Here is a 57,671-nt window from a genome sequence, read left to right on the forward strand (position 1 = left end):
GCGCACCCAGCAAGCCGCCCGGTGCCGGGCAACATCAACTGGCGAATACCCAATCAGCGTAGCCATACGCAAAGCCGGCCGTAAGGATGGGGCCCGGCGGGGGTTTCTGCGGTGGTGAAGCGGGCAGGGAATGCGCCGAAAACGTCGGGCGGTGCGGAGCCGCCCGGCCGTAGCGCATCGGCTCTGCCGCGCATGGCGTTCAACTGATTTCCATACGCTAGCGCGGTGTCGGAGTTGGTGTAGAGTAGCGCGAACGTTGTCGTTCGCGCCCCCGCGCCGCTAGCTCGTTCTGGCACGCGAACGACAACGTTCGCGCTACTGACCGCACGTACACTGACGTCGAAACGGCTGTAAATGCCCAACCCGCGCTAATACCGCACATCAAACCGGCCATCGGTCACCGCCAGCGAGTCGGGGCCTTGGTACTGGTAAAGCATCCCCGAAAACGTACCGCTGACGATGCGCTGCTGCTTATTCAGCTTGCGAATGAGCAGGCGCACCGGGTGGCGGGGGCTGCTTTTGTACTCACGGTTTTCGACGTGGTTGGTTGCCGTCATAAACTCGGCCGTGCCGGGGGTGCGGGTGGTATCGGCCCCGAGCAGGCGCAGCCCGCCCAGCGTATCGGTGAGCCGGAAGGCCAGCTGGATTTGCGCGTCGTAGAATTCCTTGGAGCTGCGCACGCCCGTCATGCGGCCCGCGAAGCTGAGCTGGGTGATGCCCGAATAGGTGCCGGCACCTGCCTCCAGGTGATTGGGCTGCCAGCGCCCCCCGTAGTTCAGCCCGCTGTTATAGTGGCCCAGCACCGTCCACGTTTGCGAACCCAGCTGGCAGCCCAGGGTATTGGCCCCGGTTTCGGTGTAGGCGGGGAGCTTGGCGCGGGCAAATTCCTCATTGTTGTCGTAGTCGTTGCACGACTTGGTGCAGGCGCTCAAGGGCAGCAGCACGAGGTAGGTGAGGGCGGTGCGGAAGCGCATCATAGGAAGGAGAAAGGAGGTAGGAAGCGAGGATAATAGAACGTCAAGCAGAGCATTCGGCGCATCAAGCAGAGACGAAGTATATCGCATGTGGTAGTAACGCAATCAACAGGATGAGTGGTTGCACGCGAGATGCTTCGGCTGCGCTCCGCATGACGTTCTCGCCGCCCGACTCGTCCCGGTTTTCGACGCTTCATCCGCTTCATCCGACGCTTCAGCAAGCGCCATTTCCGGCCGCCCGGCCCGCCCGGCACCTTTGAGCCCTCAACCAACCGCTGGCTCCCGATGAAAACTGCCCTACTCCCGCTGCTCCTGCTGCTGAGCGCCGCCAACGCTCAGGCCCAAACCGCTCCCGCCGAAACTCACCAATCCACCAACTCACCAACCCACCTCACCGGCACCGTGCGCGACGCCGCCGGCCAGCCCCTGCCGGGCGTGAACGTGTTTCTGAAAACGACCTTTGACGGGGCCAGCACCGACTCGCTGGGCCGCTTCGACTTCCGCTCCGACCACGTCGCCGGGCCCGCCGTGCTGGTGGCCACCTTCGTTGGCTACGAGCCGCAGGAAACGCTGGTGACCCTAGGCGAAGGCCCCATCCACCTGCCCGACCTGAAACTGAAAGCCAGCCGCGCCGCCCTCGGCGACGTGGTGGTAACGGCGGGCGCCTTTGAGGCCAGCGACGACAAGCGCGCCGCCGTGCTCAAACCCCTGGACATTGTGACCACGGCCGGGGCCTTGGGCGACATTGCCGGGGCGTTGAACGCGCTGCCCGGCACCACCCGCAACGGCGAAACCGGCCAGCTCTTCGTGCGCGGCGGGGCGGCCTCGGAAACCAAAACCTACCTCGACGGCCTGCCCGTGCAAACGCCCTACGGCGGCGCGGTGCCGAATGTGGCGGCGCGGGGCCGGTTTTCGCCCTTCCTGTTCAAGGGCACGGTGTTCAGCACGGGCGGCTACTCGGCCGAGTACGGGCAGGCCCTGAGCGCCGTGGTGGCCCTGAACTCGACCGACCTCGCCCCCGAAACCCAGACCAGCGTTTCGGTGATGAGCGTGGGCGGCAGCCTGGCCCGCACCAAGCGCTGGGACCGCACCAGCCTGGCCCTCACGGCCGACTACACCAACCTGGCGCCTTATTACAACCTCGTTCCCCAAACTCTGAGTTGGGAAAAAGCTCCCCTGCAGTTGGGCGGCTCCCTCAAGCTGGCCCACAAAGTTGGGGAGGCCGGCATGCTGAAAGTGTACGGCACCTACAGCCGCCAGCGCCTGGCCCTGCGCCAGCCCGACGCCAACCCCGAATTTGAAGCCACCGGCCACCCCGTTGAGCTGGCCAACGATAACCTTTACCTCAACACCAGCTACCGTGCCCCGCTGCGGCGCGGCTGGAGCCTGAACACCGGCCTGGCCCTGACCCAGGACGACAACCGCATCCAACCCGATGTGCAGTCCGTGCACGACCTTGACCGCTCGGCCGTGGCCCGGCTGGTGCTCACCAACGACTCGGCCAGCACCTGGTTCAACCTCAAAATGGGCCTCGAAGGCTACGCCCAGCGCTACCGCCAGCAGTACCAGTCCTCGGCCGAAGCGCCGGCGCTGCGCCTGGGCGTGGACGAGCAACGCGCCGCCGCCTTTGCCGAAAGCGAGCTGGTGCTCACCAACAAGCTGGCCGGCCGGGCCGGGCTGCGCACCGAATACTCGGCGGCGCTGGGCCGCTTCAATGCCGCCCCGCGCCTGGGCCTGGCCTACAAAACCGGCGAGAATAGCCAGCTCTCCGCCGCCTGGGGCTACTTCTACCAGTCGCCCACCACCGACCTGCTTCGCATCAGCCACGCTTTGCAGTTTGAGCGGGCCGAGCACTACCTGCTGACCTACCAGCGTATGGTGAAGGACCGCACGCTGCGGGCCGAAATCTACCAGAAGAACTACGCCCAGCTCACCACCTTCGACGCGGCCAACCTCTACAACCCGACCACCTATCGGAACAACGGCGGCGGGTATGCGCGGGGCCTCGACGTGCTGTGGCGCGACCGCACCAGCTTCAAAAAGGCCGATTACTGGGTAAGCTACGGCTGGCTGGACACGCGCCGCCAGTTCCGCGCCGACCCCACGATGGCCGTGCCCACCTTCGCGGCCCGGCACAACCTGAGCGTGGTGGGCAAGTACTGGCTGCAGGGCATCCACACCCAGGTGGGCTTCACCTACAGCTATGGCTCGCCCCGCGCCTACAACGACCCCAACCTGCCCGGCTACAACCAGGGCCGCCTGCCCACCTACCAGGACCTGAGTTTGAACGCGAGCTACCTCACCCACTGGTTTGGCCAGTTCACCATCGTCTACGTGTCGGCCTCCAACGTCCTGGGCCGCCAGAACATCTATGGCTATACCTTCGCCGGCCAGCCCGACGCCAGCGGCCAGCTCCGCAGCGTGGCCGTGACGCCGCCCGCGCCCCGCATGCTGTTTGTGGGCGTGTTCATCTCGATTAACAAGAATACGAAAGTGGATTTCAACGAGAAGCCGGAGTAGAACCGAAACAGGACTCAAAGTCAAGAACGTCAACTTGTCCGGCCTTCGCGCAGTCGAAGCACAACGGCCTGTTTGGTTGGACTTAGCGGGCACGGGCTGCTGGCTCGTCGGCGATGAACTGGTCGTCGGCTTCCGGTGCGAAGGGCAGGTAGAGCCGCTCCCACACGTCGCCCTCAATCAGGTCCCAGGTGTGGCCGGGGCCCTTTATATCCTTCGCAATAAGGATGATGCCCGGCTCGACAATGAACGTTTCGCCGCTGCTGACGGTGAAGCGCAGCTTGCCCCGTAGCGTGACGACGTACTGCGTGCGCGGGGCGGCGTGCGGCAGGTTTTCGTAAGTGTCGTGCGTTTCCGCAAAGCAGTAGCTCACGGCCAGGTGCGTGCCGGTTGGCAAGCGGCCGGTTTCGAATGTGCAGCCGCCGTCGGGCGTGTTGAGGAGGCGGATAGCCTTTATGTAGGCCAAGGCGTCCTTTGAATGGTTCATGATTTGGGTTGACTAGTCGAATAGGTCCTTGCTGACTTGCATTAGAATCAGTAATCGAAGCTGTTTGAGTTAGTCGTCCTCGGGTGCCTATCGGTCATCCGGAGCGCAGCAAAGGCCCTTCTCACGCCTGCATAATCGCCGTTCCGTTGGGGTAAGGTCCTTCGCTACGCTCAGGATGACATCGGTCTTCATTTCCTAAACAGCTTCATCTTCTCCGGTGGCGCCCGCCCCTACTCCGCCCGCCGCACGCGCAGGTAGTCCAGCATGGCCTGGTTCACCTCGCCGTTCATGTTCTGGTTGGCGGGCTCGTAGGCCAACGTGAGGCGCTGGGTGCCTTTTTCGAGGCGCACGAGGATGGGGTTCGAGAAGCCCCAGTTGCTCCATTCCTCCACGCCGCGCTGGGGCAGCACCACGGTGCCCAGCAACTCGGCACCGCGCCGCAGCGTGCGGATGGCGCAGCGGTTGTTGGTGTTGATGGGGCCGTTGCCGTTGGCGTAGCGGAAATCGAGGGCGTAGAGGCCAGCTTCGGGCACGGTGACGGGGATGGTAATGCCGGTGTTGCGGCTGGTACTGATTTCGACGAAACCCTTGCCGGAATAGCCTTTGTAGGGCTGCGGGGCTTTGGGAGCTACGGTTTCGAGCTGCACAAGGCGTTCAGCTACCGGGCCGGACCCAACTGTTATGGGCTCGCTGGCGAAGGATTCCAATCCCTGCTGTCCCTTGGCAATGACCTGATACTCGCTATCTCCATCTGAGGTAGTAACAGGGAAGCTCAGGCTCGCCGCATTTTCGGTGTCGACGCCAAGCAACTGGCCGTTCCGCAAGATTGAATAAGAAATGGCTCCTGCAATCGGGGCCCAATGCAATGCTCCTTCCCTATAAGTGACCGTCGGCGTTTCGGGCGCCACGGCATCGGCCACACGGTTGACAGGTTGCGCGGCCGGGGCCTCGCTGCTGAGCACAATTTTCACCGCGTGCCGCCCACTCATACTGGCCGGAATGGCGGCATCGGCCAGCGGTTGGCCATCCAGCGTGATGCTTTTGATGGCATTGCCGAACCCATCCATTTCCATATCGAGCACGGCCTTGCGGTACTTAAAGCCCGTGAGGCGGCGCGGCCCCGCAAACGCCTGCGGCACGAAAGGCCGGAACACCAGCCGGTCGCCCTCGTACTGCATCCCAAACAGCACCTTGTACACCAAACCCATGCTGCCCGACAGGCTCCAGAGCATGTTGGAGGAGTTGATTTGGGTGCCGGCAAAGTCGCCGTTGCGGGCCACGAAGTTCTCCTTGTTGGTGAGGAACAGCGCCGCCGGCCGGTAGATGGCGGCCATGCTCTCGGTGAGCGAGGCTTCGTTGCCGGCCCGGGCGGCCGCCAGCGCCCAAAAGCTTTGCACGAAGGGCCACACGGCGTCGTTGTGGTAGGCCGGGATGCCCGGAATTTGGGGGTAGAGGCACGAAATGCCGTAGGGCGTGGTGGGCGTGCGGCTCACCACCTGCTGCGCCCGCTCGCCCTCGGCCACACCGAAGAGTACGCACAGCGCTTCGCCCAGCGCCTCGGCTTTGGGTGAGCGTACAAGGTGAATGCGGCCGTAGAGGTACTGGCCGTAGTAGCCCTGATAATCCAGCCACAGGTGCTCGTTGATGGCATCTTTGATGACTGCGGCCTGGCGCTTGTGCTGGGCCGCGGTGCCAGGGTCGCCGAGCCGGGCGGCCATCTGGGCCAGCACGATGTTGGCCTGATAATGCACGGCGTTGGTGCCCAGGTTTTCGGACTGGTAAATGTCAACCGGCTGCATCCAGCGCGGGTAAGTCTGCTCGCGCCAGTCCAGAAACGACGACTCGCCGCGCACCAGGCCGGTGGCGGGGTCGTAAGCATTCTGCACGTCGTCGGCAATGCTTTGCTTGATGATGGGGTACACCCGGCGCAGCCAGGCTTCGTCGCCGGTGGCCTGGTAGATTTCCCACGCCGCCGTGGCCCAGATAATGCGGTCCGTCGAGCACGGGTAGGCGCCGCCCGTGCCGGTGTCCTGAATGATGCGGCCGTCCTTGCTCACCTTGCGCAGCAGGCTGTTCATGGCCACTTTGGGCTGCAGGGTGGCCTGCGCCAGAATGATGCTGTAGCTCACGTCGCGGGTCCAGACGCCGGCCCACTCCTTGCCGGTGCGGAAGGTGCTGTCGGGCTCCACGGCGCGGCGGGCTTCCTCCAGGGCCAGGTTGTAGAGGGCATCGGCCAGCGGGTAGTCGGAGCTGTACTGCGGAAAATCGTCGGTGTTGATGCTCTTTTTCCAGCGCTGGGCAGTGGTTTTGGCGGCGGCGGGCTGGTTCAGGGTTAGCGTCGCTTCGTAGATGCCGTCGCCGTCTGGGTCTTTCAGTTCCAGTTCGGGCTTGTTGGTCAGGTTGTCGAAATCCCAGCTCAGCGGGGCTGTGCCGCCGGCCACGTACACGTGCTTGAAATCCTGCTGATACAGCTTCTCGCCCTTGAACGTGGTGTAGAATCCCTGCTTCTTGAACGCCGCCAGCACCGGCCGCAAATCGAGCCGGATTTTTACCGACGTATTGGGGGCCAGGTAGGTGGTGGAGGTGGCGGGTGTGGTGTCTTCGTAGCGCTGGCCAAACACGATGGGCGGCGTTTCGATTGCGCCACCGCCCGGCCGGGGCACGGCCAGCAGCAGGTGGTTGAGGCCGGGCGCCATTTCGTTGTCCTTGCCATTGATGCTGAACTTGAACTCGACGCGCGGACTCTGCTGGTCGTTGGCGGGGCTCACGTAGTTGGAAACCAACTCGGTGTTGGACAGGGCGCGGGCTTCGTACTTGCCCTGCACCACTTTATCGCGGTAAAGCGAGTAGGCGTCGGATTGCCAGATGGGATTTTGCACGGCGGGGATGGGGGCAATGGTTGTCACGGCGGGCTTCGGCGTCTGGCAGGCATTGAGTAGGCCCAGCGTGAGCACGAAGCTGGTAGCGAGGATGGTGGATTTCATAGGCAAGGTGCGGTGGGAATAGCGAGGAGTGCAAACTTACGGGGGTTCGAGTTCAGCCGGTTGAAGTAACGGCGGATGCACGCGCCGCCACTTTCGCATCCCCTCGTATATCAAGGCATGAAAAGCGTCCCCCTTCTCGCACTGGTTCTCTGCCTGAGCGTGCTCACCGCCCAAACCCTCAAACCCGTGTCTCTGGAACAAACCCTGCGCGCCAGTCACTGGAAGAAACGGGTGCTGCTTATTGCCGCCCCCACTGCAGAGCAGTCCGAATTCAGGACCCAAAAGGCGTTGCTGGCCACCGACAAAGCGGGCCTGGCTGAGCGGGACTTTCTGGTCGTAGAAGCACTCTACGACCAGCTCTCAGCGACCGACAAACAGTTTCTGGCGCAACAAATGGGCCTGAAGCAACAGTCATTCGCCGTCGTCCTCATCGGCAAAGACGGCGGCGTGAAAGAGAAAAGCAGTCGCCCCATTCCGCTCGCCGCCTTGTTCAACATCGTCGACAAGATGCCCATGCGGCGCCAGGAAATGCGCAAATAGCACCAGTACCGCGAAATTTCATTTCGCCTCGCGTCTGGTTTATGCTGATGCGAGGCGAAATGAAGAAGCTGTTTAGAAAGTCAAAATCGTTGTCATCCTGAGCGCAGCGAAGGACCTTATCACGTCAGAATAGGCGTTGTTCTGACGTGATAAGGTCCTTCGCTGCGCTCAGGATGACAGACGTGTAGGCAAATCAGCCTTTCTAAACAGCTTCGAAATTTCGCGGTACTAGTGCTGCTATCCCAGCGACTTCGTAAACCCGACTTTAATCTTCAGCTGAAAGTCGGCAATTACCTTGAAAATCTCTTTCAAGGTCACCTGCTCAACCTTGGTCAGCGTTTTGGGGTCGAGGTAGTTATCCGGCATCACGTTGTCGCGGATAATCTGCACGGCCTGCTTTTTGAGGCGCACGCCCATGAGGTAATAGTAGGACTGCAGCAGCTCCTGCGCCTCGCTTTCGGTGAACACGCCCAGGGTTTTGAGGATTTCCAGCCGCTCGCCGGTATTGGTGGCGAAAATGCGGTGCTTGAGGGCATACATGCGTACTAGGTCCACAATGGGCGACATGGTTTTCTTGAGGTTGAACACCTGCTGCGAGCCGTGGGCGAAGGTGCGGATGTTGCGGAAAAACGTGAGCGGCGGCTCATATTGCAGCGCGTTCACGGCCATGTAATGGAAGAAGCGGTCCACTGGCTTTTGCAGCTCCACGGCCAGAAACTCGTGCAGTTCGTCCATGATGGTGGCGTCGCCGTAGAGGTAGCGGCAGTCGAACGAGGCGGCGAACTGCATGCCCGTTTCGGGGTTCGAGTCGGTCATCCACTCCACGTAGTTGCGCTTCCAGTGCGAGAGCGAATGCGTCCACTTTGGGTTCTTGGCCATGAAGCCGCCCTCGCAGTAGCTGAAGCCGATTTCGTTGAGCTGGTCGCTCACCATTTCGGCAAATTTCAGGAAGTAGTCGCGCACCAATTCGCGCTGCTCGTTGGCCTTGTCTTCGTAAATAATGGCGTTGTCCTGGTCCGTGAGCAGGGTTTGCTCCTTGCGGCCCTCACTGCCCAGCACCATGTACACGAACTTGGCCGGCGGCGGGCCCAGCTCGGCAATGGCGCCCTCAATCAGCTTGATGGCAATGGTATCGGAGACGGTGGTGATGACCTGGTTCACGATTTCGGGCTTCACGCCGCGGTCCAGCAGCTGGTACACCATTTCGGGCACCTGCTCCCAGCGGCGCTTCAGCTCGGGCACGGCCTGGGCCTGCTTCACCGACTGAATGAAGATGAACGGCGACTGCGCCTGGTCGTCGGTCAGCAGCTTGTTGCGGCTCAGGAAGCCCACGTATTCGCCGTCTGTTTCCACCAGCAGGTAGCGCGTCTTGGTCCTGAACATCAGCAGAATGGCCTCGTACACAAACGCCCGCGAGCTGATGCTCACCACCGGCGCATCCACGATGGTGCCCACGGGCTGGCTGGCGTCGGCGCGCAGGGCCACCACTTTGTCGCGCAGCGTGATGTCGGTCACGTAGCCGATGACGTGGCCGTTTTCGTCGGCGCTGGTGATGAAGTAGCAGCTGGTGCGGGCGGCGGCCATGCGCTGCGCCACGTCAAAAATGGGCGTGTAGGCCGCGCACAGCACCACGGGGCGTAGCTCCAGCGTCTCGATGCGGCGCGAAAACAGCTGGTCCGAGGCCAGGTAGCTTTGGCCGGCGCTGGTGGCGGGCCGCACAAAGTGGGCGTACTCCTCATTCAGCATGCGCTGGCCGTAGCGCGCCGTGAAGAAGTGAAAAAAGTCGTCGTAGGCTTGGCACAAAGCCAGAAACTCGCGCCGGTGCAGGAAGTACACGCGGGTATCCTTGCGGGCCACCACCGTGCGCAGCGAGCGTTTCTTATTCAGCAGCAGCGAGATGCCACCGTAGCATTCGCCGCGCCGGGTCTGCTCAATCACGCGGCGGTTCTGCTGGCTGTCGTAGAAAAACGTTTCGTATTCGCCCTCCACAATGATGTCGAGCCCGCGCAGCTTGGTCGCATCCTGGTAGTAGATGATGGCCTCGCGCGGATGGCGCACTTCTTCCAGGCCCTCGGCTACTTCGGCCAGCACCTCGGCGGGCAGGCGGTTGAAGGGTGTGACGGTGCGGAGAAAATCGAGTTTTTCGCTCATGAGAAACGGGCAGGCAGTGGGCGAGTAAAGTTACTTGAGCTTGTCTGTCATGCTGAGCGCAGCGAAGGACCTTATCACCGAAGTACACAGCAAATTCAATGGCGCGAGGGTGATAAGGTCCTTCGCTGCGCTCAGCATGACAGCCATTACCGCCCCCTCACGCAATCAGCAGAAACGCCAGCAGCACCAGCAGCACCCCACCTACTACCAGCCACGGGGCCACGCCAATCTGGAGCTTGCGGGCGGCCGTCATCGGTTGCTGCAGGCCCACCGGCGGGCCCTGGCTGGCCATCGTTTCCTCTGTGATGGTGCCCTGGCGGAGCATTTCGAAAAAACAGCGGGCGGCGGCGCGAGCATCCACCAGCGCATCGTGGGCGTTTTCCAGCGTTTTGTGAAACAGCCGCTGGTAAAGGTCGCCTAGGCGCAGGAAGCCTTGGGTGGAATGGCGCAACAGCGGGCCGGTGGCGCGCATGGTGCAGAACACCGGCAGGCCCAGCATGGGGTTGGTGAGGCCGGCGCGGTGGAAACCGACGCCCACCATGTGGAAATCGAGCTGCATGAAGTGCGCCACCACCAAGGGCTTGTAGCGAAGCAGGTCGCGGTGCAGAAGTTGCATCACGGCATGGCGCGACTCGCCGTTTTCGCGCAAAAAATCCAGCGTCAGGCCGTGTACGCTGCCCGCTTCCGGGTCCATGTCGTAGTCGTTGGGCTGGATGTAGTGGTTTTCCACCTTCACTTCCCGGCCGTCGGGCGTGCACACGACCCAGGCCAATTGGGCGATGTGCGGCCAGTTGTTGCGGCTGGAATACGGCTTGTTCCAGTCGCGTGGAATGCCCGACGTTTCGGTATCAACAAACAGCAGGTAGTCTCTCACAGCACAAGCAGCAGGGCGAAATCAGACCACAAAAATCAGCAGGAATTAGCTGACTTCCTGTGCGTGGATGAGGAAAATCTTGAATGATTCACTTTAGTAGAACGTCATGCTGAGCGCAGCCGAAGCATCTCGCTCGGCTCGTTGCACTCGTTGCAATAGCATTGATTACTACTGCACGCGAGATGCTTCGGCTGCGCTCAGCATGACGTTCTGGTAATGAGCTTACCATTACTGCTCTCAACTCCCCGCCCGCCCGGCCCGCGACGATTCGCGGGTCATCAGCGTGGGTTGCACCACCACTTTGCGGGGCTGGGCGGCGGGGCCTTGCTCGTGCACCATTTCCAGCAGCATTTGCATGGCCGCGCGGCCCATGGGCTCGCAGCACTGGTCCACGGAAGTCAGCCGGGGCTCGGTGAGGGAGCAGAAGCTTTCGTTGCTGAAGCCGGCCAGGGCCACATCCTGCGGAATGCGCAGACCCCGCTCCTTGAGCACCAGCATGGCGCCTACAATGGTGAAGTCGCTGGCCGAAAACACGGCGTCGGGCGGGTTGGGCAGGGCCAGCAGCTGCTTCATGCCCACGTCGCCATCTTCCTGCCACATATCACTGAAAATCACCAGCTCATCCTCCACCGGCAGGCCGTATTCGCGCAAGGCCTCGCGGTAGCCGCCGAAGCGGTTGATGTAAATCTGGAGGTGCTGGGGGCCACCAAAGTGCGCAATGCGCCGGCAGCCCTGCTCCAGCAGGTGCTTCGTGGACTGGTAGCCGCCCTGGAAGTCGTCGAGCTCCACCGCGTTGAACGCCGGGCTGTCGACAATGCGGTCGAAAAAAACCAGCGGAATGTCGCGCTTAGTGATTTTGTCGAAATGCTTGAAATCGTGCGTCGAGCGCGACACCGATACCAGCACGCCATCGACCTGCGCGTTTATCATCGTGTCCACATTCTTCTGCTCCTGCTCGTAGTCTTCGTTCGATTGGCACAGCAACACGTTGAAACCCGCACGGTTAGCCACGGCCTCGGCCCCTTTCATCACCTGCGAAAAAAAGTGGCCATCGATGTGGGGCACAATGACGCCGAGCGTGTTGCTGCGCCCTTTGCGCAGGGCGGCGGCCAGGTGGTTGGGTTGGTAGTTGAGCTCCTCGGCCAGTTTCCACACCCGCTGTCGGGTGCTTTCGCTGATGCGCGCATGGCCGCTCAAGGCCCGCGAAACAGTGGAAACCGCAAGGTTCAACTCCTTGGCGATGTCCGAAATGGAAGCACGTTTTTGAGTCAAGATGCGGGAATGGTTGGTGGGTGAGATACCAAAAGTAAAGCAGAAGTTCGCTATGCCTAACAATTGTTTAGCAGCGGCTGGCGCCAGCGCGTGAAGCACCAGGCGGAGTACCCCGAAATTCCATTTCGGCCCGCGCGGCTGACCATGCGGGCCGAAATGGAATTTCGGGGTACTCCGCCTGTCAGCGCAAGAACGGACCGTGCTTTTTACAGGCCCATTGCCCCTACTCCTGCCACACGGCCACGCCGCCGGGGGCCACCTCGCGGGTGCCGACCAGCAGCTTAGCCCCGGCCGGAGCGGGCACGGTTTGCTTCTCGGAGGAGAAATTGGTGGCTACCCAGAAGCCATCGCGCCAGTTCACCACGAATTGGTCGGCTAGATTTTCGACAGGCACGTTGGCGGCGGCATACACGCTGCGCAGCACGTCGCGCTCCAGGTCGCCGGCCAGGGATTCTACGCCCACGTAAGTCACGGTGCCTTTGCCCAGCTTGCGGGTGGTGGCGGCCGGCGTGCCGGTGTAGAACTGGTCGGCGTAGTTGGCCAGCGCGGTGGTGCTGGCGCTGGGCGTCAGCAGTTCGCCCCAGGAGCCCCAGCCGTAGTTCTTGCCGCTGAAATTGACTTGGCCTGTTAGCTGGCCAGGCAGCATGTCGAAGGGCCGGTCGTTGAATTTTGCGCCTATTAGGTCGAGGATGGGCGCGGCCCAGGGACCTTCCCAGAGCATGCCGCGGCGGTCTTTCTGGCCGGTGCGGGCGGTGAGGATGAGGTGGCCGCCATTCTGCACGTAGCTGGTCCAGCGGTCTACCAATGCCTTGTCGAGCAGTTGGTAGGCGGGGGCTACGAGGAAGGGGTATTTACTGAAATCTTGGTCTTCGGTAATGACGTCGACCGGGCAACCCATCGTTTTGAGGGCTCCGTAGTAGCGGAACAAGTGCCCCATCGTGTTCCAGCGCGTGGTGGACGGATGGTTGTCGAGGTCGTAGCGGTTGTCGTAATTGTAGAGCACGGCGGTGCGGCGAGCGGCGTAGCGGGCCGGCATGGCGGCGTTGGGCTTGCGCAGCTTCCGCAGCTGGTTGATTTCCTGCATGGCCTGTGCGTATTCGAGGCCGCCGGGCAGGGGCGTCACGCCATCGGGCCCCACGAAGCCGTAGTGGTACAGCTCGCTGCCGGCGCGGGGCTGGCGGTAACGGTACGAGCAAATCAGCTTCGCGCCAGAGCCAAAGCTGTGCATCAACCACATGTGCACCGCGCCGGGCAGCGGCTGCGGGTTGATGTCGCCCCAGTTCACCTGCCCCGGCTGTAGCTCCATGATGCCCTCGTTGCCGTTGAGCGGGCGCATGAAATCGTGCATGAAGCCCAGCATCGAGCCATTGCCCAGCCGGTAGGCCAGCGGGCCGTTTTGGGGAAATATTTCCCCGTGCACCGGATACACAGTCCAGGTTACGAGGTCCATGTCCTGGCGCGACAGGGCGGGGTTGATGTCGCGGTGGGTGGCCATGTGGTTGGTGGTTACCCATTGGTTTTTAGCGTATTGGCGCAGCGTGGTGGCCTGGTCGCGGATGTAGTCGGCGGCCTCATCGGCAAAAAAGCGCTCGAAATCGAGCAGGGCGTGCGGGTTGGGGTCGGCCACCAACTCGGCCTGGTTGGGAATGCGGACCTGCTCAAAATTCTGGTAGAGCTGCGACCAGAAGGTGTTGCCCCAGTCGCGGTTCAGGTTGGAGATGGTGCCGTATTTCTGCTTGAGCCAAGCCTGAAATTTGGCTTTACTGAAATCATCGTACGAAAACTGGCGGCCGTAGTGGCTTAGCTCGTTGTCAATCTGCCAGCCCACCACGGCCGGGTTCTGGCCGAAGCGCTGGGCCAGTTGGGCATTGATTTTGGCCACGTACTGCCGGAATACCGGCGAGCTCCAGTTGCCCTGCTGGCGGGCGCCGTGCTGCTGGCGGCGGCCCTGTGCGTCCACCATCAGGATTTCGGGATGGTTTTCGGCCAGCCACACCGGCGGGGTGGCGCTGGGCGTGCACAGCACCACTTTCAGGCCGGCTTTGCTGGCCAGGCTAACCGCCCGCTCCAGCCAATCAAGCGTGTATTTGCCTTCTGCGGGCTCGTAAAGGCCCCAGGCAAACTCGCCCATGTGCACAAATTCCAACCCCAGCTTGCGCATGTTGGCGAAGTCGCGCGCCCACTGGCTTTCCGGCCACGCCTCGGGGTAATAATACACGCCGATGGTCATCATGTCGGCCGCCGGGAAGTAGTCGGGGGCAGTCGTGGTGGCAACGGTGGCTTTAGTAGCCTTAGGGGCTTTCTGGGCTGAGGCGGCGGGGGCGCTCAGCAGCGCGAGGCCGGTTAGCAGGGTGCCAAGCGCGCGGTAATGGTGGGGCATGGGGTGGGTTTTTGCAGATTCAAAAAGGCCGTCATGCTGAGCGCAGCCGAAGCATCTCTACCGCGAAGAGTAATTCAATCGACAGAATTTACTGCTGCGGTAGAGATGCTTCGGCTGCGCTCAGCATGACGTGCTTGGGTTGGCGCCTAGCGCCCGGCCGCGCCGCTACTCCGCCGGCACGCCCTTGTAATGCGTTTCCGACTGCTCCCGTAGCCGCCCGGCGCTGAATTCCGGCGTGATGTCGCGCTGCGGGTCGCCCAGCATTTCGTAGCCCACCATAAACTTGCGCACCGTGGCCGAGCGCAGCAGCGGCGGGTAGAAATGCATGTGCAGGTGCCATTCGGGGTGTTCATCGCCATCCGTCGGGCGCTGGTGCAGGCCGGCCGAGTACGGGAAGCTGATGTTGAACAGGTTGTCGTAGCGGATGGTGAGGCGGCGCAGGATGTCGGCCAGGGCGTCACGCTCCTCGTCCGTCAGCTGGGTAATGTCCTGCACCGGGCGGCGGGCGATGACGATGGTTTCGAACGGCCACACGGCCCAAAAGGGCACCAGCACCACAAAATGGGCGTTTTCGATGACCACCCGCTCCTTTTTCTCCAGCTCGATTTTGAGGTAATCGGCCAGCAGGGTGCGGCCGTGCTCCTGGAAATAGGCCAGTTGCTGCACCGTTTCCTTGGCGGGCTCGCCGGGCACGGTGCGCTGGGCCCAAATCTGGCCGTGCGGGTGCGGGTTCGAGCAGCCCATCATCGGGCCCTTGTTCTCAAAAATCTGCACGTAGTTGATGTCCGGCCGGGCGCCGAGGGTCTGGAATTCGGTCACCCACAAATCCACCACTTTGCGGATGGCGGGCGTGGTCATTTGGGGCAGCGTGAGGTCGTGGCGCGGCGAGAAGCAGATGACGCGGCACACGCCCGACTCGGCCTCGGCCCGCAGCAGGCCGCCTTCGTTGATGCCGCCGGTGGGCACGTCGGCCGTCAGCGCGCCGAAGTCATTATTAAAAACAAAAGTATCCGTGTACTTGGGGTTCACTTCGCCGCCTACGCGGGTGTTGCCGGGGCAGAGGTAGCAAGTGGGGTCGTAGGCGGGCCGGTTGTCCTGCTCGGTCTCCTCCTGCTGGCCCTGCCAGGGGCGCTTGGAGCGGTGCGGCGACACCAAGACCCATTCGCCGGCCAGGGCGTTGAAACGGCGGTGCGGGTGTTCGGTTGAATCGAAAGAAGCCATGAGTTTAGTTGTTAGTTATTCGTTGTCAGTTGTTAGTCTGCATTTGCTGATTGCCGGTCAGGGATTGAACATTTATTTGCGACTAACAACTGACAACCAGCAACTGACAACTATATCACCCCTACCCCATCCACAATGGTGGTCTGGTACGTCTCCAGCTTCAGCCCGAACTTCTCCTCGTACACCTTGCTCACGCTGGCAATGAATTCGTCGACTTTACCAGGTGCGACCAAATTGATGGTGCAGCCACCGAAGCCGCCGCCCATCATGCGCGCGCCAAACACGCCGGGGGCGGCCTTCGCGGCTTCTACCAGCACGTCGAGCTCGGCGCAGCTCACTTCGTAGTCGTCGCGCAGGCCGGCGTGCGAGCCGTACATCTGCTTACCGAACCCGGCCAGGTCGCCGGCGTTGAGGCACTGGCAGGCGGCTTCCACGCGGGCATTTTCCTGCACCACGTAGGCGCAGCGGCGAAACACGGTGCCGCCCAGTTCACCCTTCACGGCTTCGAGTTGCGTCATGGTGGCATCGCGCAGGCTGCCGATGCCTTCGTAGTGCTGCTGCAGCACTGATACGCCACGCTCGCATTCCTGGCGGCGGGTGTTGTACTCGGAGCTGGCCAAGCTGTGCTTCACGCCCGAGTTGCAGAGCACGATGCGGGCGGCGTTGGTATCGAAGGGAAAATATTCGTAGGCCAGCGAGCGGCAGTCGAGGCGCACCACCTGGCCATCGCGCCCGAATAGGCTGGCAAACTGGTCCATGATGCCGCACTGCACGCCGGCGTAGGTGTGCTCGGCAAACTGCGCAATGCGCGCCAGCTCCATCTTTTCCAGGTTGGTTTTCAGGAACTGGTTGAGGGCGAAGGCCAGGCCGCACTCCACGGCGGCCGACGACGACATGCCCGCCCCCATGGGCACCGTGCCGGCAAACACGCAGTCGAAGCCCGGCACGGCGTGGCCGCGCAACTGAAACTGGCTGGCCACGCCCAGCAGGTAGTTGGCCCAATGCGTGTCGCCGGGGCTGATTTCGGCGGCGTTGGGCAGCTCAAACTCTTCGCCAAGGTCGTGGGCCACGAGGCGGATTTTTTCGGTTCCGTTCAGGCCCACGGCAAAGGTCATTTCCTTATCCACAGCGGCCGGCAGCACAAAGCCGCCGTTGTAATCGGTGTGCTCCCCAATCAGGTTGACGCGGCCGGGCGCCCGCACCAGCAGCGGCTCGTAGCCAAAACGTTGTTGAAAATCGGCCAGAACCGCTTGGGCAAGAAGGAAGGACATGGTGGAAAGAAGAAAGATGAAGTAAAAAATAACGCCAGACTGACGGGAATTCAAGTACGCAAAATAAGCCAGGCCAGTCCGGGCTTCCATTTCAATGGCCAAAACTAACCCAATCCCAGTACTTTGTGCAAACGTTTGCTCGTATTCATCTGTTCTTTATATCCCTGGCCGCATTGTGAATGGGCAACGCAACGGGCCCCGCGCCACAGCCCACCATGGCCGTCCTGTTTTTTCGCACGCGTCGATGCCACACTTGATAAACCGCGTAGCCCGGACACTGCGGAATTTATTGCCCCATCAGTAGTCACTAAAACCGCCTCATTTTCAGATTTCATACGCCGGACACACCCCGGCTCTGACTCAGGCCCACACTTCGTGTTTTTCGCCCTCAACCGGGCTGCCTTCGTACAACTTTCGCGGCATAGCCCTGGTGGCCGGCCGGGGTGAGTAGGGCCATGCTCCAAAACCTGCACCTGTCTTACTCGCGAAGCAGTTGCCGGGGCCACGCCTGAGCCTGCCGAAGCACGCTGTTGCAACGCATTGCCGTTTTTGACTTCTTTACCATTCTTCCTTTTCCACTTCCTTTTCCACTTCCATTTTTACTTACCCCTTCCATGAAACCACTACGTACTCTTTTAGCGATGAGCGCCTTCGCGGTGACTTCGCTTACCGCCAGCGCGCAATTCACCATCGACGGGCAGGCCTCGACGAATGAAATTGGCTCGGGCGTCGGCAAATACCAGTTGGCCGGCACCTACAGCGGGGGCCACCTCGACACCGACCGGGGCTTGCGCTCGCTGTACGTGGGCTACACCAGCACAACGCTGAACCTGATGCTGGTGGGCTCGGGCGAATCGAGCACTGCGGGGGCCTACCGGGCCTTTATCATCTACCTCAACACCCCGTCGCGGCCCGGCGCCCCTGCCCGCGTGCAGTTGCCCGGCGGCCTCGATGCCAACTCGCCGCTGGCTCACCGCCCCACGCTGGATATGGAAGCCGACTACGGGTTTCGGGTAGTGGTCGGGCCCGCGCTTAGCGACGTGTTTTTCAGTGCGGTGTCGTACGTAACCGGCGGGGGCACCGCGCCGGTGGGCACCGACCCCTACATTGGCCAGGGCTACAAAACGGGAACCGCCGTAACCGCCGCCACGGCCGTCCTGACAGGTTCGCGCTTCGCCTACAACAACAGCGTTTCACTCACCACCAACACCCTGAATACGGGGTTTGAAATTGAGATTCCGCTATCGACCATGGGAACGGTTCTGGGCGTCGGCAGCCGCATCGACCTCTTTGCCGCCTTCACCGACAGCAACGGGCAGTTCGTTACCTCCGACATTATTCCGCAGGTAGCAGGCCGTACCACGGCTTTCGGCACCAACCCCGATTTCACCACCATTCCCGGCACGCAGGCCGTTGGCTTTGTGCTGGGCACCGGGGTGCTGGCCACGCAAAATGCCGTAGCCAATGGCCTCAATTTCCAGGTGTACCCCAATCCGGCAACGGCTGATGCCACGGTGGCCTACACGGTGCCGGCCGGCCGGCAGCCGGTGTCGCTGGCAGTCTACAATGCCCTGGGCCAGCAGGTGCGCACCCTGGCCACGGTTGAGCAAAGCGGCCCGCAGCAGTTTCCGCTGGGCAGCCTGCCCGCCGGCGCCTACCTGGTCAAGCTCCGGGTTGGCGACCAGCTCACCAGCCGCAAAGTGGTGGTGCAATAGGTTGCCCAATTCCAACAACAAAAAAGGCGATTCCATGCTGGAACCGCCTTTTTTGTTGCCTCTCATCGGCAGTTTACTACGCCAGAGGTTGAATCTCGAAGCCGGCTGCTTCCACCGCCTGTACTACCTGGCTGGCAGTGGCCTGGGTAGATTTTATAGTGAGGATTTTGTCCGGGTTGGCGGTGTCTACCTGCCAGTTGTTGGCCCCAACCTGCTGGTTGAGGGCGGGCGTGACGGCTTTGATGCAGCCGCCGCAGTTAATGGTGGTTTTGAAACGAAGCGTTGACATATTGGTACTATTCAGAAAGGAAAAATCCCCGCGTGGACCGGGTCAGGAAATGGCCGTATCACTTAGCGGCTGTTTGAATTAATAAGAACGGTCATGCAGAGCGCAGCGAAGCATGACCGTTCTTATTAATTCAAACAGCTTCTTAGGAAATCAGCCAGGTAAAATTACGCTTCCCCAGCCCGCAGGTTGGCACAGAATTGCCGTAGAAACCTGCATAATTATGGGATGGCTGGGGCTGCTGAAGCATTGGCCGTTGTGCAGAGTACAAACAAAGTATCCGGCTCAGCGCCAGATGTCTACGACTTTTTCACCAGCTCCATCTCGCAGACGGGGCACTTGCCGGGCTTGTTGCTTTGGCTGCCTGCGCAGCCCATGGGGCATTCGTAGCGGGCCTCCACGGCGGCGGGCGCGGCCACTTTCTGCGTGGCGGGCTTTTGCTGCTCGCAGCTGCTCAGGCCCAAGGCCGCGGCTCCAACGACTGCAAAAAGAAACGGACAACGGGGAAGACGCATGGCAAAAACCGGGTTAAAAATCGCCTGCGATAAAGCGTACAGCACCGGCGAACTACAAATTTAGCGCGCGTTCCCGAACAAAGCCCGCTGCGGTAGTGGCCCAAACTCCGTCGGCCACCTCCCCTATTCAAAGCCCCGGCCGCCGGCATCGTCCGGTTGCTCGTCCTTGCGCTTGGTGCGCGGGTTGTCGCCCGCGTTGCCGAAGCGGTAGGTGAAGCCTAAGTACACCACCCGCGACTCGCGCTTGTTGCGGGCCACCGACTCGAAACCGGGACCGGCAGCATTGAAGTTGAATTGCAGGGTATTGAAGATGTCGGACACGCGCAGCGAAATGCTGCCCTTGTCCTTGAGCACGCTTTGCTTGGCCGCGAAGTCGGCGTTGAACTGGGTGAGGCGCTGGCCCTGGGCCGATACCACCGGCGAGCGGTAGTTGGCCGAAAGCTGCAAATCGAGCTTTTTGGTGGGCGAAACCGTGGTGTTGAGCCGGCCCGTGTACACGAGGTTGCTGTTGTTGAAGTCCACGTTGGTCGGCACCGAGCCCTTGATGATGCGCCGGAAGGCCGAGGCATTGGCATTCACTTTCCAGCTGCTGGTGATGGGCGCCGAGGCCACCAGCTCCACGCCGTAGTTGGTTTCCTGCCCCACATTGAGCCGGGTGGTATTCGTGACGAAGGCATGCGCGAGGGTGTCGCGGAAAAACGGGTTGCGGATGTTGGTAATCGTGTTTTCCTCCAGCCGGTAAAACGCCGTGGCACTTAGCGAGGCATTGGCGCCGAAAAACCGTTGGTCGCCCAGTTCCAGCGAGTGCACAAACTCGGGAAACAGCGCCGGGTTGCCGGTGCGCAGGTTCAGCGGGTCCGAGCGGTCGGTGAAGGGGTTGAGCTCGTCGGCGTTGGGGCGCTGCACGCGGCGCGAATAGCTGAGCTGCACCCGGTTTTCGAGGTTCAGGTCGTAGGCCAGCACAGCGCTCGGAAACAGGCTCAGGTAGCTGCGCGTGAAGTGCGCGTTGGGCACGTCCGTCGACTGGTCGCCCTGGGTGTTGGTCTGCTCCAGGCGCAAACCAGCCTGGTAGCTGAAAGCCCCCGCCGCGTTGGCATAGGTACCATAAGCGGCCTGAATGTACTCGTGGTACACAAAGCGGTTCGAGGGGTCGAAGGCCAGCGCTGGCAGGCTGCTGTAGCGGTAGTCGTTGTCGTAGCGGCGCGAAATACTTTTGGCGCCCAGCTCGTAGCGGCCCTTTTCGCCCAGCGGCATCACGTAGTCAACCTGCGCCGAGGCCAGGTCGGCCTGGTTGTCGAAGCGCTGGTTCTGGAAGCCGGTGGTCCAGGCCACATCGTTGCGGTAATCCACGTTCGAGCCCACCCCAATTTGGTACTGCGACGGCGTGTAGATGGCATTGGCCGTGAGTTCGCGGCGCTTCTGGGCGGCCCAGGTGCGGCGGTAATCCAGGCTGACGTCGGCCTGCTTGCTGCTGCCGGTATTCAGGTTGGCGCGGTTGGTGTTGCCCAGCGCAATGGGCGTGTTGGTGGTGATGTTGTTCTGGCTCGAAACAATGTCCTCGGTGGAGCGCTGCGAGTTGTAGCGCGGCTGCACAGCCAGGGTCAGGGTTTGCTCGGGGCTGATGGCATAATCGAGCCCAATGCGCACCGCGTGGGCGGTGCTGTAAGACACACTGGTGCGGTCCTGGTTGAGGGCCACGGTGCCGGCCGCCGTGGTGGTGCGCTGGCGCACCGAGCCGTAGCCCGTGCGCCGGTCCTCCCGAAAGTCATAGCTCCCGAACACGTTGAACTTGCCCTGGTGGTAGTTCAGGCTCAGCGAGGTGTTGTACTTGCCGCCGGTACCGGCCGTGGCATTGGCCTGGCCGTTCCAGCCGTCCTGGCGTTCCTTTTTCAGCACGATGTTGATGATGCCGGCCGAGCCCTCGGCGTCGTAGCGCGACGATGGGTTGGTCACCACTTCAATGTTCTGGATGCTGCTGGCCGGCAGTTGGTCCAGGGTCACGCTGGTGGGCTTACCGTCCACGAAGATTTTCACGTTGCTGGAGCCGCGCAGGCTCACCACGCCGCTCTGGTCCACGGTCACGCTGGGCACGTTTTGCAGCACATCGGCCGCGGTGCCGCCGGTGGCCGTCAGGTCCTTGGTCACGTCAATGACTTTCTTATCCAGGTTGTCGCTCACGATGGCGCGCTGGCCCTTCACCACCACTTCGCCCAGCTTGGTGGCGGCCGTGCGCAGGCGCAGCGGGCCCAACTCCAGGCCGGGCGTGGCGGCCGAAAGCGTCACCGCCCGCCGCCCAATGCGGTAGCCCACCACGGTGGCCTTCAGCACGTAGTTGCCGAAGGGCACTTTTTCAATGGCAAAGGCCCCGCTTTCCAGGGTCTGGGCTCCGGTTACAAAGGTCGAATCGGTGGCCCGTAGCAGCAGCACATCGGCAAAGGGCAGCGGCTGGTTGGTGGCCGCGTCGAGCAGCTGTCCGCCAATACGACCCGTGTTCTGCGCCGCCGCATCCGGCGCAATGGCCAGCAACAAAAACGCTGCCGAAAGCAGAAACCCAGCAAGCCGAGCCGTGTTCCAGCCCGCCCGTAAAACACAAAAGCCCCCCGTGGGGGCCGCACCACGAAGGCAGCCGTTCCGCCCCTTTTCTACAACAATCATCAAACTAGCTTAAAACCTGAATTTCGGCCCATTCCCCTACTCGCTTGCCGGCCTTGGGCACCAAAATTACCGCCTAAACCTGTGGCAAATCTGTAACAATACCCAGCGCATCACTACATTAAAGTATGCAAATTTTTATTATTCCGAATGCACGTGGTTCGCTGGCTTCGGTGCTGCTGGTGGTTTTGTCCTGGCTAGTTGCCTGTTCCGGCCAGGCCCAGGTGCGTCCCGACTCTGTTCTTACCGCTGCTGGCCAGGCCGGCCGGCCTACTCCTGCCCCGCTAGACAGCGCCCAGGCCGTGCAAAAGCTTTTTACTAATCAGCGTCGGCAAGTCCGGGAATTCGTGGGCTTCGGGTTGGGCGTGATGCTCTTGTCGCCCATCATCGGCCTGGTAGCCAACGGTATTCCGAGTGGAACGCACGCGCCCAGCAACGCCGTCCCGATTACCATTGCCTCTCTGGCCGCCGGCTCAGTGGTGTTTGGCATTGGTAAAAAATCCGCTTACACCCGCACCAGGGAAAAGGCCATTCTGGAAGCCTACGCCCAGGGCCATCCCTTGCCCGCCGAAATCCGCCAAAAGATTATCCGGCGTGCCCGTCCTGGCACCCCTTGGTAGCCCCTGCGTGGCTAGGCGGTGCGAAGCAGCAAAAAAGGCAACGGTCCTGCTGGGCGCAGGGCCGTTGCCTTCTTAACTATCCAACTATCCCAATCAGCCTAGTTGGGCTTGGAAAACCGCGGGTCCTTCGTGAAGGTGGTATCGGTGAGGGTGCGCAGAAACGCCACTATCTGCGCCTTCTCGGTGGCGGTCAGGTCCAGCGTGCGGCTGCGCTGGAGCGGGTCGTTGGTGGCGTTGGCAATGAGCGGGTCCAGGTTGGGGCTGTTCAGCGCCACGTGCTCATTGTAGTGGCTCACCACGTCTTCCAGGGTCGTGAAGCGGCCGTCGTGCATGTAGGGGGCCGTCAGGGCCACGTTGCGCAGCGAGGGCACCCGAAACTTGCCGTTGTCGGTGGCCAGGCCGGTGACGGCGCCCAGCCCCAGGTCGGTAAACGTGGCGTCGAGGCCGTTGTTGCTGAAGGTGTGGTTGGTTTGCAGGTCGCCGCTGTGGCAGTCGGCGCAGTTGCCGCCCCGCTGCTTGCCGTTGGGGTGCGTAGCAAAAAGCAGCAGGCCCTGCAGCTCGTAGCTGCTCAGGGCCGTGCGGTTGCCGCGCTGGTACTGGTCGTAGCGCGAGTTGCTCGAAATAAGCGTGCGCTCGAACTGCGCCAGGGCTTTCAGCGTGTTGGCTTCGGTAATAGTGCTACTGCCAAACGCCTTGCGGAACAAGGCCGGATAGGTGCTGGTGGCTTGCAGGCGGGCCACGCCGGCGCTCAGGCTCTGGTGCATTTCCACCGGGTTTTCGATGGGAATGCGGGCCTGGTTTTCCAGGCCGAGGGCCGAGCCGTCCCAGGTTAGCTTGGGTTCCCAGGCCAGGTTGGCCAATGACATCGAGCTGCGCGGCGTGGTGCCGCCGTTCACGCCCTGGGCGTGGGCCAGGCCATCGGTGAACGCCAGTTCCTGCCGGTGGCAGGAGGCGCAGGCCACTGTGTTGGTGACCGACAACGCCTTTTCGTAAAATAGCTGCCGGCCCAGCGCCACGCCCTCATTCGTAAGGGGATTGTCGGCGGGCATGGCCGGCAGGGTGGGAAAATAGCTTGGTACCTCCAGGGTGTAGGCCGTGGGCGCCACCACCGGGCCATCGGGGTCCACGGTGTCGGCGTCGTGGGTGCAGCTGGTCAGGCTCAGCAACAGCCCCGCCCCAAGTAGTGTTAGCGTTGATTTCATAACTCCTGATGACTGGCGGACGGACGTATCGGGGGCAAAAGTTAAGGTGCAAATGTTTAGTACATCCGTGCCATCGTATGACAGAAGCATTAAAGAAACGTCATGCAGCGCGCAGCGAAGCATGACGGACGGATGCTGTACTAAACGGCTCTAATTGGCGTGAATGTGCTCGACGGTAAACATGTTGGCCGCGTAGTTGTCGGCCACAGTGAGGGCTTTGGGGTCGCCGCTTTCTACCGAGTAGGTGGTAGCGAAGTTGATGTTGTTGGCCGGCGTGGCGCTGTTGAACAGGCCTTCTACGTGCGCATACATATGAATTTCGGGCACATGCCCCATTTTCACAGGCAGCGTGAGGCCTTTGAAGGCGGGCGTGACGGTGCGCACCACGCCCGCTCCGCCAATGTCGAAGGTGAGGCTGCGGCCGGCGGGCGCCTGGGCCGACGAACCGGCCATTTTCAGGAACACGTATTCCTTGCTCCAGTCCCAGTACAGGTCGTTGTTGTGGTTAAGGGCCCCGCTCACGAAGGTGCCGTTGTTGTGGGCGTCGTCCACGCCCAGCAGGAAGCTCAGGCCCGTGTAGTCGCCCAGCGGCACCTGGTCGATGACGATGTGAAAGGTTTTGTCATCGGCCGCATCCACGAGGTAATAGCCGTCGGGCACAGCGTAGGAGGTACCGTCGCCCTTGGTCAGCTTCAGGCCCGAGAGCAGAAACTTAAACTTGGAAACCGTGAACGTCTGGCCGTCGGCCTTGGTGTAGGTGGCGGTGTTGAGCACCAAATCGTCGAGGCCCACCACGGGGTCGATTTCGAGGGCGAAGCTGCCGGTGCTGGGCTCCACAGTTTTCTGGGCACAGCCGGCGCCCAGGGCCGCGGCCAGCAATACCGCCCAGGACAAAGAGGCCAGCGGGCCGAAGGAAAAGTAGCGGTGAAGCATGAGGCGCAAACGGGCGTAAAAATGAGCGGAACAGGGTCGGCTTATTTCCCCTGACGCACCAACGCCGGGAAAAGTGCCCGCCGTGCGCCGCCGGTCCTAAAGGCAGGGCCGCCCCCGCGCTATGGGCACAAATATCAGGCCGAAACCTTGCTCAATAGGCCAGCTCGAAGCTGATGATGGTGCCCCGGCCCAGCACCGAGTTGATGGACAGCTCGCCGCCCAGCAGGGCCACGCGGTTGCGCACGCCGGCCAGCCCCATGCCCGCCAGCGGCTCAGCGCTCAGCCGGGCCGGCTCAAAACCCCGGCCGTTATCTTCCACGCTCACCACCAGTCGGTTGGCTTCGCGGGCCACGTGCACTTCCACTTCGGTGGCGTGGGCGTGCTTCATCACGTTGTTGAGCAGCTCCTGCACCACGCGGTACACCGTGATTTCCACTTTGGGGTCGGAACGCTGGTCGAGGTTGGTGAGGTGCAGGCGCACGGGCAGGCGGGCCGGGGCAATGCGCTTCACCAGCTCTTCGAGGGCCGTGCGCAGGCCAAAGTCTTCCAGAATGCCGGGCGTGAGCTCGAAGGAGATGGTGCGGGTGGTGCGAATGGCCTCGTCCAGCAGCTTGAGCGACTCGCGCGGGCGGGCCGGCGGGTTGCGGTCCTCCAGGCTCAGCTTGGCGGCGTAGAGCAGCTGCCCCAGGCCGTTGTGAATGGCTTCGGCAATGCGCTTGCGCTCGGTTTCCTGGGTGGTGAGGATGGCGGCCAGCACTTCTTGCTGCTGGCGCAGGCGCTGCTGGGTCACTTCTTCGGCCAGGCGGTCGCGCTCGGTCACGTCCCGAATGATGATGAGCACGCCGCTGAGCTGAGGTTTGCCGTCGTCGGTCAGGGGCACCAGGTAGGCATCGTAGTGGCCGGGGCGCACCACAAAGGGCTGGTGGCGGCACACGGTTCGCTCACCGGCCAGGGCTTGGCGCACGGCGGTGTGCGCTTTTTCCTGCATAAACGACAATACTTCGAACACGGGCCGCCCCAGCACCGCAGCCGCCGGCTGACCGAAATAGCGGGCGGCTTCGGCGTTCCAGGACGTAATGCGGCTGTCGGAATCCAGAGCAATAATGCCGTCGATGGTGTTTTCGAGCAGGCTTTCGGATAATTCCTTTTCCCGGCGCAGGGCCTCTTCGGCCTCGCGGCGGGGCGTCACGTCGCGCATACTGCCGATGAAGCGCTGGGGGCGGCCTTCGGCGTCGGTCAGCACTTTGCCCAGCGCGGCCACGTAGCGCACGCGGCCATCGGGCCACACAACGCGGTGCTCCAGGTCGAAAGACGGCGCGCCGGGCTCGGAGGCGCGGCGCAGGCCCGCCGCCACGGCGGCCCGGTCGGCGGCGTGAATGGCGTCGCTCAACACCTCAAATGACACCGGCACGGGGTTGTAGGCGAGGCCGAACATGGCCTGGGCCTGGGCATCCCAGCTGAGCTCATGCGTGGCTATCTCCCACACCCACACCCCGCTGGCCGAGGCTTCGAGGGCCATTTGCAGGCGTTCCTGGCTCAGGCGCAGCTCCTCGGCGGCGGCGCGGGCGGCCGTAATGTCGCGCCACAACACGTGCACCAACGGCCGGGGGCCGCGCACCTCAATGGGCGTCAGCACGGCTTCCACCCATATTTCCTGGCCGCTCACCTTGTGCATCATGGATTCGCAGCGCTGCGAGCCCGTGCGCACGGCCTGGGCAATGCTGTCGCGGAACAAATCGACGGTGCGGCGGCCGTCGGGCTGGTACTCGGGGGTGTGGGCCCAGGCGGGCTGGCCCACCAGCGCCTCCCGATGGGTGGCGCCCAGCAGGCGCAGGGCGGCGTCGTTGCAGTCCACGTACTCGTGGCCTTGCAGCAGGGCCACGGCATCGGAGCTGTCGGTGAAGAGCTTGCGGAAGCGGGCCTCGCTGGCCTTCAGGGCATCGGCGGCCTGGCGGCGGGCGGTGGTGTCCACCAGAGCCATCCGGCACACGTCGCCGTCGGGCGTTTCCACGCGCAGGGCCTCGAGCTGGCCGTAGAACAGGCTGCCGTCTTCGCGCTGCAGGTGCAGCTCCCGGCTCTGGGTACCGTCGGACTGAAACACCCGGGCCAGAAACTGCCCGAAGTCGTGGCGCTGGTCCGGGGCCACAAACAGGGCAAAGCGCCGCCCCACCAGCCGCTGCCGCACGCTGCCCAGTTGCTGGCTGCCGCAGAGGTTGAGCTGCACCACCAGGCCGGTTTTGGTGAGGGTGAAGTAGCCCACGGGGGCAAATTCGTAAAGGTCGACGTACTGCGCACGGGCGTCCTGGACTTCGACCTGGGTCAGCAGCAGCTCCTCGTACTGCATTTCCAGCTCTATCTGGTGCACCTGCAGCTCCTGCACCAGCCGCTGCACCTCTTCGGGCGTGTGGTGCTCGGCCGCTTGCGTCACCAGCTGGCGGCGCTTTTCGGCGCGGGCACGCAGGGCCAGCAGGGCGTCGTGGGGGCTGGCGGCTCCCCCGGCAGCAAGGGGATAATCGGACGACGGCATGGCAAGGGAACTACGAGCAGTGAAGGTATGGCCCTTTTATACGGCAATGCCACGCGTCGTAGGCAGCCCGGGCCATGCCGGGTGGCCCCTGCGGCCCCGCCCCCACGCCACCGGCATCCCTTAGCCCCTGACGGCCAACCGCCCGCCGACAGTAGGCGCGTCAATTGGTGCGGCGGCGCCTAAAACTACGTAGGAGCAGCCCGGCAAAAACCCGTATTTGCCCATGAGGTAATGCGTGAAACCGGTGACGAAATTTGTAACACCATCCCTCCTATTCCACTGTCCCGTTATTCGCATGTCGTACGACCCACGTTTTGGGCCTGCTGCCCAAACACCGGTTCAGCGGGCCAACGTACTCCGTCAGCTCCTCACCACCTACCCCAAGCTGGGGGCTGCTACCCCGGCCCTGGCCCAGCAGCTTTTTGCCAGCTACGTAGCCGGCGAGCTGAGCTGGTGCGACGTGCGCCGCGCCCTGGATGGGGCCACGCCCGAACAGGCCCCCAAGCCCCTGCGCATGGGGGCGTAGCCGGCCACAGTATGCAGGCCGTGCTGCTGAGCACAGCCGAAGCATTTCTACCGCGCCGTTTGTCATCCTGCGCGGCGCGCAGGATGACAAACGCCGCAAAAACTCCCTTTCCCCACAGTTGCATTACGGCGTTCAACACGATTCAAATTACGCCTGCACCGGCCCTAAGCCTCCTTGTCGGGCTGGGCCAGCAGCCAGCGCATGGCCTCGCCCTCGTCGGTGAAGGTGCGCAGGCTGAACGCGTGGCCAGGGGCGTAGGCGGCTTCCATCACGGCGCGCAGGTCGGCTTCGGCCCGCAGGTGCTCGGCGCGGGCGGGTGGCACCAGAAAAGCCAGGCTAAGGCGGGCCGGCCGCACCAGACCGGCGGCGCGGGGCAGCCAGTCGGTGGTGACCCAACGGGCGGCGGTGGCATCGGTGGTGGGGCGGCGGCGCACATCGAATAGCCAGCGCGGGGTGCGCGGAGCATCCGGGGCGTGCAGCAAGGCCTCGTACTCGACCGGCGTTGTGGCCAATTCCGAGGCCGTGAGCCAGCGGCAGGTAAACACGTTCAAATCGGGCCGGAAGCTGAGTTGAAGCGAGAGCGATGCAAACATGGCGGGGAAAGAAGGCGAAGGCCAAATCTACGCCCCGGCGCGGAATGGCGTCCGTAACGACCTCTCCCTACTTGGTCACTTCCACGCCCAGCAGCAGGCGGCCCGTCTGGCTGCCGTGGCTGGTGATGGCCCGGCCGTAGAGCCGCAGCTCGCGGTGCCTGGCGCCCGGGAACTCGGCCGTGAAAGGCAGGTTCTCAAACGCCTTGTCGGGGTGGCGCAGCACCTCGTCGAGGCGCTGGCGCAGCTCGGTTTGCTGCCACGCGCCGCCGTCCAGCTCCCGCAGGGCCTGGCCCTTGGCCGCGGACGCATCCAGCCCGAACAGCTCGGCGAAGGCCCGGCTCATGGCCAGTATCCGCTGGCCGGCGTCGAGCACCAGCAGCGGCTCGCGCAGGGTTTCCACAATGCTTTCGGCCATGCGGGTGCTTTCCTGCAGCTGGGCTTCGAGGGTTTTGAGGTCGGTGATGTCGGTGAAAGTGATGACGGCCCCGCTGATGTAGTTGTCGAGGGTGCGGTAGGGCAAGATGCGCATGGCGTACCACTCGCCGTGCGTGGTCTGGATGTTGGCCTCCACGGTCACCAGGCGGTCGAGCACCTGCTGCACGTCCTGGGCCAGGGTTTCGTGGCGCAGGGTGTTGGCAAAGTGCGTGATGGGCCGGCCCACGTCGGCGGGCAGCAGGCTCACAATGCGGTGCACCGGCGGCGTGAAGCGCTTTATCACCATGTCGTTGTCCAGGAAAATGGTGGCTATTTCCGTGGCATCGAGCAGGTTTTTCATGTCGTTGGCGGCCTGGCCCAGCTCCTCGGTTTTGCTCAGGTACTGCATGTTGAGGGTCATCAGCTCCTCGTTCAGGCTCTGCATTTCCTCCTTGTTGGTCATGGCCTCCTCGTTGGTGCTTTGCAGCTCCTCGTTGGCGCTTTGCAGTTCTTCGTTGGTGCTTTTCAGTTCCTCCACGCTGCTTTCCATCTCCTCAATGGTGGTCTGGAGGCGGTGCTTGGTGTACTGCAGCTCCTTTTCCAGGGCCTGCGCCTGGGCGTCGGGGCTGTCGGCGCGCCCGGTTTTGCCGCGGCGCACCTTGCGGGACGTGGGCTGGTCTTCAAACACCACCAGCAGCAGGCCGGCCAGCTGCTCGCTCTCTTCCAGGGGCTTCACCGTGAGGCGAATGAGCTGCACGCCGCTGTCGAGGTGCAGCTTCACGCCTTCAACCGTCACGTCCTGGCGGGTGGCGGTGGCTTTGTGCACGGCCTCGCTCAGCTCGTAGTTCAGCTCTTCGCGGGCCATGTCGAAGATGTTCATGCCGCTGAGACCGGGGGCGGGCTCCAGGTAGCGGCCGGTGCGGCCGTTCACGTACAGGATTTCGCCTTTGGCATTAATCACCACCGCGGGCGGCGTGTAGTGGCGCAGCAGCAGGCGCTGCACCAAGGTGGCAAACGCGCCTTCTTTGCGCGAAGAGCTTGAACTCATGGAATCGGAAGCGGGAGCGGGTGTGGGAGAAGCATGCTGCCGGGCCAGGGCAAACGGAAAACTAGCCACCCGCGCCACCGAGGACGGGGTTTCGGTGCGGCGCGAGATTTTCCACTTCACGTCCAGGGCCTGAAACAGGTCCTGCGAGCCGGTCAGGTTTTCGCTGGGGCCCAAAAACAGCACCCCGCCGGGGTTGAGGGCGTAATGGAAAATGGGAATGAGGTTTTTTTGCAGCTCCGCGCTCAGGTAAATGAGCAGGTTGCGGCACACCAGCAGGTCGAGCTTGGTGAAGGGCGCGTCCTTGTTCAGGTCGTGCACGGCAAACACCACCACGTCGCGCACTTCCTTCTTGATGCGGTAGCCCTGCTCGCTTTTGGTGAAGAAGCGCCGCAGCCGCTCGGGGCTCACGTCGGCCACAATGTTGTCGGCATACAGCCCAACGCGGGCGAAGTCAATGGCCTCGGCGTTGATGTCGGTGGCGAAAATCTGGACGTTGAGGTACTTCGAGCGTTCCACGCCGTCGAGGCATTCCAGCAGCGTCATGGCCAGCGAGTAGGCTTCCTCGCCAGTAGAGCAGCCCGGCGCCCACGCCCGCACGGTGCTGTCGGCGGGTTTCTGGCGCAGCAGGGGCAGCAGCCGCTGCCGCAGGTGCTCAAACGCCTCCCGGTCGCGGAAAAACTTGGTCACCCCAATCAGCAGCTCCTTGAACAGGGCCTCCACCTCCAGCGGCGTTTCCTGCAGAAACCGCACGTACTGGGTAAACTCCCGAATCTGGTGCGCATTCATGCGCCGCTCAATGCGCCGAAACACCGTGTTGCGCTTATAAAACGAAAAGTCGTGCCCGGTCTGGGCCCGGATGAGGTGAAAGATTTTCTGGAGCGCGTGGGCGGGCTTGGCCACGCTTTCGGGTTCTTCGCGGCGGGGGCGGGTATCGGGGTGGCGCACGTATTCCAGGAGCTTGGCCGGCAGCTCTTCCGCCGGCAGCACGTAGTCCACAAACTCGGTGGCCAGGGCCGCGCGCGGCATGGCGTCGAACTCGGCCGTTTCGGGGGCCTGCACCATCACCATCCCAAAATTTTCCATCACCATTTTCAGGCCCAGGCTGCCGTCGGCACCCAGCCCCGAGCACACCACGCACACGGCCCGCTCGCGCACATCCTTGGCCATGCTCTGGAAAAAGAAATCGATGGGCAGCCGGCGGCCCGGCGCCTGCGTGGGCGCAAACAGCAGCAGCATGCCGTGCAAAATGCTCATGTCGCGGTTCGGCGGAATCACGTACACGTGGTTGGGGCGCACGCGCAGGCCATCGGAGGCTTCCAGCACCGGCATCTGGGTGAAGTGCTGAAGCACCTGGGCCAGCTCCGAATCCTGGTCGGGCGAAAGATGCGTCACCACCACAAACGCGGCCCCGCTGTCGGCGGGCATGGCCTGAAAAAACCGCTCAAAGGCCACCAGCGAGCCGGCCGAGCCGCCCAGGCCCACCAGCGGAAACTTGTCGGCGGCGTCTTCGGCGTGGGCCGCTTCGCGCAACAGCGTGGGCGTGAGGGGCTCATCGGCATCGCGCGGCATGTCTCCGGCGGGCGTGATGGAAATGGCGGGCTCCTCGGCGGCGGACAGGATTTCGTTGGGGTTCATGGAATGGAAAACGGCAGAATGACCGATGGGGCGCCGTTACTACGCAGTGGACGCGTTGTGCCCGCGGCGGGGCACAAAAACGAGGGGCGACAGTCGTCAACAAAATTACCCGCAAAAGGCCCGGACGCTTCACCCCGCCCTGTAAATTCGCGCAACCCGTTTCGGCTCCTTTCCCTTCCCAATGCCTGCTCCTTCGCACCTCATCGTCATTGCCACGTCTGCTGGTGGCGTGCCGGCCCTGGTTCAGCTCGGCAACCTGTGGCAGGCAAACGAAGGCCGCGTGCTGCGCTTCCGCTGCCACACCGGCCACGCCCGAAGACGAAAAGCCACGCTCGCGCATCACATCAAGCCCAGGGACAAGGCACTCCGTTTCCGGGGTTCGTCGGCCGAGCCGGCGTGTGCATTGCACAACGGCAACGGCTCAATAAGTTGCCGCTGCAAACCAATTCAGGTGAATCGCATTTTTTCCGGCTACCCTTTCGCTTGCACTCAGCCAAGGTAGCGGCATGACACGGCATTTAGGCAAGCACAACGCCAATTGGCAAATTACACCCACAAAGTATGAACAAATAAAGTATATTTGTGAGCGTTCCTATAAAAATTAAACCTACTTTTTCACAAGGCAGAAATTAGTATTTAAATAGGAATATCGCAGTCTCTGAATAGACTTGCCATTTAATTCGTACTTCATCCACTGCTTATACAGCCGCCGTTATTTCATGCGGATAAATGAAGTAGCCTAAACAGTCCGCAACCACTTGGATTGGGAATCCAGAAAAGGAAATTTATTTCTTCGCTTTTTGAACCCTCACGCCATAGCAGCTAGCAAATGAGGAACAACGCATGAAAAATACGAAATACACACGAGTTGTTTTCCTACTATCTGGTTTGCTGCTGTGCTCAATGCAGCATGCGGCAGCCCAGCGCACGCAAATTAAAGGATTTGTAGATGTGTCTTCTTATTACCAAAAGGGCAAGCTAAACTTTGGTCTTGGCGAACAAGACTTGTTTATCACCTCCGAGATAAGTGAGCGACTCTCATTTCTGGGCGAAACCGTTTTTAAATATTCGCCGGAGTCTTCTACTGATTTTGATATCAGCATCGAGCGCATCATTTTGAAATACAATTATGCGGGCAACCACAGCGTATTAATCGGAAAGCACCACACCCCCATCAATTACTGGAACGATACCTACCACCACGGCCGGGTGTTTTTTCCAACCATTGACCGGCCGCTGCTCTTTGCGCAGGGCTTTATTCCGCTTCATACCACGGGCATGAGCTTGCAGGGGCAGAACCTCGGCCAGGTCCGGTTTGGCTACGATGTGATGGTAGGCAACGGACTCGGGTCAGGCGATACCGGTGATAATGACCTGTTTAAGTCGCTCACCCTTGCCATGCACATAAAGCCCAAGGATGGCTTGCGCGTTGGGGCTTCGCTCTACCACGACGTTATTTCCAAAGGAAGCGTGGTGCATAATCACTCTACCGGCACCACGCTAGTGGCGCACAACAAGATAGACCAGAACATTCTAACGGGTTCGGTTTCGTACACCGATTCCGTTTTTACGAAACGATTTGAATTGCTGGCGGAAAGCAGCCTGGCCTTCAATAAATCGGACAGTTTGGGGGTGCAAAACGCAGTGGCCTCTTATGCTTACGCCGGCCTGCGGCTTACCGACAAGTTTATCCCGTATGTACGGGTTGACGACATCCGCTACCGTAACAACGAGGTGTATTTCGCAAATAACAATATTCAGTCATTCGTGGGCGGTCTACGATACGAATTGAACTACCTGGCGGTGTTTAAGCTTGAATACCAGCGCTCAAAAAGTCAAAAATCTGATGTCGCAGATAAAATAATTTTTCAGGTAGCAGTAGGCTTTTAAAATAACACGTGTATGGCTTGGGTTTGTCGGTTTATTTTCTTCGTTTTCACCATTAGTATAGCCTGCTATTTGCCAGCACGTTCGCAAGACATGAACCTGGTGGTAATTGGTAACAGCAAAGGTGTGCCCTCTGAGATGAAGATGGTCCAGCTGAAATCAACGATGCGGGGGGAGAAATTGCGCTGGCCGGATGGCAGCAAAGTGACCATTGCCCTCCTCAAAAGCAACACGCCCATTGGGGTAAATACCAGCAAAAAGATTTACAACATGAGCGCAAATGATTTAAATAAATACTGGCTTGCGCTGGTTTTTCAGGGCAAAGCAGATGCGCCCAACTTCTTCAACTCCGAAGCCGAACTGGAAGAGTTTGTTTCGCAGACAAATGGGGCCATTGGGGTAGTCAATCAGCCTTCGGCCAACAGTAAAACCATTGTCATCGACGGGAAGAAATTCCTATAACTGCTAACTACCTTTTACCTAAGGTATACCACTAATCCATCCTCTCGCATGCTAATCAGGCTGTACAAGTTATTACTATCCCAGCATGCCATACCCGTACGCTTAACGGTCAAGACTAAAATATGGATGGCGGTAACAAGCATTGTACTGTTATTCTCTTTCTTCGTTCTATTTTATCTGCCCGCCATCCAGACACAGAACCTTCTGAACAACTTCAACAAGGAAGTTCAGAACCGGGCAAGCACCGTGGCGCTGGGGGTAAAAATTGCGATGACTGAACAGAATTTCCAGGGCGTTCAAACCGCCATGGATTTTGTTAAAAAAGACCCATTGCTAAAGTATGTGAGCTTGTTGCAGACCGACACGGTTCGGGATAAAAGCGGCAGCCGTTACCACGTAAACCGAACGGTTTTTAAAACCTACCCTGAGCAAAGAAAGATAGATGTCAACGCTGAATCAGACGATTCAACCGTTGTGAAGCGAGCGAGCTTCAGCACCCCGGTCATGAAAGGCGAAATCATGCTTGCTTTCTCCACTAGAGAGATTATCCAGAGCAAACGACAAATTCGCATCACCTCCCTTTTCTTTAGCTTTCTGGTATTTAGCGTGGGGATAATCATTGGCTTTGGCCTGGCCCGGAATATTTCCGTGCCCGTGCTGCAGCTTCGGGATGCCGCTACCCGCGTGGGCCGCGGCGACCTTACCCAGCGCGTGCTGAGCAGGTCGCGCGATGAAATTGGCGAGCTTGGGGTGGCCTTTAATAAGATGGTCAATGATTTATCGACGGCCCGCCAGGAATTAGAAGCCCGAACCGGCGAACTGATAACCGAAAAGAAAAAATCGGACGACTTATTGGAAGGCCTGAAGAAAACGCTTTTCGATTTGAAAGAAACCCAGGAACAGCTGATTCGTCAGGAGAAGCTGGCTTCCATCGGCCAGCTGACGAAAGGCTTGGTTGACCGGCTCCTTAATCCGCTAAACTACGTTAGCAATTTCGCGAATATATCGATTGAGCTCCTGGGGGAAAGCAAAGAACTGCTGGCGATTGACAAATATGCCTCCGATGAATACGTTCAGGAAGAGCTGATGCCCCTGCTTGCCATGGTTGAAACCAATACTGAAAAAATCAAAGAGCATGGCGTCAGCCTGACCCGGATAGTAAGGAGCATGAATAAGCTTCTACAAGTTAAATCCGACGTTTTTATCGCCACCAATCTAAATACCTTTCTTGAGAACCAGCTCATCTCCTATAAGACCGAAATAGACAAAACCTATAGCTACATTCCGCTGGAACTAATCAAATGCACCGAGCACCAAGACGTAACCGTAAGCATTTTACCTGCAGAAATGAGCTTGGTACTTTTCAGCCTGCTGAATAATGCCATGTATTCGGTGCACGAAAAATCTTTGGCCGACGCAAGCTTTAAGCCCAAGGTGACGGTTGAAACGTCCTTTTCCGACGATTTTATGGAGATACGAATTCAGGACAATGGGAAAGGAATTTCGGAGGTTGAGAAAAAACAGCTTTTCTCTCCGTTCTTCACCACAAAACCTACCTCCAGGGGCACCGGCTTGGGCTTATTTATCAGCCAGGATATTGTTCGGATACACAAAGGGAATATCTATGTTGACACAAAACTGGATTCCTTTACGGCATTTGTTATTACGCTGCCTCTGTCAACCTCGCCCGTCAGCTGATAATTCGAGAGCCCTTCCTGAGCATACCCAACCCCGGCAGTTGCCGGGCACGCATTGCGTGAGCGCCCAGGCGGGCACGCCGAAGCCCAACGGTTCCTACTCTTTCCGGGCTTGCGAAGGGGCGTTTGCGGTTAGCCTAACGCATCGGCGCTTGTTCCGGCGGCCGATGCCCGCCGCTGGAACAAGCGCCGGAAACTGTTGTGCTCCTGCGCGGTTTGCCGCCGGGCTTCGTCCATGGCGTGCGACAGGCTGGCTTCGCCCCGCACGTAGCGCTGGAAACAGGCCGTGGTTTCCGCATTAGCGGCGTTGCCGGCCTGGGCCTGAATGGCGAGCGTGTTCCGGGCCGTTTGCTGGCGCCGCATCCAGTGGGCGCGCTGATTGGCCGTGAGGTTTTCGGGTATCGGCACGAACGATAAAGTAGTCATTGGGCAATGCAGATAAAGGTGGGAAAAGGCAGGTGCAGGGGGGTAATCGTGATGCGCGGCAACGGCTGTTTGCAGCAGAAAGCTGCTTCAGGTTGTGGCACCGCGCCATCCGGCTTGTCGGGCGGCATCGAGCAGGGAGGGCACCATCACTGGCGCGGGCCCGAGTTCGTGGGCCAGCAGTTCCCGCTTCACGCAGTCGGGCACGTGCACCAGCACCAGTTGGGCGTGCTTTTGCTGTAGCTCGTGGTGGGAGGCCCACAACAGTCCGGCGGCCTCCTCCGATAGTGAGTTTAGCAGGCTGCAATCGACCCATACCGCGGGTTTGCCGCTGCGCTTGGCGCAATGCAGCGAGTGCGCCAGGGCGGCTTCTGGCGCATTGCTGGGGCTGGGAGCTAAAATCAGCAGGTAGCTTTCGGGCAATAATTCGTGGTAAACCGTAGTCATGGTTGGAAAGAAAGGCGTGGGAATTTAGAGAGGAGCTGCGAGGGGCACGGGAGCAACAGCTTGCGTTAGTGGCAGAACAAGCGGGGGAGAGCCTTTTTACCTGCCTCCACAAATTTAGCTTTTTCTATATGCTGAAGCTAGCGAATAAGTACGGGTTCTGCAGGGAGGAAATACGTAATTTTTACTTTCCACAATCCTATTTTGTTGCTCCGCTGGCCCTGCGCCTGTTGGCCTGCGCGCACTCGTGCCAGCAGGAAGGGGGCTTGCGTGAGCAGCACGCCGAGGCCGGCCGCAAGGGCGGCATAGCCAGCAAGGGCGGCAACCGCTATCCGGTAGCCAAAACATTCATCCCAACACAAGCCCGGTCAAGCAGTTGGCTCGGGCTTGCTGCACAATGAGCAACAGAGCATAAACAACAGCGGGCCAGCCAAACCCCACAGGGCCTGCTGGCTACGCCGGCCCCCGTTGGCTTGGTTGAGAAGCCAACGGAGGCCAGCTGCCACGGGGGCCGGTTCTCCACCACGAAGACCGGCGCCAATGGCGGCCCCGCTGCTCTGTGGGAGAAGCGGCTGGGTTGCCGGCGCAAATAAGGCTCCGCTTGGCGGGCAGCACAATCCGGGGCCGCCGGTATTTCTTTCTCCGGGCTGGCCCGGACTGCAGCCATGAAATAGCTGGCCTTGGTGCGCTTGCTGGCGGCTCTGTTCTTTTAGCCAATCACCGTAATTGCGTAACGGAGTGGCTGGTTTTTCTGATGCTCTTCGTGGCCAAGCCGAACCATTGCCGGCCGATTGGGTTAGCTTCACATTCGGTGGGTGCCACCGACTTTCCACTGCTTTTTTATGAAAATTCTCTACAGCTACCTGCGCAACTACTGGCCGCTGCTGGTGCTGGCCCTGGTGCTGGCTGCCGTCAACCAGATATTCTCGCTGCTCGACCCCTACCTGTTCCGTCGGCTGGTTGACCATTTTGTGCCCCGCAACAGCACTGTGCTGGGGCTGCGGCTGGTGCCGTTCGGGCCGTTTTTCCGGGAGGCCATCCCCTACATCGGCATGATGCTGGGCGTGGCCATGGTGTCGCGCATCGCCAAAAACTTTCAGGATTATTACGTCAACGTCATCACCCAGCGGCTAGGCGCCAAAATGTATTCCGACGGCCTGCGCCACTCGCTGGAGCTGCCTTACCAGGTGTTTGAGGACCAGCGCTCGGGCGAGACGCTGGGCAAGCTCCAGAAGGTGCGCATCGACGTAGAGAAGCTGATTCAGGCCTTCGTCAATGTGCTGTTTACAGCGTTGGTGGGCATTATTTTCGTGATGTGGTACGCCATTACGGTGTACTGGCCCATTGCGGTGGGCTATTTCCTCACCATTCCGCTGCTGGGCATCCTGAGCTTTGCCCTAAGCAAGCGCATCAAGGTCATTCAGAAGACCATTGTGGCCGAAACCACGGCCCTGGCCGGCTCTACCACCGAAAGCCTGCGCAACATTGAGCTCATCAAAAGCCTGGGCCTGGCCCAGCAGGAAACCGAGCGCCTGAACGGCATTACCGGCAAAATCCTGAAGCTGGAGCTGCGCAAGGTGCGCTACCTGCGCTCGCTGAGCTTCGTGCAGGGCACCTTCGTGAACCTGTTGCGCAACACCATCATCCTACTCCTGCTCTACCTGCGGGTGCAGAACCACATCAGCCTGGGCGAGTTTTTCTCGTTCTTCATCTACTCGTTTTCCATCTTCGGGCCCTTGCAGGAGCTGGGCGCCATTATCGGTATCTACCGCGAAACCGAGATTTCGCTGGGCAACTTCCAGACCATCCTCGACACGCCCAAGGACGTGAAGCCGGCCCACCCCAAGTCTGTCGCACACATCGACAACCTGGCCTTCGACCACGTCAGCTTCAAGCACCTCACGGCCAACAACCAGGCCCTGACCAATATTTCCTTCACCACCCAGCTGGGCCAGACCATTGCCTTCGTCGGCCCTTCCGGCTCGGGCAAAACCACGCTGGTGAAGCTGCTGGTGGGCCTCTACCCTCCCCTCTCCGGCCAAATTCTCTACAACGGCATTCCCGGCTCCGAAATCGACCTCGACGAATTGCGCGAGCAAATTGGCTTTGTGACGCAGGACACCCAGCTATTTGCCGGCACCATTCGCGAGAACCTGCGCTTCGTAGCGCCCCAGGCCACCGATGAGGAATGCCTCACCGCCCTGCGCCAAGCGGCAGCCGACACCCTGCTGGCCCGCGCGCCGCTGGGCCTCGATACGGTGATTGGCGAGGGCGGCGTGAAGGTGTCGGGCGGTGAAAAGCAGCGCCTCAGCATTGCCCGCGCCCTGCTCCGCAAGCCCACCCTCATGGTGTTCGACGAAGCCACTTCGGCCCTGGATTCGCTGACGGAGGAAGAAATCGGCAAGACGGTACGGGAGCTGTCCGGTTCGCGCCAGCACATGACCATTCTCATTGCCCACCGCCTGAGTACGATTCTGCACGCCGACCGCATTTTTGTGCTCGAGCGCGGCCACATTGCCGAACAAGGCCGCCACGAGGAATTGCTAACCCAAAAAGGCCTCTACTACGCCATGTGGCGCCAGCAGATTGGCGAGCGGAAGGAGGAGGAAACCAGCGCCGTATTGGCGTAGTTTCGGCAGGATTAGACAAGCTGCTACAGTGGAATGCTTGTCTGCTACAACACTCACAAATGAATTGTTACTTGGTCGATGAAAATCCAGATATCAGGTTAGTGTCGAGTAGAATTTTTCGCTATGATAAACGACACATTTGAAGCCTGTATACTTGGAGGAGCAATTGGTGACGCATGGGGAAGCAGTGTCGAAAATCAAGTTGTAGTTAATGACACTAAAACGTATTATTTAGGAGGCAAAGTATTAACGCCTGCAACTTGGTTCATAACTGATGATACTCAATTAACTTTAGCAACGTGCGAAGCATTAACAGAAGCTGATTTTAATCCAGAAATACTGGCCAAAAAGTTTCTAGAGTATTATAAGCAAAAAAAGATAACTGGTATTGGCACCAGTACTTTAAAAGCGATTTTGGACCTTAAGGCAGGAATCCATTGGACACTAGCAGGGCGCCAAGGAGCATACGCAGCAGGAAACGGCGCGGCAATGCGAATAGCACCATTTGCCTTTTATTCTGGCACAACAAGAGAAAACATCCTAGATGCTTGCAGAATCACGCACAGAAATGATGATGCTTATGTAGGGGCGCTAGCAGTTTATTTATCAATAAAAGCAATTATAAATCGTGATTGGGACGGAAGGACTAACCTCCTCGACCTCATTATTCCAGAACTCCCTGACACGAATGTGAAAGACAGAATGATTGAAATAAATAACTACCCTAAAAACACAACTATTTCAGACATAGCTAAGCTCGGGAACAATGGGTATGTAGTTAACTCGGTTCCATTCGCCATTTTCTCCGCAACAAAAATTCTTGAGTTAGGATTGACAAAATTGCTCCGGTCGATTATTGATACTCACGGTGACACTGACACAAATGCCTCTATTGCAGGGCAGATTTCAGGTGCACTAATAGGCATGAGTGGAATACCAAATCAATTAGTGGAAAAATTGAAATTCCTTCCTGATTACCTGTGGATTAAATCAACTATTGACAAAGCAAATACTAGTATTCATTAACACCATAGCTGTTAATTCACAGCTTTACAACAGCTACCCAATCACTTGCGCTTTCACGTCGAAATCCGGCTTGGGTGGCTGCGGGTTCATGGCTTCGAGCACGGCCACCACAATTTCGGTAATGGCCAAATCGCGGGCCCATTTGTGGTTGGCGGGCACCACAAACCACGGCGCATCGGACCGTGAGCAGTGTCGTACGGCGTCTTCGTAGGCGGCCTGGTAGTCGTCCCAGTAGGCGCGCTCCTTCAGGTCGTTGGGGTCAAACTTCCAGGTTTTGGCGGGGTCGTCGAGGCGGGCTTGCAGGCGCTCGGCCTGTTCTTCCTTCGAGATGTGCAGAAAAAACTTCAGGATGCAGGTGCCGCTGCTGGTTAGCAGCGCCTCGAAGTTATTGATGTGTTCGTAGCGCTCCTTGCACACGTCCTTGCTCACAAGGCCGTGCACGCGGGTTATGAGCACATCTTCGTAGTGCGAGCGGTTGAACACGCCGATGTGGCCTTTTTTGGGCGTCTGGGCGTGAATGCGCCAGAGAAAGTCATGGTTTAGCTCCTCCAGCGAGGGCGCTTTGAAGGTGGAAACCTGCACACCGGCCGGGTTTACCCCCGTGAGCAGGTTCTCGATGGCGCCGTCCTTGCCGCCCGTGTCCATGGCCTGAAAAACGAGCAGTAGGCTGCGCTTGTGCTCGGCATAGAGTAGCTCCTGCAACTGGCATAGGCGCTTACGGAGAGCCTCCAGGCGCGGCTGGGCCTTGTCCTTGCTGTCGTATTTGTGGCTCATCGGCTCCGTGGCATCGGGGTCTACATCGGCCAGCCGGAAGGACTTGTCTTCGACTTCTACAGCGGGGGTTTTGGGCAACTCTAATGTCTTCATGGGTGCAGGTGAGAATACTTATCCAGTGAGGGTTTGGCCGAGCTTTAGGCGCCGCCTACCAGCCGCGCAATGCCAAAGGCGGCGGCCGCAGCCAGGGCCCCTACCACGGCCATTTTCAGCGCGCCGGCTACGGGCGGCTGGCCCGTCAGGCGGCTTTTGAAGTAGCCGAACACCAACAGGCAAACCAAGGTAATGGCGGCCGACCACGCCAGCCCCTGGGCCGGCGTATCGGTAAGGAAATAGGCGCTGAGCGGAATCAGTCCGCCCACCGCATACGCCGCGCTGATGGTGAAGGCACTTTTAGGAGCCTGTTTGGGGTCGGGCTCTTCCAGGCCCAACTCATATTTCATCATGAATTTCACCCACTGCTCCGGGTCGGCGGTGAGCTCGGCCACGGCTTGGCGGCGCGTGTCGGCCGAAAGCCCCATATCGGCCAGCAGCTCATCAACTTCGGCGCGCTCTACTTCGGGCACCTCGCGCACCTCGCGGCGTTCGCGGGCCTGCTCCGACTGGTAGTGCTCCACTTCGGTGCGCCCGGCCAAGTAGCCGCCCAAGCCCATGGCAATGCTGCCCGCCACTATTTCGGCCAGCCCGGCCGTGATAACCAGGCCCGACGACGACACCGCCCCGCTCAGCCCGGCCGCCAACGCAAACGGCACGGTGAGGCCATCGGAAAGGCCAATGACGACATCCTGCAACATGGCGGAGCTGCTGAGGTGGTGCTCGGGGTGGAGGTCGCGCGGCAGCTCAGTGGTGGTAGTGGGCTCGGTCATGGACGGTTTTTTACGGTGTTGGGCTTAACTCAGCGAAGTGCTTTACGTACGCAGATTTAGATTTTTCGTCGCCGGACGACTTCGGTTTTTTTCTTCACTTCAAGTATTTCTCCCTTATGGCATCATCCGCCAAAGCCGCTGCTCCCAAAGCTGCGGCCACCAAAAAACCTGCCGCCGCCCCCAAAGCAGCAGCCCGCAGCAACGGCAAAAGCACCGCTAGCGCCAACACCGGGAAGGGCGCCGGTACCAACGCCGCCGTCGATATCCAGCCCGTGCTCAACCAGCAAAACCACGCGCCCGCCCCTACCCAGCGCTACGGCACCGTGAGCCAGCGCCTGCCCATTGGGCTGGACGAAAAAACCCGCCAGCAAAGCGTAGACGGCCTCAACCAGCTCCTGGCCGACACCATTACGCTGCGCGACATGTACAAGAAACACCATTGGCAAGTGGTGGGCCCCACGTTCTACCAGCTGCATCTGCTCTACGACAAGCACTACGAAGAGCAGTCGACCTTGGTGGATGCCATTGCCGAGCGCATTCAGATTCTGGGCGGCGTGGCCGTAGCCATGGCCCACGACGTAGCCGAGCTCAGCAGCATTCCCCGCGTGCCGCGCGACCGCGAAGAAGCGCCCGTACAGGTTTCGCGCCTGCTCGATGGCCACCAGCGCCTGCTGAAAAACTGCCACGACTACGCCGACAAAGCCGATGAAAACGGCGACGACGGCACCAACGACCTCATCGTAAGCCAGCTCATCCGCACCAACGAAATGCAGGTGTGGTTTGTGTCAGAGCACGTTGTCGACTCGCCCCTCATCCAGGCTAAGTAAGGCGGTGAGGTGCGAAATGGTGAGGTGGTGAGTTCGTTGTTTAGACTGCGCCAAATGCGCAACCCGAACAGCAAACTCACCACCTCGCCATTTCACACCTCACCTATTCCGAGTGGGCGGCCAGCTTTTCGTTGTGGTTGTCCTCGGCTTCCTCTACCGAATGCGTCTTGCCCAAGTCGTTATCCTGTTTAGCCATTTCGGCCAGCGCGCAATAGAAGTCGTGCAAGGTCCTGATTTCTTCTTCCGAAAAATCCTGGGCATTGATGAGGCGGTTGCTGGCGCCTCGCGTAGCAGCAATCAGCTCGTTTAGCTTGAGGTGAAGCACCAGTGAGTCCTTGTTCTGAGCCCGCTGAATAAGAAAAACCATCAAAAAGGTGATGATGGTAGTGCCCGTGTTGATGACCAGTTGCCAGGTTTCGGAGTAGTGAAACAATGGCCCCGTAATGCCCCATACCAGCACTATTCCCGCGGCAAGCACAAAAGCCATCGTAGAGCCTGAGAACTTGGTAATTTTCTCTGCCATGCGGCCAAAGAAGGAGCCAGGGACAGAATTTTCGGGTGAATTCATGGCAAATAGTAGGTAAAAGTGACCGAATGGTTCGTTCGTGCTTTACGGAAAGGCAAGGTAAATGATTGAATGATGGAGTCTTGGTGAAAAAGCAGGCGCCAGGGTTGTATAGCCCAAATTCACCGGCTATCTTTGCACCCGCTTCGCCGCCTCAGCGACGCCGGCCTCGGCCGAATTGCCCGGTTTGGTTGCCTTTTGCGCACGTGGTGAAACTGGTAGACACGCCATCTTGAGGGGGTGGTGCCTTCGGGTGTGGGAGTTCGAATCTCCCCGCGCGCACGCAAACGAAAAAGCCCGCTGTAAGCAATTACAGCGGGCTTTTTCGTTCCTTACTTGGACAAGACAGAAAGTACAGAAGTCCGGTCATGCAGAGCGTAGCGAAGCATCTCGCTTGTGCTAGTAATTCAATGGTATTGATTAGTGGTGGCACGCGAGATGCTTCGCTACGCTCTGCATGACCTGGCTTTTCTGCGCGAAACGGCACAGCACTTGCCCCGCCCTTACTCTCGCTCGAACGGGTTGCCGGGCTGCACCAGCACCACCCGTTCGCGCTCAACTACTACCTGGCCGGGCAGGGCGCCTTTGGGTTTGCGCACGTATTTTTTGGGCGTCACCGTCACGGGGCACAGCGTGTCGTGCTGCCGGCGCGAATACCAACCGGCCAGCTGCGCAGCGTGCTCTATCACGGGCTCGGGCACGGGCTGCCCCGCCCGCTGGCGAATCACAACGTGCGAGCCCGTCACGTCCTTGGCGTGTAGCCACAGGTCATCTTTGTGAGCATATTTCTGGGTGAGCAGGTCATTATTGGCAGCATTGCGGCCCACCAAAATGGTGAAGCCCCGGTCTTCAAACACCTTGAACGGCAGCTCCGTGGCGGCTTTAGCGGCTGTGGCCACGGGGTCGAGGTCGTGCTGCTTGCGCCAGGTGCGCAGGCTGCGCAGCTCGGCCAGCGCCGGTAGGGTGTCCAGCTCTTCCAAGCGCTCCAGGGCTGTCAGGGCTTCGGCTTCGCGGCGGGCGATGCGCTCGGAGAGCTGCCGTTCTTCAATCTGTTGATTTTTGCCTTTGCGGTAGAGGTTTTCGGCGGTGAGCTGCGGCTTTTCGGTGCGCTTCAGCTTGATGAGCTTGGGCTGATTGGTGTAAAAGTCAAGCACTTCTATCTCCGTGGCCCCGGCCGGAATCTCGTGCAGGTGCGCCATGATGAGGTCGGCGGTGTGGCGGTAACCAGCTTCGTGGGCCAGGGCGTGGAGGCGTTGCCGGGCATGGGCGGCAGCAGTACTGGCTTCGTCGGCGCGGCGCTCCAACAACTGGCGCAGCTGCTTGGTTTCCATTTCCAGCGCACGGCGCCCCAGGGCCATGGGCACGAAGCGACGCAGGGCCGCAATGGGGGCATCGCCGGGGAAGGTTTCCAGGATGTCGCCAAGGGGCAGCAGGCTCAGGCGGGTGCGGCCATCGAGCTGGATGATGTAGTAGTGCGCCGGCTTTTCCAGCTGCGCCAGCACCTGGTTTACCTGCCGGGTTTTGCTTTCGGACTGGGCAGTGTCGTAGCCGTGAGCGCGCAGGTAGCGCAACGGCAGGTCGGCGAGTGGCGGCGGGACCGCAGATTTAACGGATTTGACGGATTCTGCAGATTCTGGCGGCTTACTTTCTGCTTCTAAGGCGGCTGGTGCCGGCTGTGCGGACGGCGCTGACTGGGGGCGCAGGTCGGCATCGGCTAGCAGCTTTTGCTGGAAAAGCTGCGCGGGTGCATCGGGCGCGCGGCGGAAGATGGCGTTCGGGCGCGGGCCGTAGAGCTTGAACACCAGCCGGGCCCCGCTGTGAAAGTTCACCTGCAGCACCCGGTCCTGCGGCCAAGCGACTATGCTTTCAACTTGCTGGCCCAGCAGGTCAGGAAAAAGGTCAACTGAATTGGCGCGGGCGCGTTGGAATGTCTCGGGCAGGGCCAGCGCGGGGAAAGTGGCCCCCAACTGCGCCTTTAGCCAAAACTCTTTCGTGCCATTGGTGAGGCCGATGACCAGCTCGTCCTTTTCCTGCGTGAAGCACACGGCCACGCGGTAGCCCCGCAGCTGCTCGTTGAGCGCGGGAGCTAGCTGGCGCAGGAAGTAATAGTTGGTGTGCATGGATGTTAAAGCCCAGTAACCTTAAAAGCTTTTGAGCGGCTTGAGCAGCAAAAGCTCCATCAGATAGGGCCTAGACTTACCGACTACCGGTCGAAAAAGGACAAATCATGTTTAACGCAGAATTGGTCGTCGCCAGAACAATTCCCAAACGACCGTCGAACAACAACCGGTCGGACGCCTAGGGCGTCGGACCGGGCAGAGCCGACTTCCTAAACAGCTTTATGCCATATACGCTACACTTCCACCTTCAACCCGTCATACGCTAGGCGAATCCAGGATGGCAGTTCCGCCTCCACGTCGTGGTGGCGGCCCAGCTGGTGGCTGATGTGCGTGAGGTAGGCCCGCTTGGGCGCCGCCTCTTCCAGCACCTCCACGGCCTGAGCCAGCGTGAAGTGCGAGATATGTTCCTCGCGGCGCAGGGCGTTGAGCACTATTACGTCAGCGTCGCGGAGCTGGGCGCGGGTTTCGGGACCGAGGTGGTTGGCATCGGTGAGGTAGCAGAAGCCACCGAGGCGAAAGCCCAGCACCGGCAGCCGGTGGTGCAGGGCCCGGAGCGGCAGCACGGGCACACCCAGCACGTCGAACGGCTCATCGTCGCGCTCAATGGGGTGCAGGCGCACGCGGGGCACGCCGGGGTACTTGTGCTCGGCGAAGATGTAGGCAAACTCGTGCTGCAACTGCTGCAACACGCGCGGCTCGGCAAACACCGGCATGTCGGCCTGCTGCCGGAAGTTGAACGCCCGAATGTCGTCCAGCCCGGCGGTGTGGTCCTTGTGCTCGTGGGTGAAAAGCAGCGCATCGAGCTGCACAATACCGGCGCGCAGCATCTGCTGGCGGAAATCGGGGCCGGAATCAATCACCAGGCTGCGGCCGTCCACCACCACGTGCACCGACACGCGCAGCCGTTTGTCGCGGTGGTCGAGCGAGCGGCACACCTCGCAGGTGCAGCCAATCATGGGCACCCCGGAGGAAGTGCCGGTACCTAAGAACGTTACAACCATTTTTTAATGAAGAATGAAGAATGAGGAATGAAGAATTAGAAGCCGCGTGGGCAATTCTTCATTCCTCATTCTTCATTCCTCATTTTTTCTAGCCAACATACTGTTTCACCACGCGCACCAAGGCGTCGAAATCGAGGGGCTTGGGCAGGTAGTCGGTCACGCCGGCTTCGCGGAACTGGTCCATCGAATAGTTATTGGCGTTGCCGGTAATGGCAATGATGGGGAGCTTGTTGATTTTGGGGTCGGCGTGGGCCCGGATTTCGCGGGTGCACTGCATGCCGTCCTTCACCGGAATGTTGATGTCCATCAGCACGCAGTCAATGGGGTTGCTTTCCAATTGCTTCAGCACCTCGCCGCCATTCTTGGCCAGGACAATTTTATATTTCTGCAGCTCCAGAATTTTGCGGGTGAGGTTGAGAATTACCGAGCTGTCTTCGGCAATCAGAATGGTTTTCGACTGGGAATCGGCGGACATTGGCGGGGGGGTTTGGGTTGGGTTCATCGGGTAGACGGATAGGATGGACGGCCCTGGGTTAGAGGGCCGGGGCATTGGTAGCTCGTTCAACAGCACCGGGGTATTCGGCCACGAACTGTGCAAAGTAATGTTCTAAAAGTTGAAAACCCGCCGCACCTTCTTCCATTCGTCCTTCTTTGAACTGGCGTTCGAGGTGGCGCGCCTGGGCAGCCAGCACCACACCGCCCAGCGTCGCGGCCGTGCCTTTGAGCTGGTGCAGCATGGGCAGCAACTCGCGAAAAGCCCCTTCGGCCGCCAGCGGGGCGGCATCGCGCAACAAGTCTCCGGCTTCCTGCTCAAATTCTTGGTACAGGTCGGAAGTGAATTCGGGCCCGCCCAGGTCCACGAGCTGGCGCAAAATGGCCTCGTCGAGATTGGGTTCGTTGGCCACAGAAGCATCGGGCACGGGCAGGGCCGCGGGCGGCGCGGGCGCGGGGGCCGTTGCGGCCGGTTTCAGCACATCGTCCTCGTCCTCCGCAAAGGTGCTGTCGAAGGCCGGGCGCGAGGTGCGCGGGCGCAGCCAGCGGTGCAGCACCTCGTAGAGGTGGCGGCTTTTCACGGGCTTGCCTACGTAGTCGTCCAGGCCCTGACGCATGAAGCGGCCGGCATCTTCCTGCATGGAATACGCCGTCATGGCCACTACCGGCGGGCAGTAGGGCCCCAGTCGGCGGCGGATTTCGGCGGTAGCGGCCACCCCGTCCATGTCCGGCATCTGGATGTCCATGAAAATGATGTTGTAAGAGGCATTGGGCGCTGTGGCCAGTTTGATGGCCTCGGGGCCGCCGCCGGCCACGTCCACGGTGCAGCCCAAGCGCGTGAGCAGGCGCAGGCCCACCTTCTGGTTGATGGTATTGTCGTCGACGAGCAGCACGCGGGGCGGCGCCTCGAAGGGCTGGAACACAGCCTCGTTGCGCACCGGGATGGCCGGGGCGAGGTCCTCGGCCTGGGCCGCGCGGGCGCTGATGGTGAACCAGAACACCGAGCCCTCGCCCTCGTCCGAGAGCACCCCGATTTCGCCGCCTAGCAGCTCCGACAGCTGCCGGCTGATGCTCAGGCCCAGACCGGTGCCGCCGTAGGCCTTGCTGGGCGTGGTGTCGAGTTGGGTAAAATTGGTGAAGAGCAGGCTGGCGTTATCCGTCGAGATGCCGATGCCGGAGTCCTGCACGGCAAAGCGCAGGGTGTGCAGCTCGCCGTCGGTGCTCACGCTGCTCACCACAATGGCTACAGTGCCTTCGTTGGTGAACTTGATGGCGTTGGCCACCAGGTTGGACAGGATTTGCAGGAGACGCACCTCGTCCGTCACCACGTAGCGCGGCGTGTGCGCCGTGATGTGGTAGGTGAAGCGGATGCTCTTCTGCTCGGCCCGGTAGATGAACAGGGCCCGGATGCGCTCCATCACGGCTTGCAGCTCGATGGGGGTTTCGTGAATCTGGAGCTTGCCGGCCTGGATTTTCGACAAATCCAGAATGTCGTTCAGGATGGTGAGCAGGGCGTCGGAGCTCTTGCGCAGCGTGTCCACGTAGTCGAGCTGCTCGTCGGTTTCCACCGTCTGGTCGAGCAGGTCAATCATGCCGATGATGCCGTTCATGGGCGTGCGCAGCTCGTGGCTCATGTTGGCCAGGAACTGGGTTTTGGCTTCCAGGGCGGCTTCGGCTTCGTCCTTGGCCTTGCGCAGGTCGTCCTGCATCTGGCGGATTTCGGTCACGTCGCGGGCAATGCCTTCCACGCCGCCGTCGCCGTCCTTCACCACCCGGGCATTTACCAGCACACTCACGGGGTAGCCGTCCTTGTGCCACATCTGGGTTTCGAAGTTGCGCAGGCCGCCGTTGCGCTGGATTTCGGTGCTGGCCCGCGGCCGGTCGTCGGAATCGACGTAATAATTCACGACGGGCTGCCCAATTACCTCTTCGGGCTCGTAGCCCAGCACCTCCCGCACCGAGGGGCTCACGATGACGAGCAGCCCGTCCTGGTTGGTGCGGTAATAGATATCCTGGAACGACTCGAAGATGGAGCGGAATTTCTCTTCCTGCGCCTCCAGGGCCAGCTGGGCGCGCTTCTGCTCGGTGATGTCGTGGGCAATGGCCGAAATTTCCTCAAACGAGCCGTCGCCGAGGTAAATCGGGTTCAGGTAGATGTCGGTCCACACATCGTAGCCCCGCGCGTCGCGCAGCCGCATTTCAAAGCGCTGGGCCTGGCCCTTGGCGGCGGCTTCGTAGTGCTCCACAAACACGTTGCGCTCGGGCTCGGGCATGTGGGCCAGGTCGGCTTCCCACAGGTTGAGGCCGCGCATGGGGTAGGTGCCGTTGCGCCGCAGAAACAGGGCCGCGTAGTTGCGGTTGAAGTTCATGAGGTGGGCGCGGGTGTCCACGGTCCACATCACGTGCGAGCCACTCTCGAAGATGGCGTTCAGGCGGGCCGTCTGCTTGCCAATCTGCTCTTCGTTGCGCTTGCGCTCGATGGCCAAGGCCACCTGGTTCGAGATGAAGTGCAGCACGTCGAGGTCGCCGGGCGTGTAGGCGTCGGCGCGGTTGTAGTCCTGCACGGCCAGCACGCCGATAATGCGGTCGCCGATGCTGAGCGGCGAGGCCAGCATCACCTCCGGCACCTGCCCGTACACGGTGATGCTGCCGCTGCGCACCAGCTGCTGAAAATCGGTGTGGGTGAGGTAGCGGGGCTGCCCGCCGGCAATGATGTACTCCGACACGCCCGCCGAAAACGGCCGGGCACCGTGGGGCCGCGTCTGCGGGTGCTGGTCGACGTGGTACACAAACTGCAGCTGCGTGCGGGCGTCGTCGCAGAGGGCAATGAACAGGTTGCTGGTTTCAATAATCTTGCTCAGTTCGCGGTGAATGGCGCCGTAGAGGCTGGGCAAGTCCTTAGCCGAGATGGCCAGGTTGGCAATGCTATAGTAAACTTTCTGCAGGCGCTCGGCCTTGATGCGGTCCGTAATGTCGTGCAGAATGGCGCGGCTGCTCACCGGCTGGCCTTCCTCGCGCACCACGCTCATGCTCCCGATGAGGTGCACGGGCTTGCCCACGCTGGTCAGAAACACGGTTTCGACCTTGTTCACGGGCTCGCCGTCGTAGAGGTTGCGGAGCTGGTAGAGCAGCTTGGCCTTGTAGTAGGGGTGCACCACATCGGCCAGGGTGCGGGTGGCCAGCTCGGCATCGGTATAGCCCAGCTTTTCCTTCCAGGCCTTGTTCACAAACAGGAAGCCGTTGTCGGCGCTCAGGTGCTGCACCAAGTCCTGGGCGTTGTCGAGAAAATCCTGCAGGTGGTTGCTATCGCCGGTGAGGGCGGGCGCGGGCAGGCGGCGGTCGTCGGGCGTTTGGCCGCTGGCCCAGGCCCCCGTCACGGTGCCGGCCACGTCGCGGGTGAAGCCCGAGTGCCAGGTGAGCTGGCGCGGGTAGCCACCCTGCGTGATGATGGTGCGCTCGGCAGTGGGCTCCAGCGTTTCGTGGGCGATGTGGTCGAGAAAGTCTTTTTTGCGCGCCGCGCGCTCGCCGGGCGGCGTCAGCAGCTCGTAGCTGCGCTGGCCCACCACCTGCTTGCGCGAATAGCCCGTGAAAGCCAGGAAGGTTTCGTTGACGTCGAGAATGGTGCCTTGCACGTCGAGCAACATATACACCTGGCCCAATTGGTCAAGCAGAGCCGCCACTGGCGGTGCCACTGGACGTGTGGAAGGTGCTGCCGGAAATGAAGCCATAAACGAATGCGTACTATTCGGGTGATTTTCCTGCTAATATAGCCACCTTGCGGGCCGGCGGCGGCGTAAATTTGGCCAAAATATAATTATGCGGGCCGGCTTGGCGCCGCTGCTTCCGTCCCTTGCCGCCTGCCTCCGCCCCGCTGCTGCTTTTCACCGTCACCACCGACCTGTGTTTCGACCAGCGGATGCAGCGCATTTGCGGCAGCCTGGCCGCTGCGGGCTACCGGGTGCAGCTGGTGGGCTGGCAACGGCCGGCCTCGCCGCCGCTCACTGCCCAGCCCTACCAACAGCACCGCCTACGCGGCTGGTTTCAAAAAGGCAAGCTGTTTTACCTGGAATATAACCTGCGGCTGTTCTTCTATCTACTCGGCCAGAAAGCGGCAGCCTGGTGCGCCTGCGACCTCGACACCGCCCTGCCGGTGTGGCTGCGGGCCCGGCTGGGCGGCCAGCCGTTTGTGTACGACGCGCACGAGCTGTTCACGGAAGTGCCCGAGGTGGTGGCCCGGCCGGCGGTGCAGCGGGTGTGGCGCTGGGTAGAGGGTTTTGTGGTGCCGCGCGCCCGGCTAGCGTACACCGTGGGACCCGCGCTGGCGGAAGTATTTGCGCAGCGCTACGGCCGCCCTTTTGCGGTGGTGCGCAACGTGAGCCGCCTGCGCCCGGCCGACTTGCTGCCCGCCACCGCCGCCCCGGCCAGCGGCTACACTCTCTACCAAGGGGCCCTGAACGTGGGCCGCGGCCTGGAAAACCTGCTCGAAGCCATGCCTCAGGTAGCGGGCCGGCTGGTCATTTGCGGCGAAGGTGACCTCTCGGCGGCCCTGCGCGCCCAAGCCGACCGGCTGGGCTTGCTGGCAACGGGTCAGGTCGAGTTTCGCGGGTTTGTGCTGCCCGAGGCGCTGCGCGAAGTCACCCGCCACGCCGCTGTGGGCATCATGCTGCTGGAAAATATAGGCCTGAGCTACTACTACTCGCTGGCCAATAAATTCTTCGACTACGTGCACGCCGGCATCCCGCAGGTCCTCATCGACTTTCCCGAATACCGCGCCCTCAACGAGCAGTTTGACGTGGCCGAACTGGTGGCTAACATCGAGCCGGCCACCCTGGCCGCTGCCCTCAACCGCCTGCTGCGCGACGAGCCCGCCCGCTACCAGCATCTGGCTGAAAACTGCCGCCGCGCCGCTCCCCAGCTCAGCTGGCAGCACGAGGAACGGGTGCTGCTGGCGCTTTATCAAGGGCTGATTCCCTTGGCTTAGCGGCTTTGCGACAGGCTTTGGTTCGAAGAATAATCAAGCCACTTTGCCTAACCTGTGAAAATCCGCCTCGACAGCACGCATTTTTCGTTGGAAAAATCGTTTGTGGCATTATTTCGTCGTAATTGCTTCCCCTTGAACTGCAATTCGCGGTGTGGCATCGGGCCAACTGGCCTGGCCTCCCTTGCTGCCAAACCCCTAGCGCAGTTCTTTGTGTTTCCTTGCGTGCTTCCCTTGCCCTGCCATTGCGGCTTATGAATGTTTTTCTGACGCTGGCCTTGCTGCTGCTGAGCCCGGTGGCATTGCTTGCGCAATCGGGTGGAGTGCCGGCCGTGTACACCGATGCCCTGGCCCGCTACCAGCTTACGTACCCCAGCGCTTGGCAAGCCCGCCAGCAGGGAAGTGCTGCGAATGTGATTTTCGCGCCCGGTGGTTCGGCAAGTGCCGCACAGGTAGCCGTCACGGTGCTGCCGCTGCCCGATGCCCAGAGAGACCAAAAGCTTACCACCAAGCCCGATTCGGTGCTGCAACGGCTGCGCCGCTTGCCCCAGGCCCAGGTGCTGGGCTTCGAGCAGCGCGACCTGGGCAGCTACGACGAGCTGCGCTACGACTACATTTTTCTGGTATCGGCGCCGGGCGCCCCACCCCGGCGCCTGCACGTAACGGGCCGCCAGGTGTGGCGCGGCGGCTACGAATTTCGGGTAGAATACCGCGCCGAAACCAGCCAGGATGGCCGCTACCTCGCCGAAGGCCAGCAACTGGTGGAGTCATTTACGTTCTCGACCACCCCATTTGTAAGCCGCCGCTACGCCGACCAGCGGTGCGACAACAAAATGTACGGCATCGCGGCCTTGCGCCAGCACGACGGCCAGTGGGAAGACGATTGCCGCACGATACACGAGTTTTCCGTTACCGATGCCACGGCTCGGCCGGTGGTACACGCCCGGGTGCTGCCTTTTCAGTCTTATGCCCTGGCCAAAGGCTTCGACAACTGCCTGTACTCCGTGACCAAAGCGCCCACCAACGCCCCCGAGCTGGTGTACCGCTACGACCCCGCCACGCGCCAGGGCCGCTACACTACCTGGCAGCTGCCCGCCCAAGGCCCCGACATCGTCTGGATTTCGGCGGCTACTGACGAAAACGGGGACCTGTTTTTCCTCACTTCCGATGCCAACCAGCTGGTGAAAGTGAGCCCCTACGATGGCACCGTGACCGTAGTCTGGAAAACCGACCCCATGCGCCAGGCACCGTTTTTTCCCATCATTGGCTTCCCGGGGGCCGGCACCCACGGCAACTTTTGCCTCGACGATGCCAACACCATGTACATGGTGTACAGCACCGATGGCTCGCTCCTGAAGGTGAACCTGAAAAACCTGAAGCCCTGGTCCGAACGCATGCAACTCACCGGCCTGCCCACCAAAGGCGGCTACAGCGACCTGCTGCTGCAAAACGACGAAGCCGGCCGCCGCCGGTTGTATCTGGCGGGCCCTCATGCGCTCTACGAAGTCGACCTGGCCCGGCACCGGGCCACCCGCGTACGCAGCGGCACCTACACCGATTTGGCGGGCTGTAACCTGTTTCGGGTGGGCTACCACCCCGCTCCGGTGCAGGCTCCGCCGCCGCCGCCCACGGCCGCCTGGCAGGGCCGCGTGCTGGACGCCAGCACCGGCCGCCCCCTGCCCGAAGCGCAGCTCCGGCTCGACCAGGCCACCGTATCCACGGCCTTGCTGCTCACTGGGCCCGCCTCGTTTTCCTACGTCACCACGCCGGGCCGCACCTACCAGTACCACGCCCAAATGCCGGGCTATTTCCCCACCGACAGCACCTGGAAGGCCAACGCCGGCCCGCTAGTGCGCGATGTGCTGCTGCGGCCCCTGGCAGTAGGCACTACCCAACAGCTGGCCAACGTGCAGTTTGAGCAAAGCCGGGCTGTGCTGTTGCCTTCCTCCTACCCCGCCCTCACCAAGCTGGTCGAATTACTTATTGACAACCCCAGCCTCACCATCGAGCTGCGCGGCCACACCGACAACGTGGGCCCGCCCGAAAAAAACGTAGTGCTCAGCCAGCAGCGCGCAGCGGCCGTGCGCGCCTACCTTGCCGACCACGGCGTATCGGCCTCCCGCATCACCAGCCTGGGGCTGGGCGGTGCCGAGCCCGTTGCCAGCAACGAGCAGGAAGTGACCCGCCGTCTCAACCGCCGGGTCGAGTTTCGAATACTGAGCTTGAAGTAGAAAACTCAACCTATTCTACCCATTATCACATTCTTTATCAAAGATATACACCGGTCATGCTGAGCGCAGCCGAAGCATCTCGCATGCAATAGTAATCCATTTACTTACGCAGAACCTATTTAGGAAGTCGCTGGCGCGCGTCTGCGACGCGTGCCGACTGGGTCTGAGCCGTTGGCTCGGGTTAGCCATTCCGCCCCGAACGTATTCAGCGCCCGAGCCGGAGGCTCGAAAGCAGTCAGCACGCGTCGCAGACGCGCGCCAGCGACTTTAAACAGGTTCGCAGTAGAGATGCTTCGGCTCCGCTCAGCATGACCGGTTGATTAGCGGCGGGCACTTGTGCCTGAGCGCTTAATTTTGTTCTTCTGCCCCACTCCTGCTGTGTCCTTACTGCCCTCATCTATTCTTGCTCAGCTGACTCCCACGGCTGCCGACCCGCGCCCGGTGCTGCTCACCATTGCCGGGCCCACGGCCGTGGGCAAAACGGCGCTATGCGTGCAGCTGGCCCAGCAGTTCGGCACCGAAATCGTGTCGGCCGATTCCCGCCAGTTCTTTCGGGAGCTGAGCATTGGTACGGCCAAGCCCACTCCTGCCGAAATGCAAGGCGTCCCGCACCATTTCATCGACAGCCACAGCATCAGCGAGGACTACAGCGCCGGGCGCTTCGCTACCGACTGCCAGGCCCTGCTCGCGGAGTTGTTTGCCCAGTACCCGCTGGTCATCCTCACCGGTGGCTCCGGCCTCTACGTGCAGGCCGTAACCGATGGGTTGGATGAATTGCCCAGCGTGCCGCCCGAAGTACGTGCCCAGCTCCACACCGAGCTGGCGGCCCACGGCCTGCCCCACCTGGTAGCCGAGCTGGCCGAAACCGACCCGGTGGCGCACGCCCGCATCGACCAGCAAAACCCGCAGCGCGTGGTGCGGGCCCTGGAAATTACCCGCGCCACGAGCCGCCCGTTTTCGAGCTTCCACACCGCCGGGCCACCGCCCGAAAACCCGCTGTTTCGCAACGTGAAAGTGGCCCTCACCCGCGAGCGCGAAGAGTTGTACCAGCGCATCAACCTGCGCGTGGAGCACATGCTGGCCGCCGGCCTGCTCGAAGAGGTAAAATCCGTCCTCCCCTATCGCCACCACCACGCCCTGCAAACCGTGGGCTACCAGGAGATTTTCGGCTACCTCGACGGCGAATACGACTGGAACGAGGCCTTGCGCCTGCTCCAGCGCAACACCCGCCACTACGCCAAGCGCCAGCTAACGTGGCTGCGGCGCGACGCGGCGTATGAATGGGTCAATTTAGGGTAGACACTGCCAAAGGCACGTCATGCTGAGCTTGTCGAAGCATCTCAGCCGCAACACCATTCCTTATCAATTGGGATTAGTTACGCAGTAGAGATGCTTCGACTGCGCTCAGCATGACGTTTCAATTGCTTCTAGCCTCTCATAATTAAACCGAGAGGATTTCCACCATCCGCATAAAGCTCTGGTTGATGAGCTTTTTCTTGTTGATGGTATCGGTAAAAGGCGTGTACACCAACTTTTTATCGATGATGCCGGCCATCACGTTGCGCATGCCATTCATCAGGCCCTCAACGGCGGCAATGCCGAGTTGAGAAGCCAGAAGGCGGTCGGCGGCGGTGGGCGAGCCGCCGCGCTGAATGTGGCCCACAATGGTTACGCGGGTATCGAGCTGCGGAATGGCTTCCTTCACGCGGGTGGCCACCTGGGTGGCGTTGCCCGGCTCGTCGCCCTCGGCCACAATGACGATAAACGAGGTTTTGGAGCGCTGCCAGCCCGCTTGCAGCGTGTCAATCACCACGTCGGTGCTCATTTGGGTTTCGGGAATCATCACGATTTCGGCCCCGCCCCCAATGGCGCACGGAATGGCAATGTAGCCCGAGTCGCGGCCCATTACTTCCACAAAAAAGCACCGGTCGTGCGAGTCGGCCGTGTCCCGGATTTTGTCGATGCACTCCAGGGCCGTGTTCACGGCCGTGTCGTAGCCAATGGTGTAGTCGGTGCCGTAGAGGTCGTTGTCAATCGTGCCCGGCGCGCCCACCGTGGGAATGCCGAACTCCTCCTCAAAAATCATGGCTCCCGTGAAGGTACCGTTGCCGCCGATGGCAACCAGGCCTTCAATGCCGTTGTTCACCAGTTGGTCGAAGGCCTGTTGGCGGCCCTCCCTGGTCATAAATTTCTGGCTGCGCGCCGATTTCAAAATGGTGCCGCCCTTCTGCACGGTGTTCGATACGGAAGCGGAATCCAACCGCACAAACTCGCCTTTAATCATGCCGCTGTAGCCGCGCATGATGCCGTAAACCTCAATTCCATGGTAGGTGGCGGTGCGCACCACGGCCCGGATGGCCGCATTCATCCCGGGCGAATCGCCCCCACTGGTAAATACTGCAATTCTCTTCATCGGAACGTTCTCTAGAAACAGGCGGGCGCGCGAATTGCGCCCAAACCCCGCAAAGTTGGCGAAATGATAACAAACCCACGCCGTAGTCACCGTAAATAGCTGTGAAGCGGTGATTATCTTTTTTTTACTCTGCTGCGTATTCAAGCATACAACCAGCCGGTTTTTCGTGTACCTTACTCAACTAATCGGCTCATTGGCCCCAAATCCCTTTTTCATCACTTAATTCCCACGTTTATGTTCGGTTTCTTCGAGAATGAGCAGGCAAAAAAAATCAAAAGCCACTTGCTGAACCTGGCGGCCCTGGCGAAAGCCGACGGCCATATTGACGCGCGGGAAATGAATTTTATTCTGGCCGTCGGCAAGAAAAACGGCATTAGCTCGGACGAGGTGAATGCCTTGGTTTCGGGCTCGAAAGGCGCCAGCAACGACCTCCCCAGCAACGATTCGGAGCGGTTTGACCAGATTTTTGACCTGGTGGACATGATGCTCGCCGATGGCGTAGTCGACGAGACGGAGATGGACTTCTGCATCATGATGGCCGAGAAGCTGGGCTTCCGCAAGGCCATTGTGGGCGTGCTGGTCCGCAAAATCTCGCAGGGCGTGAAAGACGGCCTGTCGCGCGAGCGCATCAAAGATGAAAGCAATTCGTTTTTGAACTACAACGAATTGCCACGCCCTAACGTGGCGGTGTAGCTAGTAGGCCATCTCCTGATAAAAGAAGCCTGCTTGAACGACCGTATGGGTCGTTCAAGCAGGCTTCTTTTATCAGGAGATATACTTCGAAGCTGTTTAGAAAGCCTGATTTGCCTGACCCGTCTGTCATCCTGAGCGCAGCGAAGGACCTTCTCACGTCAGAATAGGCGTTGTTCTGACGTGAGAAGGTCCTTCGCTGCGCTCAGGATGACAACGATTTTGACTTTCTAAACAGCTTCTTTACTTAGTTCGTCATGCAGAGCGCAGCGAAGCATGACGGGCTGAGGACCTGCCTCTCACACTTTCGTGACGTGGTCAATTGCCCGGAGCAATGCCGCGCACGCCTCATCAATCTCGGCCTCACTGATGGTGAGCGGCGGGGCCAACCGTAGCGAGTTGTCGCAAAACAGGAACCAGTCGGTCAGGATGCCTTCGTGCTCCAAGGCCCGGTCGATGATGGGTTTTAGCACGGCGAAGGAATCAAATTCTACCGCCATCAGCAGCCCGCAGCCCCGCACGGCTCGAATAGCCGGGTGCCGTAGCTGCGCCCGAAACCGCGCTGCTTTAGCGGCCACGCCTGCTGGCAGCTTTTCCTCCTGCATCACCTGTAGCGTGGCCAGGGCTGCCGCGCAGCTCACCGGATGCCCGCCGAAGGTGGTGCAATGGCCCAAAATGGGGTTGGTTTTGAAGCCGGACATGATTTCGGTGCTGGAAATAAAGGCCCCGATGGGCATGCCGCCTCCCATGCCCTTGGCACACACCAGGATATCGGGCTCGATGCCGAATTGCTCGAAAGCCCACATGC

45 protein-coding genes and 1 tRNA gene (1 of these 46 cut by a window edge) are annotated in these 57,671 nt (G+C 60.7%); 18 read left to right on the plus strand and 28 right to left on the minus strand.

Annotated features, from left to right (window positions below; all coding sequences use genetic code 11):
- Positions 1-368 precede the first annotated feature (368 nt).
- Positions 369-977, minus strand: a complete 609-nt coding sequence (locus JKL48_RS07220) for a hypothetical protein (protein ID WP_201980641.1) — start codon at positions 975-977, stop codon at positions 369-371.
- A 282-nt stretch (positions 978-1,259) separates the two neighbouring features.
- Here JKL48_RS07220 and JKL48_RS07225 point away from each other — a divergent pair, with 282 nt between their 5' ends.
- The gene (locus tag JKL48_RS07225) at positions 1,260-3,494 is read left to right on the plus strand and encodes a TonB-dependent receptor (protein ID WP_201980642.1); all 2,235 of its coding nucleotides are present in this window, start codon (positions 1,260-1,262) and stop codon (positions 3,492-3,494) included.
- A gap of 82 nt (positions 3,495-3,576) precedes the next feature.
- Here JKL48_RS07225 and JKL48_RS07230 read toward each other — a convergent pair whose 3' ends face one another.
- Together JKL48_RS07230 and JKL48_RS07235 are read right to left on the minus strand one after the other, a co-directional pair.
- On the minus strand, positions 3,577-3,978 hold the full coding sequence (locus JKL48_RS07230; protein WP_201980644.1) for a cupin domain-containing protein: 402 nt from the start codon (positions 3,976-3,978) through the stop codon (positions 3,577-3,579).
- Between the two features lie 230 nt (positions 3,979-4,208).
- Positions 4,209-6,962, minus strand: a complete 2,754-nt coding sequence (locus JKL48_RS07235) for an MGH1-like glycoside hydrolase domain-containing protein (protein WP_201980647.1) — start codon at positions 6,960-6,962, stop codon at positions 4,209-4,211.
- A 117-nt stretch (positions 6,963-7,079) separates the two neighbouring features.
- Between JKL48_RS07235 and JKL48_RS07240 the strand changes: the two genes are divergently transcribed.
- Complete coding sequence (locus JKL48_RS07240; protein WP_201980650.1) at positions 7,080-7,502, plus strand: DUF4174 domain-containing protein; 423 nt, start codon at positions 7,080-7,082, stop codon at positions 7,500-7,502.
- 237 nt (positions 7,503-7,739) lie between these two features.
- Here the strand turns inward: JKL48_RS07240 and JKL48_RS07245 are convergent, their stop codons facing one another.
- The 6 genes from JKL48_RS07245 to galK all read right to left on the minus strand — a co-directional run bounded on the left by JKL48_RS07245 (position 7,740) and on the right by galK (position 16,671).
- The gene (locus JKL48_RS07245; protein WP_201980663.1) at positions 7,740-9,653 is read right to left on the minus strand and encodes a DUF294 nucleotidyltransferase-like domain-containing protein; all 1,914 of its coding nucleotides are present in this window, start codon (positions 9,651-9,653) and stop codon (positions 7,740-7,742) included.
- Positions 9,654-9,810: 157 nt separating this feature from the next.
- Complete coding sequence (locus tag JKL48_RS07250; RefSeq protein WP_201980664.1) at positions 9,811-10,527, minus strand: 3'-5' exonuclease; 717 nt, start codon at positions 10,525-10,527, stop codon at positions 9,811-9,813.
- Positions 10,528-10,764: 237 nt separating this feature from the next.
- A complete protein-coding gene (locus tag JKL48_RS07255) occupies positions 10,765-11,799 on the minus strand; it encodes a LacI family DNA-binding transcriptional regulator (protein WP_201980667.1) in 1,035 nt (344 codons plus the stop codon).
- A gap of 223 nt (positions 11,800-12,022) precedes the next feature.
- Complete coding sequence (locus tag JKL48_RS07260; protein WP_201980669.1) at positions 12,023-14,179, minus strand: beta-galactosidase; 2,157 nt, start codon at positions 14,177-14,179, stop codon at positions 12,023-12,025.
- A 165-nt stretch (positions 14,180-14,344) separates the two neighbouring features.
- Entirely contained in the window at positions 14,345-15,400 is a 1,056-nt protein-coding gene (locus JKL48_RS07265) for a UDP-glucose--hexose-1-phosphate uridylyltransferase (protein ID WP_201980672.1), read from the minus strand.
- A gap of 110 nt (positions 15,401-15,510) precedes the next feature.
- A complete protein-coding gene (galK, locus tag JKL48_RS07270) occupies positions 15,511-16,671 on the minus strand; it encodes a galactokinase (protein ID WP_201980675.1) in 1,161 nt (386 codons plus the stop codon).
- Positions 16,672-17,285: 614 nt separating this feature from the next.
- On the opposite strand from galK, the gene JKL48_RS07275 reads away from it, so the two are divergent.
- A complete protein-coding gene (locus JKL48_RS07275; protein ID WP_201980677.1) occupies positions 17,286-18,386 on the plus strand; it encodes a T9SS type A sorting domain-containing protein in 1,101 nt (366 codons plus the stop codon).
- A gap of 76 nt (positions 18,387-18,462) precedes the next feature.
- On the opposite strand, the gene JKL48_RS07280 is transcribed toward JKL48_RS07275, so the two are convergent.
- From JKL48_RS07280 to JKL48_RS07290, 3 genes are all read right to left on the minus strand, one after another.
- The gene (locus JKL48_RS07280; RefSeq protein WP_201980679.1) at positions 18,463-18,675 is read right to left on the minus strand and encodes a heavy-metal-associated domain-containing protein; all 213 of its coding nucleotides are present in this window, start codon (positions 18,673-18,675) and stop codon (positions 18,463-18,465) included.
- Positions 18,676-18,971: 296 nt separating this feature from the next.
- A complete protein-coding gene (locus JKL48_RS07285) occupies positions 18,972-19,187 on the minus strand; it encodes a heavy metal-binding domain-containing protein (protein ID WP_201980682.1) in 216 nt (71 codons plus the stop codon).
- A 123-nt stretch (positions 19,188-19,310) separates the two neighbouring features.
- On the minus strand, positions 19,311-21,716 hold the full coding sequence (locus JKL48_RS07290; RefSeq protein ID WP_201980684.1) for an outer membrane beta-barrel family protein: 2,406 nt from the start codon (positions 21,714-21,716) through the stop codon (positions 19,311-19,313).
- A gap of 251 nt (positions 21,717-21,967) precedes the next feature.
- Here JKL48_RS07290 and JKL48_RS07295 point away from each other — a divergent pair, with 251 nt between their 5' ends.
- Positions 21,968-22,459, plus strand: a complete 492-nt coding sequence (locus JKL48_RS07295; RefSeq protein WP_201980685.1) for a hypothetical protein — start codon at positions 21,968-21,970, stop codon at positions 22,457-22,459.
- 98 nt (positions 22,460-22,557) lie between these two features.
- Here the strand turns inward: JKL48_RS07295 and JKL48_RS07300 are convergent, their stop codons facing one another.
- The 3 genes from JKL48_RS07300 to JKL48_RS07310 all read right to left on the minus strand — a co-directional run bounded on the left by JKL48_RS07300 (position 22,558) and on the right by JKL48_RS07310 (position 27,121).
- Positions 22,558-23,661: a cytochrome-c peroxidase gene (locus tag JKL48_RS07300; protein WP_201980688.1), complete on the minus strand. Its 1,104-nt coding sequence runs from the start codon at positions 23,659-23,661 to the stop codon at positions 22,558-22,560.
- A 150-nt stretch (positions 23,662-23,811) separates the two neighbouring features.
- On the minus strand, positions 23,812-24,594 hold the full coding sequence (locus JKL48_RS07305; RefSeq protein WP_201980690.1) for an MbnP family protein: 783 nt from the start codon (positions 24,592-24,594) through the stop codon (positions 23,812-23,814).
- A gap of 151 nt (positions 24,595-24,745) precedes the next feature.
- Complete coding sequence (locus JKL48_RS07310; protein ID WP_201980691.1) at positions 24,746-27,121, minus strand: PAS domain-containing sensor histidine kinase; 2,376 nt, start codon at positions 27,119-27,121, stop codon at positions 24,746-24,748.
- A gap of 295 nt (positions 27,122-27,416) precedes the next feature.
- Between JKL48_RS07310 and JKL48_RS07315 the strand changes: the two genes are divergently transcribed.
- Positions 27,417-27,647 (plus strand): hypothetical protein, encoded by a 231-nt coding sequence (locus JKL48_RS07315; RefSeq protein WP_201980694.1) that lies wholly within the window; start codon positions 27,417-27,419, stop codon positions 27,645-27,647.
- A 164-nt stretch (positions 27,648-27,811) separates the two neighbouring features.
- Here JKL48_RS07315 and JKL48_RS07320 read toward each other — a convergent pair whose 3' ends face one another.
- Both JKL48_RS07320 and JKL48_RS07325 read right to left on the minus strand, forming a co-directional pair.
- Entirely contained in the window at positions 27,812-28,240 is a 429-nt protein-coding gene (locus JKL48_RS07320; RefSeq protein WP_201980695.1) for a hypothetical protein, read from the minus strand.
- 67 nt (positions 28,241-28,307) lie between these two features.
- Complete coding sequence (locus tag JKL48_RS07325; RefSeq protein ID WP_201980697.1) at positions 28,308-31,337, minus strand: CheR family methyltransferase; 3,030 nt, start codon at positions 31,335-31,337, stop codon at positions 28,308-28,310.
- Positions 31,338-31,518: 181 nt separating this feature from the next.
- Between JKL48_RS07325 and JKL48_RS07330 the strand changes: the two genes are divergently transcribed.
- The 4 genes from JKL48_RS07330 to JKL48_RS07345 all read left to right on the plus strand — a co-directional run bounded on the left by JKL48_RS07330 (position 31,519) and on the right by JKL48_RS07345 (position 35,384).
- On the plus strand, positions 31,519-31,839 hold the full coding sequence (locus JKL48_RS07330; RefSeq protein WP_201980698.1) for a hypothetical protein: 321 nt from the start codon (positions 31,519-31,521) through the stop codon (positions 31,837-31,839).
- A gap of 341 nt (positions 31,840-32,180) precedes the next feature.
- Positions 32,181-33,227 carry a hypothetical protein gene (locus tag JKL48_RS07335; RefSeq protein ID WP_201980699.1) on the plus strand — a complete coding sequence of 349 codons (1,047 nt, stop codon included), beginning with the start codon at positions 32,181-32,183 and terminating at the stop codon, positions 33,225-33,227.
- 90 nt (positions 33,228-33,317) lie between these two features.
- Positions 33,318-33,686 (plus strand): hypothetical protein, encoded by a 369-nt coding sequence (locus tag JKL48_RS07340; RefSeq protein ID WP_201980707.1) that lies wholly within the window; start codon positions 33,318-33,320, stop codon positions 33,684-33,686.
- A 48-nt stretch (positions 33,687-33,734) separates the two neighbouring features.
- On the plus strand, positions 33,735-35,384 hold the full coding sequence (locus tag JKL48_RS07345) for a sensor histidine kinase (RefSeq protein ID WP_201980710.1): 1,650 nt from the start codon (positions 33,735-33,737) through the stop codon (positions 35,382-35,384).
- A 131-nt stretch (positions 35,385-35,515) separates the two neighbouring features.
- Here the strand turns inward: JKL48_RS07345 and JKL48_RS07350 are convergent, their stop codons facing one another.
- Complete coding sequence (locus JKL48_RS07350; RefSeq protein WP_201980713.1) at positions 35,516-35,809, minus strand: hypothetical protein; 294 nt, start codon at positions 35,807-35,809, stop codon at positions 35,516-35,518.
- Between the two features lie 87 nt (positions 35,810-35,896).
- Entirely contained in the window at positions 35,897-36,253 is a 357-nt protein-coding gene (locus tag JKL48_RS07355) for an STAS domain-containing protein (protein ID WP_201980717.1), read from the minus strand.
- Between the two features lie 2 nt (positions 36,254-36,255).
- Between JKL48_RS07355 and JKL48_RS07360 the strand changes: the two genes are divergently transcribed.
- The 3 genes from JKL48_RS07360 to JKL48_RS07370 all read left to right on the plus strand — a co-directional run bounded on the left by JKL48_RS07360 (position 36,256) and on the right by JKL48_RS07370 (position 39,906).
- Positions 36,256-36,651: a hypothetical protein gene (locus JKL48_RS07360; RefSeq protein ID WP_201980720.1), complete on the plus strand. Its 396-nt coding sequence runs from the start codon at positions 36,256-36,258 to the stop codon at positions 36,649-36,651.
- Between the two features lie 441 nt (positions 36,652-37,092).
- A complete protein-coding gene (locus JKL48_RS07365; RefSeq protein ID WP_201980724.1) occupies positions 37,093-38,880 on the plus strand; it encodes an ABC transporter ATP-binding protein in 1,788 nt (595 codons plus the stop codon).
- A 123-nt stretch (positions 38,881-39,003) separates the two neighbouring features.
- The gene (locus JKL48_RS07370) at positions 39,004-39,906 is read left to right on the plus strand and encodes an ADP-ribosylglycohydrolase family protein (RefSeq protein WP_201980726.1); all 903 of its coding nucleotides are present in this window, start codon (positions 39,004-39,006) and stop codon (positions 39,904-39,906) included.
- Positions 39,907-39,939: 33 nt separating this feature from the next.
- Here the strand turns inward: JKL48_RS07370 and JKL48_RS07375 are convergent, their stop codons facing one another.
- On the minus strand, positions 39,940-40,773 hold the full coding sequence (locus JKL48_RS07375; RefSeq protein WP_201980729.1) for a polyphosphate kinase 2 family protein: 834 nt from the start codon (positions 40,771-40,773) through the stop codon (positions 39,940-39,942).
- Positions 40,774-40,817: 44 nt separating this feature from the next.
- Complete coding sequence (locus tag JKL48_RS07380; protein ID WP_201980732.1) at positions 40,818-41,546, minus strand: VIT1/CCC1 transporter family protein; 729 nt, start codon at positions 41,544-41,546, stop codon at positions 40,818-40,820.
- Positions 41,547-41,662: 116 nt separating this feature from the next.
- On the opposite strand from JKL48_RS07380, the gene JKL48_RS07385 reads away from it, so the two are divergent.
- On the plus strand, positions 41,663-42,373 hold the full coding sequence (locus JKL48_RS07385; RefSeq protein WP_201980734.1) for a Dps family protein: 711 nt from the start codon (positions 41,663-41,665) through the stop codon (positions 42,371-42,373).
- Between the two features lie 103 nt (positions 42,374-42,476).
- On the opposite strand, the gene JKL48_RS07390 is transcribed toward JKL48_RS07385, so the two are convergent.
- The gene (locus JKL48_RS07390) at positions 42,477-42,896 is read right to left on the minus strand and encodes a low affinity iron permease family protein (RefSeq protein WP_317191903.1); all 420 of its coding nucleotides are present in this window, start codon (positions 42,894-42,896) and stop codon (positions 42,477-42,479) included.
- Positions 42,897-43,138: 242 nt separating this feature from the next.
- Here JKL48_RS07390 and JKL48_RS07395 point away from each other — a divergent pair.
- Positions 43,139-43,220: transfer RNA gene (locus JKL48_RS07395), tRNA-Leu, on the plus strand.
- A gap of 221 nt (positions 43,221-43,441) precedes the next feature.
- On the opposite strand, the gene JKL48_RS07400 is transcribed toward JKL48_RS07395, so the two are convergent.
- From JKL48_RS07400 to JKL48_RS07415, 4 genes are all read right to left on the minus strand, one after another.
- Positions 43,442-45,058: an NFACT RNA binding domain-containing protein gene (locus tag JKL48_RS07400; protein WP_201980745.1), complete on the minus strand. Its 1,617-nt coding sequence runs from the start codon at positions 45,056-45,058 to the stop codon at positions 43,442-43,444.
- Between the two features lie 233 nt (positions 45,059-45,291).
- Positions 45,292-46,059 carry an MBL fold metallo-hydrolase gene (locus JKL48_RS07405; protein ID WP_201980748.1) on the minus strand — a complete coding sequence of 256 codons (768 nt, stop codon included), beginning with the start codon at positions 46,057-46,059 and terminating at the stop codon, positions 45,292-45,294.
- 88 nt (positions 46,060-46,147) lie between these two features.
- Positions 46,148-46,534 (minus strand): response regulator, encoded by a 387-nt coding sequence (locus tag JKL48_RS07410; RefSeq protein WP_201980750.1) that lies wholly within the window; start codon positions 46,532-46,534, stop codon positions 46,148-46,150.
- A gap of 58 nt (positions 46,535-46,592) precedes the next feature.
- The gene (locus JKL48_RS07415; protein ID WP_201980753.1) at positions 46,593-50,279 is read right to left on the minus strand and encodes a PAS domain S-box protein; all 3,687 of its coding nucleotides are present in this window, start codon (positions 50,277-50,279) and stop codon (positions 46,593-46,595) included.
- Positions 50,280-50,401: 122 nt separating this feature from the next.
- Between JKL48_RS07415 and JKL48_RS07420 the strand changes: the two genes are divergently transcribed.
- From JKL48_RS07420 to miaA, 3 genes are all read left to right on the plus strand, one after another.
- Entirely contained in the window at positions 50,402-51,532 is a 1,131-nt protein-coding gene (locus JKL48_RS07420; RefSeq protein WP_201980756.1) for a glycosyltransferase, read from the plus strand.
- Positions 51,533-51,783: 251 nt separating this feature from the next.
- On the plus strand, positions 51,784-53,760 hold the full coding sequence (locus JKL48_RS07425; RefSeq protein ID WP_201980760.1) for an OmpA family protein: 1,977 nt from the start codon (positions 51,784-51,786) through the stop codon (positions 53,758-53,760).
- Positions 53,761-54,138: 378 nt separating this feature from the next.
- Positions 54,139-55,059 (plus strand): tRNA (adenosine(37)-N6)-dimethylallyltransferase MiaA, encoded by a 921-nt coding sequence (gene miaA, locus JKL48_RS07430; protein WP_317191904.1) that lies wholly within the window; start codon positions 54,139-54,141, stop codon positions 55,057-55,059.
- 142 nt (positions 55,060-55,201) lie between these two features.
- On the opposite strand, the gene pfkA is transcribed toward miaA, so the two are convergent.
- Entirely contained in the window at positions 55,202-56,173 is a 972-nt protein-coding gene (gene pfkA, locus JKL48_RS07435) for a 6-phosphofructokinase (RefSeq protein ID WP_201980763.1), read from the minus strand.
- A 234-nt stretch (positions 56,174-56,407) separates the two neighbouring features.
- Here pfkA and JKL48_RS07440 point away from each other — a divergent pair, with 234 nt between their 5' ends.
- Complete coding sequence (locus tag JKL48_RS07440) at positions 56,408-56,866, plus strand: tellurite resistance TerB family protein (protein ID WP_201980766.1); 459 nt, start codon at positions 56,408-56,410, stop codon at positions 56,864-56,866.
- Positions 56,867-57,162: 296 nt separating this feature from the next.
- Here the strand turns inward: JKL48_RS07440 and JKL48_RS07445 are convergent, their stop codons facing one another.
- Positions 57,163-57,671: the final stretch of an aspartate aminotransferase family protein gene (locus JKL48_RS07445; protein WP_201980769.1), read on the minus strand. Its footprint extends 688 nt past the window's final position; 509 of the gene's 1,197 nt are visible here — the last part of the coding sequence; its start codon lies off the right edge, out of view — the gene reads right to left on this strand; it ends in the stop codon at positions 57,163-57,165.

Source organism: Hymenobacter rubidus (assembly GCF_016734815.1).
GTDB lineage: Bacteria > Bacteroidota > Bacteroidia > Cytophagales > Hymenobacteraceae > Hymenobacter > Hymenobacter rubidus.

Coding starts and splice junctions, on each gene's coding strand:
- JKL48_RS07340 (WP_201980707.1), top strand. CDS start 33,318: ATGAACCTGGTGGTAATTGGTAACAGCAAAGGTGTGCCCTCTGAGATG.
- pfkA (WP_201980763.1), bottom strand. CDS start 56,173: ATGAAGAGAATTGCAGTATTTACCAGTGGGGGCGATTCGCCCGGGATG.
- JKL48_RS07235 (WP_201980647.1), bottom strand. CDS start 6,962: ATGAAATCCACCATCCTCGCTACCAGCTTCGTGCTCACGCTGGGCCTA.
- JKL48_RS07285 (WP_201980682.1), bottom strand. CDS start 19,187: ATGCGTCTTCCCCGTTGTCCGTTTCTTTTTGCAGTCGTTGGAGCCGCG.
- JKL48_RS07305 (WP_201980690.1), bottom strand. CDS start 24,594: ATGCTTCACCGCTACTTTTCCTTCGGCCCGCTGGCCTCTTTGTCCTGG.
- JKL48_RS07370 (WP_201980726.1), top strand. CDS start 39,004: ATGATAAACGACACATTTGAAGCCTGTATACTTGGAGGAGCAATTGGT.
- JKL48_RS07300 (WP_201980688.1), bottom strand. CDS start 23,661: ATGAAATCAACGCTAACACTACTTGGGGCGGGGCTGTTGCTGAGCCTG.
- JKL48_RS07265 (WP_201980672.1), bottom strand. CDS start 15,400: ATGGCTTCTTTCGATTCAACCGAACACCCGCACCGCCGTTTCAACGCC.
- JKL48_RS07355 (WP_201980717.1), bottom strand. CDS start 36,253: ATGACTACGGTTTACCACGAATTATTGCCCGAAAGCTACCTGCTGATT.
- JKL48_RS07245 (WP_201980663.1), bottom strand. CDS start 9,653: ATGAGCGAAAAACTCGATTTTCTCCGCACCGTCACACCCTTCAACCGC.
- JKL48_RS07400 (WP_201980745.1), bottom strand. CDS start 45,058: ATGCACACCAACTATTACTTCCTGCGCCAGCTAGCTCCCGCGCTCAAC.
- JKL48_RS07365 (WP_201980724.1), top strand. CDS start 37,093: ATGAAAATTCTCTACAGCTACCTGCGCAACTACTGGCCGCTGCTGGTG.
- JKL48_RS07225 (WP_201980642.1), top strand. CDS start 1,260: ATGAAAACTGCCCTACTCCCGCTGCTCCTGCTGCTGAGCGCCGCCAAC.
- JKL48_RS07410 (WP_201980750.1), bottom strand. CDS start 46,534: ATGTCCGCCGATTCCCAGTCGAAAACCATTCTGATTGCCGAAGACAGC.
- JKL48_RS07310 (WP_201980691.1), bottom strand. CDS start 27,121: ATGCCGTCGTCCGATTATCCCCTTGCTGCCGGGGGAGCCGCCAGCCCC.
- JKL48_RS07405 (WP_201980748.1), bottom strand. CDS start 46,059: ATGGTTGTAACGTTCTTAGGTACCGGCACTTCCTCCGGGGTGCCCATG.
- JKL48_RS07320 (WP_201980695.1), bottom strand. CDS start 28,240: ATGTTTGCATCGCTCTCGCTTCAACTCAGCTTCCGGCCCGATTTGAAC.
- JKL48_RS07230 (WP_201980644.1), bottom strand. CDS start 3,978: ATGAACCATTCAAAGGACGCCTTGGCCTACATAAAGGCTATCCGCCTC.
- JKL48_RS07325 (WP_201980697.1), bottom strand. CDS start 31,337: ATGAACCCCAACGAAATCCTGTCCGCCGCCGAGGAGCCCGCCATTTCC.
- JKL48_RS07385 (WP_201980734.1), top strand. CDS start 41,663: ATGGCATCATCCGCCAAAGCCGCTGCTCCCAAAGCTGCGGCCACCAAA.
- JKL48_RS07240 (WP_201980650.1), top strand. CDS start 7,080: ATGAAAAGCGTCCCCCTTCTCGCACTGGTTCTCTGCCTGAGCGTGCTC.
- JKL48_RS07425 (WP_201980760.1), top strand. CDS start 51,784: ATGAATGTTTTTCTGACGCTGGCCTTGCTGCTGCTGAGCCCGGTGGCA.
- galK (WP_201980675.1), bottom strand. CDS start 16,671: ATGTCCTTCCTTCTTGCCCAAGCGGTTCTGGCCGATTTTCAACAACGT.
- JKL48_RS07440 (WP_201980766.1), top strand. CDS start 56,408: ATGTTCGGTTTCTTCGAGAATGAGCAGGCAAAAAAAATCAAAAGCCAC.
- JKL48_RS07280 (WP_201980679.1), bottom strand. CDS start 18,675: ATGTCAACGCTTCGTTTCAAAACCACCATTAACTGCGGCGGCTGCATC.
- JKL48_RS07380 (WP_201980732.1), bottom strand. CDS start 41,546: ATGACCGAGCCCACTACCACCACTGAGCTGCCGCGCGACCTCCACCCC.
- JKL48_RS07315 (WP_201980694.1), top strand. CDS start 27,417: ATGTCGTACGACCCACGTTTTGGGCCTGCTGCCCAAACACCGGTTCAG.
- JKL48_RS07345 (WP_201980710.1), top strand. CDS start 33,735: ATGCTAATCAGGCTGTACAAGTTATTACTATCCCAGCATGCCATACCC.
- JKL48_RS07375 (WP_201980729.1), bottom strand. CDS start 40,773: ATGAAGACATTAGAGTTGCCCAAAACCCCCGCTGTAGAAGTCGAAGAC.
- JKL48_RS07295 (WP_201980685.1), top strand. CDS start 21,968: ATGCAAATTTTTATTATTCCGAATGCACGTGGTTCGCTGGCTTCGGTG.
- JKL48_RS07415 (WP_201980753.1), bottom strand. CDS start 50,279: ATGGCTTCATTTCCGGCAGCACCTTCCACACGTCCAGTGGCACCGCCA.
- JKL48_RS07260 (WP_201980669.1), bottom strand. CDS start 14,179: ATGCCCCACCATTACCGCGCGCTTGGCACCCTGCTAACCGGCCTCGCG.
- JKL48_RS07350 (WP_201980713.1), bottom strand. CDS start 35,809: ATGACTACTTTATCGTTCGTGCCGATACCCGAAAACCTCACGGCCAAT.
- JKL48_RS07275 (WP_201980677.1), top strand. CDS start 17,286: ATGAAACCACTACGTACTCTTTTAGCGATGAGCGCCTTCGCGGTGACT.
- JKL48_RS07390 (WP_317191903.1), bottom strand. CDS start 42,896: ATGGCAGAGAAAATTACCAAGTTCTCAGGCTCTACGATGGCTTTTGTG.
- JKL48_RS07220 (WP_201980641.1), bottom strand. CDS start 977: ATGATGCGCTTCCGCACCGCCCTCACCTACCTCGTGCTGCTGCCCTTG.
- JKL48_RS07335 (WP_201980699.1), top strand. CDS start 32,181: ATGAAAAATACGAAATACACACGAGTTGTTTTCCTACTATCTGGTTTG.
- JKL48_RS07330 (WP_201980698.1), top strand. CDS start 31,519: ATGCCTGCTCCTTCGCACCTCATCGTCATTGCCACGTCTGCTGGTGGC.